Here is a 57,671-nt window from a genome sequence, read left to right as displayed (position 1 = left end):
TGCAGATTGATAGTGGCCGTCACTGGCCCAAGATTGGGCAGATCAAAGCGAACCACCGATTGCCAGTTTACATTCTCAATTTCCTGCTGATGCTGATTGCCCTGGCTTTCTTTTTTTATTTCCCATTCGATTTTTTGCCCGGGGAAAAGCTCTCCTTGCCATCGTACGATATTTTGCTCCAGAACATTTAGTTGCTGGTGAATTATTTGGCCCATTTCTTTGTTGACCTGGCCTGAAGCTGTAGCGGAGTTGCCGGCAGTGATGTCTGTGGAGCCAATTTGCGCCTGGGGCTCAGCCTTGATGTCGTTGATAGGCCGTTTGCCCTGTGCCCATTCTGCAACATGGGACTCATAAAAAAGTCCGCTGGTGTTGATCTGATGTTGAAGCTTGGTGGCTGTAGCAGCGGTGTCTTTTAATTCTGCTGGTGCTGCAAGCACAGGTGTCTGGCTTGCAATGCTCAGTTTTTCGCCCTGATTTGGGGCGGTTTGCAAAATTTGTGTAATGAATTTGCCTGTGCTGCTTAATGATGTCGGTGCGCTGCTCAGGTGATCAGGGGTCGTATCAATGACATTATTGTTATTGATAATGGCCTTGGAATTGACTTCAGCCGATTTGGCTGTGGCTACGTCCTGGATACCGATTTTGGGCGCACTGACACCGGTGTCATTGGTGATTTTCTTACCTGCATCATTGACCGATAAGTTGACTATACTGGCCGTATCGGCTTTGCTACCGGGTTCGGTGAGGACCGTTCTGTTGGCGGTTTGGGGCGTTGGCGTCTTAACTTCGTCCGTTGCTGCGCCCAGATAATTGTTTGCAGGCAGTTGTGGACGTTTTTCTGTGCCTGCCGCGTAATTTTGCGGGAGAGGGGCAGGGAAGTGGGGATCTGCATCACGTTCCAGCAGGAAGGTCGGACGAGGTTCGGTCGCTATGAGACGCAAAGGAATCTGATCGCCCGTCTTGCTTCCTTCCGGCAACATCATCTTGGCAGTAATTCCTGCTACCCGAACAGTAAAGCTGCCATCCATCAACTTCGACAAAACCTCACCCTTAAGTAGCTGCCCCGTGACTAGCTGCGCAAGCTTGGGCGTGATGTCCTGTCTGGTTTCACTAATTGAAAGTGCAGCGGTAGGTGCCTCGATATTGGCGACTTGTTTTGACAGACTATCGAGTGGGGTAGCCATAAAAATCAGGCTGTATTACCTGCACCATAAGCATTGGATAGTTTTCTGTTGGTGCTGGAGTTCTTCATCAGATCAGACAACTGCGCCATCCAAGGTTCGGTAATGTCGCGAATCTCTTTGTCATCAGCAAGAATTTGCTTGATGATGCGAATTTTCTTGTCGCGCATATCAGCCGGCAAGTCAAAAGGGATTTCGCTCTCACGTATGGTTTGGACACGTGTAGAACAGTCATTTTCCAGTTTTTCCAATAACTCCCAGTCGCCTGAGCGCGCTGCTTCCAGCATGTCGCCCGTGATGGTAGCGACATTTTCATACAATGAGATTAGTTCCAGACTATTCATCTTGATTCAAGCCTCAACAAAGTTGGCAGGACGAGGGGACAATGGGTCCATATTCATTTTCGGTGCTTCTGCGACAGCTTCATTGTTTGGGGCAATGGCTTCCCATGAAGTTTTTAAATCTCGCAGGAGGTTTTTTACTTCATTGAGCATGTCTTCGTTATTATCCAGATTGGCACGGATTAAACGGGCACTCATATATTCGTAAAGTGCATCAAGATTATTGGCTATTTCACCACCAGCTTTTTTGTCCAGGCTGGCGCGCAATCCATTTTCAATAATGGCAATTGCTTTGGAAATTGACTGACCTTTAGAGGCTATTTCACCGTTACTTAAGTGCTGCGATGCATTGGAGATCGCTACGATAGCTCCTTCAAAAAGCATCACGATCAATTTATGGGGGCTGGCAGCAATCACGCCAGTCTCTATGCCTACTTTTGCGTAGGCATTTGCACCACGTACTTGAGATGAGCCAAACATAGCGATTAATCCTCTCTGATATTATTGATACTGCTAACTACATTCACTTCGTACTGGACGTCAGTGCTGCCAGTTGTTGCGTAAGAAATGAACTTGTATTATTTAAACTGCTTACAATCGTGTCCAGGGCTGTAAATTGTGCCCGGTAGCGTGCTTCTGTATCGAACAGGCGGCTATTCAAGATATCCCTTTGCTTGCCTATGTCCTTGATGCTGCGGTTGATACCATCTGTTGCGCTTGATATCGAGCCGGAAGTACCAACTACCGTGGACAAGAGAGAGGATACCTGAGACGCATAACCTCTTGAGAAATTGACCGTACCGCGGGCACCAAGTGAGCCGCCGCTGATCAATATTTTCAAACCTTCGGCATCCGAGCCAGTCGCTCCCGTTAGATACTGTCCGCTGCCAGCAGCGGTAATGCCATTCAGTTTGCCTGCTACGTCCACGCCCGCAGTACCGTTCAGCACCGTGCCGGTAAAGCTGGCAGCACCAGTGCCTGTGCCATCCGCCAGATTCACATTCGATGCACTACCATAGCGGGTTGATTGCAATTGCAACTGACCGCTGCCATTGATCGTGGCAGTAACTGTCGAGCTATTGTCTTTGAATGTGGAGTTGCCGTTGATCGAAGTCTGCAGCAAAGTTGCCAGTGAAGATGCCGTGTAAGTACCTGCAGCCAGCGACACCAGAGAAGTTTTGCCATCCAGGGTTACATTGATGGCCGTGTTAGCGGCAATGGTAGTGCTGGCAGCAGTCAGATCCAGATCACCTTGCAAACCACCTTGCGTGGCAATGGCTGTGACTTCCAGGCCATAAGCACCTTGCTTGGTCGCGCTGGTGGAGCTGGTATAACTGACCAGGCTATCTGTTGCTTTGCCGACAGAGGCAAACAGACCGCTGATTTCATTGAAATTCGTCGACAAGGCGGTATTCAGCTTGGATGAATCCACGGAAAGCGTGCCATCTTTCTGGAAACTGATGCCTATGCTGGCGAGGCTCGTAATATTCCCCCCCAGTCCGTTGACGGCGGTACTGAGTGTCGACCTGATCTGGCTTTGTACATTCCTGGCGGTAGAGTCGCCAATCAGAATGCCGCCTTTTTGAGTACTTGCATCATAACCAGTCAGGGTCTTCAACGTTGCCTGAAAATCATTAAAGCCTTTGACAAAACCGTTAATGGCAGATTGTATGCCGCTGGTATTGGCGCTCAATGACAAACTGGTCGTGCCCACTTTACTCAGGTTCAGGGTTGTGCCCTGTATGGCACCTGTTACTGCATTGGATGTACTGGAAATGGCAATGCCATTGACAGACAGCGCCGCATTTTGTGCCGTTGTTGTTTCAGTAAAGTTTTGTGTCCCTGCCGGATCATAATTTACCAGGCTTTGGATGGCGGCATCACCAGTAGCAGTGATTTTCAAACTGGACGTAGCGCCAGTTTTTGCTGAAGTGAGCACAAGATGGTAGGGCGTGGCGCTACCGTCGCCAACGATGGCCGCAGTTGCGCCTACTTTTGCTGCGTTAATTGCATCGCGAATACCCTGCAACGAGTTGTTGGCACCATCAATCGTCACTGTGCCGATTGACTGCGTCGCATCCTGGGTGAAAGTGGAGCCTGTATACACACCATTAGCAGAAGTGCCGCCAGCAATGGTGCCAAATTCAAAGTTGATGGTCGTGCTGGTGCCACTTCCTATACTGGCCGTGGAACTGAGCTGACCAGCGCTGGAAATGGTTTGCGCCTGTGCCAGCTTGGTGACATTGACGTTATAGCTACCTTGAGTAGAAACGCTGGTGGTGGTGGCAGACAAAATTGAGCTGTCGCCTGCAGAAGCAGTAAGCGACTGAAAAGTGCCCAGATTACTGAGGCCGGTAACATTGGACTGAAAAACGCTGAGCGCGCTGTTAAGCGTGCCATAAGCAGATAGCTTTGCCTGAAAACTGGCTTCTTTCTTCGCCAGTGTAGTCAGAGGCTGACTCTCCACCTGCATTAATTTGGTAATGAGACCGTTGACGTCCAGATTGGCGCCTAAGCCTGTCGATTGTATGCCCACATTGTTCCCCTTGTCAGACCGTACTGTACTAAATTATCGGCAAAGACAAACCAGACTTTAGAGGGGAATTTACATGCCAATTTAAAACTTAGATGCAGGACTGACTATATGATTAGCTAATTACGCTTGTTGTTTGATCAGTAAACCCTGTAGTTTATCCAGAGAGCGCGAGATTTCAAGGGCTTCCTCGGACGGAATCTGGCGTAAAACTTCTTTGGTTTGCAGATCAACCACCTTAACGACGACTTTATTACTATGTTCTTCCACACTGAATTCGAGTGATTGTGACAGAGACTGGATTGTCTTGTTGATATCATCGACAGCTTTAGTCACTTTGTCGAATTCCGGCGGTGCGGATGCAGAAGAGGCTGCTTTGACGGCATCAATGGTTTGCGTTGACGTTGCGGCAGACCTTGAAACGGGGGAGCTGGTATCGGGGCCTACTGCACGGTCAGTGATCAGTTGTCCTGATGGAGATGCACTCCCTATCGACCGGATGTCCATGATCTTTTCCTTCAAGAAAAATACCCCTGATCAAACAAATGACCAGGGGGACATGCTTTATGCTTTAAGTATAGACCTAATTTACATAAGCCTACTTCTATTAGCCACGCAACAGGGCCAGAACGCCGTTTGGTAAGCCATTAGCCTGAGCCAAAATCGCTGTACCAGCTTGTTGCAACACTTGACCACGTGTCAGAGACGCTGTTTCTTGGGCGAAATCTGCATCACGGATACGGCTGCGGGATGCTGTCAAGTTTTCAGAGTTAGTCTGCAAACTTTCGATCGCGGAAGAGAAACGGTTTTGATACGCACCCAGAGAAGCGCGGGAACTATTGATAGACTGCAAGGCCGCATCAATGGTCGTCAGCGCGGCGGTGGCCCCGGCAGCTGTACCCAGGTTCAGAGAGGAAACACCTGCACCAACGGTTACCGAAGCAGAAGTAAAGGCACCTGTCAGATTGGCAGCTGTCAAACCAGTACCAGTACCGTTAGCCAGAGTGATACCAGCAGAACTAGTGGAGGTCAGGGACAGTGTTGAAGTGCTTACGTCAGTTGCACCTGTTGCAGATACGGTAATACCTGTATTTGCAGCGGCAGCGGCAGCGTTTGTGCTGGCTGTTACAGTGATGTTACGGCCATCGGCAGCAGCCAGTGCAACTGCACCAGTTGATGTATTGAATGTTGCTGTAACGCCTGTTTGTGTGCTGATTGCATTAACTGCAGCAGCTACTTGAGCACCACGTTGTGCGCCGGAAGTAGATGCATTCAAGGCACCCAGATTTACGCCGTTAATAGTGATGTCGCCAGAGGCAATGGCTGTAGCCGCTGTACTTGCAGTACCTGCAATAGTTGTTGAACCAACAGTTGCTGTAACACCTGTGCTGCCGCTGATTGCATTGATTGCTGCTGCTTTGGAGATGCCGCTAGCTGTAGAGTTGGAGAAAGAAACACCATCTGCTGCAGAAGCACCAACTTGGTAGCCATTGATGGACAAGTCACCAGCAGCCAGGGCTGTAGTAGTAACTGCACCGGCACCGGCAACTGTTGTTGCGTAGCTGGAAGATGCACCAACACCCAGGGCGCTAGATTTTGCGCTGGAGATGGAAGCGATACTGATTTGATCGTTTGCTGTACCGTTGGCACCGACTTGGAAAGTTTGTGCAGAGAAGCTACCGTCAAGCAGATTCACGCCGTTGAAGTTAGTGCTGCTGGCAACGCGGTTGATCTCAGAAATCAGCTGACTTGCTTCGTTGTTCAGAGCAGCACGATCAGAAACGCTGTTGGAGCCGTTGGCAGATTGTACGGCCAGATCACGGATACGTTGCAAGTTGGAACCGATTTGTTGTAATGCGCCCTCAGCGGTTTGCGCCAGAGAGATACCGTCGTTTGCATTACGTGCAGCTTGATTCAAGCCGCCGATTTGAGAAGACAGACGTTCGGAAATAGCCAGACCAGCAGCATCATCTTTAGCGCTATTAATACGCAGACCGGAAGACAGACGTTGCAGGGATGTGTTCAGCGCAGATTGCGATGTAGTCAAGTTACGTTGTGCATTCAGCGATGCAATATTGGTATTAATAACAGCCATGGTAATTCTCCCTAAGTTATTCAAATTGGCGTAGTAGCCTGAAACTTTGGTCTTTCGTGCTGACTATTGGACCGCCGTTGTAAAGGGTATCGGTAGAGACTAAAAAAGTTTTAGCGTGTTTCTGAAAATAAATCTTATTTTTTTCGCTCAAGTTTTTTTAGCCATTCCGCTTGTCGGCGCTTTTTTTAAATACTTTAGGGTCTAATTTGATTTAGTTTTGGGGCTTTATTTAACACATGGAAACAAAATCATTGGCTATAAAATAAGCCTGAGCATGGTGGTTTCTGGTATTTTCCAGTCTGGACATGCAGTTTTAATCATTTTGCTTACTTAATTTGTAAGTCAGATGAGGCAATTGTAAAAAAGTTTAATGATAAAAAGCTGACTTGGGGACTGGACATGGCAAAAACGAGTTTTGATGCGCGAAAAGCAATGCGCGATGTTCATCGACTTTTCGATGCTGGTTCTGTATCCGACGCCAGGCAAGGCTGCCTGACTATCATCAGGCATTTTCCGCGCCACGCGGAAGCTCTATATGCCCTGGCCAGAATGGCTGGTGACGCGGATGAGAGTGACGAAGCCATGGGATATCTGAAGCTGGCTTTTGACGTCATGCCTCATTTTCCTGACAACAGGAAGATTGCTTTCGGCATATTCAATAAATATTTACTGGCGAAACAGTACCCCCAATTGGAAGAGGCCGGCCTTTGGCTATCAACTTATTTGCCACGGGACGGTATCGTTTGGGACTATATAGGTGTAGCCAGGATAGAGCAGGCCAAGTTTCCGCAAGCACTTGACGTGTTAAGCAAGGCAATTACCTTGTTACCAAATAACCCACACATACTTGCCAATATGGGCAACGTGCTGATTGCTCTTGAGCGTTGTTCTGATGCCATCGTGTATCTGGAGAAAGCACTGGCAATTCAGCCAGAGATGGTTGTTGGCCTCAATAATCTGGGAAATGCACTGCGTTTCATAGGCAAGACAGAGGAGGCAATAGCGACTATATCGAAAGCAGTTCAATTAGACCCAGGTTTGCCCTATCTGTACAATAATCTTGGCCTCGCTTATCGCGAGCACGGTATGTATAGCGTTGCCATCGCACAATACCGGCACGCCTTGCAACTGCAGCCAGAGCTGGTGCAGGTTTATCCTAATCTGATTGATGCACTGCGTCAGAACGGGCAAGTGCAGGAGTCCATAGAGTGCGGGCAGCATGCGCTGACGCTGACCCACGATATTCCTGAAATCTGGGGGGCTTATGGTGACACCTTGCGCGAGGCAAACCACTTGGATGCGGCGATCGAAGCGTATATCAAAGCTCTGTCTTTCAAGCAGGATAGCCTGTCTTCTTTCAACCGGAAAATTTACACGAACCTGTTATTTTGTCTGAATTACCATCCGGATTTAACGCCTGAGGTGATTTATAACGCTTATCATGAATTTGATTTGCGTTTTACTGCGCCGCTCAAGGCAACATGGAAGAAATTTGAAAATGCCCGAGTGCCGGGTAGGCGTCTCAAGGTAGGTTATGTGACGCAAGCTTTTTATAATCATGTTTGCAAGTATTTCCTGCTGCCGCTGATAGAAGCGCATGACAAGGATCAGGTTGAGGTCTATGCCTATGCAAATCCACCTTTCGAGGATGAGGTGACTGATTACTATAAGAAGCAGGTAGATCACTGGGTGCCAACCCGGGATTTGACGGATGAGGCGCTGGCCGAGCGTATTCGTGCCGATGGTATTGATGTTCTGGTGGATGTGGCAGGCCATACCAATGGCAATCGTTTACCGGTCTTTGCGCGCAAACCAGCTCCTGTTTCCTTGCACTGGCTGGAATATGGTTATACAACTGGCTTGAGTGCGATCGATTATTACTTGACTGACAAGCCCACAATTACGGACAATTGCGCCCATTTATTTTCAGAGAAAGTATGGTGCCTGGATGGCCCTGCCTATGTTTACAGACCCGACACGCGCAAGGCAGAACTGACACCTTCGCCTTTTGAGCAGACCGGCATAGTTACCTTTGGCAGTTTGTCACGTTCCACCAGGATTAATCACCGTGTTGTACGTGTTTGGGCAACCATATTGGATGCGATGCCCAATTCCCAATTGATTATCAATAGTGGCGACTTTAAAGATCCTCAGGTGCAGGATGAAATGGCGTCACGGTTCATGCGTTATGGTATTGAACGCTCACGTTTGCACATAGGGTTCACCACGCCCTCCTGGGAAGTGCTGAAACATATAGATATCAGTCTTGATTGTTTCCCGCATAATTCAGGAACGACCTTGCTGGAATCTTTATATATGGGCATTCCATTCATCTCGCTGGCAGACCGGCCTTCTGTTGGCCGTATCGGTGCAAGTATTCTGACTGCGATTGGTCATGAAGAATGGCAAGCGTATACTGAAGATGAATATGCGCAAAAAGCAATTATTCTGGCGCACGACCTGGATCGTTTGCGTAGCTTAAGAGCTGGTTTGCGCCAGGAAATGGAGCAATCCTTGCTCATGAATGAACCTGCATTCGCTCGTTCAGTCGAAAAAGCTTATCGCCAGATGTGGCAAATTTATTGTGAAGGACAGTAAGAGTGAAGGCAGTTATCTTAGCCGGTGGTCTTGGTACCCGTATTTCAGAGGAAACCCACCTCAAGCCCAAGCCCATGATAGAAATTGGCGGGCACCCCATACTCTGGCACATCATGAAGTCGTACTCGGCGCATGGTGTGAATGAATTCGTCATCTGTTGTGGCTACAAGGGTTATCTGATCAAGGAATATTTCGCCAATTATTTCCTGCACATGTCAGATGTCACCTTCGATATGCAGAATAATAGTATGGAAGTGCATGAGCACCATGCTGAACCCTGGAAGGTAACCCTGGTAGATACTGGGGAAGACACCATGACCGGTGGCCGTCTCAAGCGCGTCGCCCGTTATTTGCAGGGCGAGGAAGCTTTTTGCTTTACCTATGGTGATGGCGTTGCAGATCTGGATATTGCTGCTTCCATCGCATTCCATAAACAGCACGGCAAGCTGGCTACCGTTACAGCAGTTCTTCCGCCAGGACGCTATGGCGCACTGGAACGTGACGGCAATCAGGTCGCCGGTTTTATCGAAAAGCCGCGTGGTGATGGCGGCTGGATCAACGGCGGATATTTCGTGCTGTCTCCCAAAGTACTGGATTTTATCGATAATGATGGCATTAGCTGGGAAGCAGCGCCACTTGCCGAATTGGCAAAGCGACAGGAATTAATGGCATTCGAGCACAGTGGATTCTGGCAGCCCATGGATACCCTGCGTGAAAAAAATCTGCTGGAAGACTTGTGGCAATCTGGAAAAGCACCTTGGCGAGTATGGTAAATCACCCCACACAAACAAGCATCGTTGAGCCCGCCTTCTGGCGCGGGCGCCGTGTCTTGCTGACCGGGCATACTGGTTTTAAGGGAGCCTGGCTGGCACACTGGCTGTCTGGCATGGGTGCAGTGGTACATGGCCTGGCTTTGGCTCCGGCAACCGAACCTAATTTGTTCGACTTGCTCAATATTGAAGACAAGGTCTGCAGTCACATTGGCGATATACGCGATATCCATGCCGTGACTGCCGCGGTGGAGGCATGTCAGCCAGAGTTTGTATTCCATCTGGCGGCGCAGGCCCTTGTGCGCGCGAGTTACCGTGAACCGTTGGCGACTTTTGCCAGCAATATCATGGGCACCGCCAATCTGTTGGAGGCAATCAGGGGGCGCAGCGATGTAAAACTTGCACTGATCGTAACGACAGATAAAGTCTATCGCAATCTTGAGCAGATCCATCCCTATCCAGAAACGGCTGAATTGGGTGGCCATGATCCTTATAGTGCGAGTAAGGCTGCAGCAGAGCTGGTGCTGGCAAGCTATCGCGCTTCATTTCTGGCCGGGCAGGGCACTGCCGTGTTGGCAGCCAGGGCCGGGAATGTGATTGGTGGTGGTGACTGGTCTGAAGACAGATTGCTGCCAGATGCCGTAAAAGCATGGCAAAGCGGCCAGACTTTGCAGATTCGCCGTCCCGACTCAGTTAGGCCATGGCAACATGTACTGGAACCGCTGTCAGCATATCTGTGTCTTGCCCAGTATGCCCATGCAAATCCACAGGCCAGCCATGCCTGGAACATAGGCCCCGATGATGCTGCAAGTGTCAGAACAGTGGTAGAGCTGGCTCAGGCTGCTTACGGCAGTGGGCAGACTGAATTTGCCACTGATATTGTTGGCCCGCATGAAGCAGGCTTATTGGCATTGGATGCCAGCAAATTGAGGCAGACTCTGGGAATTGTCCCTCGCTGGAATCTTGAGCAGGCGGTCAGTCGCAGCATGCACTGGTACCGTGATTTTGCGCAAGGCCAGTCTGCGGCAGAATTATGTGACCAGGATATCGCCGCTTTCATGGCAGGTAATGCATGATGAAAATCTCAGCCTCCGGCCGCTTTGAAATATTATCGACGCCTTTGGATAGCCTGTACCTGTTACAAAGAAAAGTGCTGGGCGATCAGCGTGGTTATTTTCAACGCATGTTTTGCGCAACAGATTTGGCCGGGTTGGGCTGGCATGAGCCAATTGCACAAGTGAATCATACCTATACTTCAGTGAAGGGATCGATACGCGGCATGCACCTGCAATTGCCCCCCAGTGCAGAAATGAAATTAATTACCTGCATGAAAGGCGAGGTCTGGGATGTCGCTTTAGATTTGCGCGCTGACTCAGCCACTTTCTTGCAATGGCATGCGGTGTTGCTGTCACAAGCGAATCAGTGTTCGTTTTTAATACCTGCCGGTTTCGCCCATGGTTTTCAAACCATGTCGGATGAGGTTGAAATGCTATATTGTCATAGTAAGCCTTACGTACCGGCGGATGAAATGGGATTAAATCCATTTGATGCCCGGTTGGCAATAGAATGGCCTTTGGGGGCAACCGAGATGTCGGATAAAGACCGCAACTGGCCCATGTTAAGCAAAGAATTTCAAGGAGTGATTGTATGAAGTGCCGGCATTGCGCGCATGAATTGACGCAAACCTTTCTCGATCTTGGTTCAGCACCACCATCGAATGCTTATTTAAAACCAGAAGCCCTGAGCCAGGCAGAAATCTGGCTGCCTTTGAAAGTAATGGTTTGTGATGCTTGCTGGCTGGCACAAACCCTGGATTTTACCGGGCGTGAAAATTTATTCGATGCCGATTACGCCTATTTCAGTTCATTTTCTTCCAGCTGGCTGGCCCATGCGAAGAAATTTGTTGAAACGATGCATCAGGATTTGAGCTTGAATTCGCAAAGCCTGGTGATGGAAGTTGCGGCAAATGATGGGTATTTATTGCAGTACGTGCAGGAAGCGGGCATCCCGTGTTTTGGTGTGGAACCAACTGCCAGTACCGCTGCAGCAGCAAGGGAAAAAGGCATCAATGTCATAGAGCGCTTTTTTGGTGTGGAGTTGGCGAAGGAGATATTGGCACGTGGTCAGCGCGTTGATTTATCGGTGGCAAATAATGTATTGGCGCATGTGCCTGACATCAATGATTTTGTCGCTGGCTTTAGCCTGGTCTTAAGTGAGCAAGGTGTCGCCAGTTTTGAATTCCCACATTTGTTGAATATGGTGGAACAAAACCAGTTTGATACTGCTTACCATGAACATTATTCTTATCTGTCACTGCATGCGGTCAAAACAGTGTTTGCAAAAAATGGTTTGCATGTATTTGATGTGCAGGAGTGGCCAACGCATGGCGGCAGCCTGCGTGTACTTGCGCAGAGAATGGATATCAGGTACCGCGAAGAAAAAGCCAGTGTCGCGCAAATACTGCAAGCAGAACAGGTAGCGGGTATTCTCAGTACCGGCTTTTATGAGGCAGCACAGGACAAGGCAGAATCTGCCAAGCTTGCATTGCTGGAGTTTTTGCTGAATGCAAAACGCAATGGCAAGCGCGTAGGAGCTTATGGTGCAGCGGCCAAAGGTAATACTCTGCTCAATTTTTCTGGTGTCAGGCCTGATCTCTTGCCGTATGTTGTAGATATCAACACCCATAAGCAAGGTAAATTCATGCCTGGCAGCCATATACCCATTGTTGATATTCAGCATTTACTGGCAGATAAGCCGGATTTCATTCTTATTTTGCCTTGGAATTTGCAGGCAGAAATCATGCAAGACCTGGCCCAGGCAAAAAACTGGGGGGCGCAGTTCGTCGTTGCGATTCCTCAATTAACGGTGTTGTAAGAGCTCAGTATGATAGAGATACATCCAGATGCGCGAATTTCCAAATTGGCTGATATTGAAGATTCAGTCAGGGGGACGCGCATTATCATAGGTGCTTTTTCCAGCATAGACAGCTTTGTCAAATTCAAGCCTGCCGGTGGCGTGGCAGATGTTGTGATTGGTGAGCGCAGTGTCATCAATTCTGGTTGCGTCCTGTATACGGGAAACGGCATCGTGATAGGAAATGACGTCGCGATTGCGGCCAATTGTACTTTTGCGCCAGTCAATCATGCCTATCACGACAAAAGCCGGCGCATCAATCAACAAGGGTTCTTGCCGGGCAAAGGTGGCATAGTCATTGAAGACGATGTCTGGATAGGGGCAAATTGCGTGATACTTGATGGTGCCATTTTAAGGCAGGGCTGCGTCATAGGCGCAGGTTCTATCGTCCGCTCTGAGGTTGCTGCGTACTCCATCAGTGTTGGCAACCCCTTGCAGCAAATCGGGATGCGCAAATGAGTGAGGTTTTGCGCGCAACCCTGATAGGCGGCAAGGGCTTTGTCGGGCGGCATCTGCACCAGGCTTTGCAAACAAAGGGATGGGACAGTTATGTCGCAGAACGTGATGATCCGCGGCTGATGACGGATGACCTCGGTCATGTTTTTTATTGCGCTGGCCTGACGGCCGATTTCCGGCAACGCCCTTATGCGACAGTAGATGCCCATGTGCATTTGCTATCAAGTATTTTGCAACAAGCCAAGTTTGCCAGTCTGACTTATTTGTCGAGCACCCGTGTTTATGCTGGTGCTACGAATACGCAAGAAGACGCTGCATTGACCGTCCGCTCTCACTTATCTGGCGATTTATATAACATTTCCAAGCTTATGGGTGAAAGCCTGTGCTTGCATGGTGGTCGCAATGTGCGCGTAGTCCGTTTATCGAATGTGTATGGAGCAGGGATGCCAGAACAGAATTTTTTGGCAGATATCTTGAATGCTGCAACAAAAACCAAACGGGTGGTATTTCGCAGCAGCCCTGATTCAGAAAAAGATTACATTTCCATCACAGATGTCGTGCGTTTTTTACCCATAATTGCCACACAAGGTGAGATTGGCATATACAATTTAGCCAGGGGCAGGAATACTACGCATGCCAGAATCGCAGCATTGCTGGAACAGTTCGGCGTCAGTTGTGAATTCGAAAATCATGCGCCATGCATCAGTTTCCCGCCTATTTCCACATTAAAGCTGGAGTCCTTGTCCGGGCAGCCGGAATTGGATATAACAAGTGAATTACCAGCGCTTTTTAATCATTACACAAAAAAACCATGAATCCGATTAAACAATTTGAAGCAGAACGCGATGCCCGCATAGAGCAATTGGGCAAAGACCTTGAGTTCCAGGCGCAGTCCCGCGATTGGCTGGAGCAGAGCATGCGTCGTCAGTATGTTTATAACTTTTCATGGTTGGGCCGACCGATCATACAAAACCCGATAGACATGATGGCGATGCAAGAGCTGATCTGGACGGTGCAGCCTGATCTCATCATAGAAACCGGTATTGCTCATGGCGGTTCTATTATTTACTCCGCTTCATTGCTGGAGTTAAATGCGGCTTGCGGCGGTAATCCTGATGCTAAAGTTATTGGTATTGATATTGATATTCGCGAGCACAATAAAGAAGCAATTCTGCAACACCCTATGTCCAGGCGTATACAGATGTTGCAGGGGTCAAGCGTCGCTACCGAGATTGTGGATCAGGTGAAGGCAATTGCACAAGGCAAGCAAAAAGTCTTGGTATTCCTGGATTCCAACCACACTCACGAACATGTATTGGCTGAGCTGCAGGCTTACGCACCGCTGGTAACGAAAGACAGTTATTGCGTCGTATTTGATACTTTTGTAGAAGATGTGCCGGCAGATGTCTTTGATAACCGTCCGTGGCAGCCTGGTAATAGCCCAAAGACTGCCGTTTTCGAATATCTGAAAACCCATCCTGAATTTGTGATCGACAAGGCCATGGATTATAAATTGCAGATTACCGTTGCACCTGACGGCTTCCTTAAGCGGGTCAGCTAGAAATAAAGCTCAAAAAACACGGAGAACATCGTTTTGTCCTCCGTGTTTTTTTTGTATCCGCTTTTACTCTTTTACTGATACTGATCAGCGATATATTTCTCCTGATTTGCTGATTGCAGATATCTTGATATCAGGCCGCCTTGATGACGCGGTTTTTGCCAGACTGTTTTGCCTCGTACATGGCCTTGTCGGCACGTTTAATCGTTTCTTCTTGCAGCTCACGTGGATTGCGTAAGGCAACACCCGCACTGAAAGTAATGAACAAGCGCTGATCGTTGGCCGTGAAGAAGTGTTTGGTCAATTCTCTTTGTACGCGCATCATGGCCTGGGCAGCTTCTTCCAGCTGCGTTTCTGGCATGATGATGACAAATTCTTCGCCACCGTATCGTGCTACTACGTCTATGGATCTCAGGGTTTGCTTGACGATACGTACCAGGTGAACCAGCGCCTCATCACCAGCAGCGTGGCCGTGAGTGTCGTTGAGCTTCTTGAAGTTATCAAGATCCAGCAGGGCTACGCAAAGTGGTGTGTTACGACGGTCAGACCTGTCGGCTTCACGTTCAAATACATCGTCCATGCCCCTGCGGTTCAGGCTGCCTGTCAGTTGGTCTTCCCTGACCAGTTCGCTCATGTGGGCAAGCTTGTTTTCCAGTTCCTTGATGCGTGCTTCTGCTTCGCTGACCTCTTTTTGGGCGGCGACTATCATGTCACGCGAACGCAGGGTTTCGCTCTGGACTTCCTTGGTTTCGTTGAGGATATTCCTGATCAGGTCGCTGACCTCAGAAACATTCTTGGCTGAACTCAGTTGTTGTGAGTAGGTGCCCATTTTGTGCTGATAAGCCCCAGTGCTGTCTGCCATGGCATTCAATCTGTCGATAAACGCCGTCATCATGTTCTTGACTGAGGTTTTTGACTCGTCAATACTGGTTTTCAGCACACCTTGCTTGTAGATGACATCTTTCAGGCTACGCGTGGCTTCTTGCAGTGCACGGTGATCAATCGGGCCAGCGATAAGATTTTGTACTACCTCGATCTGGCCACGTAACCAGTTATCGTTGTCGAGCAGATCGTGGATATTGGTCAGCAGCAGATCAAACAGACGCAGCAGCAATTCCTGTTGTTCAGCGCTGTCACCACTTTGCAGTTCAATCTGAAAGCACAATTGCTTGAGCCTGCCAGCAATCAGGTTCAGCTCACCTTCATTGCCAGCAACCTTGACTGCCGTGCCCAGGCTTTCCGACTCTTCGGCAAGTTGCGGGCTAGGTTTCAACAGTGAGGTGAGGGCAAGTGTCAGGGTGCGGTACAGCAAGTCCTTAAGTATGCGCAATCTGCCATCTTCAACAGGGCCATCGTCAACCAGGGAGATACTCTTGCTGGCAACAGGCGGCGGCAGCGGATCGACGAGACTGATGTTACTGGACGGTGCTGGCGGCGGTGCCGTAATACGTTCAGCCAGTTGGGTCAGGCCCCGGCCATAATCTTGCCAGTTGCCAGTTTTGATGGCACGGCTGAAGCGTTGGCCAAAAGTTGACATCTCACCTGTCGAAATCTGCAGGCTGTTGGCAAAATTGGCAAGTAAAATCTCGGCTGGCGGAATGACCGGCGCTGCCTCCACTTCAGGCGGGGCTTCTACCGGAGTATCTGGAATACCAGCAATGTCGTTGTATAGTTTGCGATAAGCTTCAGGTGTCGGCGCAATACGCTGTATCGCCAATTGTTTGAATGTCTCGCGCGCAATATCTGTGGGACTTTTAAACTGCGAATTATTTGGAGTTTTCGACATTTTGCTTTGCCAATGACCTTGCTAACAAGAGTATTGCCTACGACATTGATATTGCCGTTTAATCTACAAGCTGATTTTTTATTGCATAGTGCGTTAATTCAGCATTGTGCCGCAATTTCATCTTCAATAGAATTCTCGACCTGTATTCACTAATGGTTTTTACAGAAAGTGACAATTCTTTTGCTATATCGCTGACGGACTTGCCAGACGCGATCAGGGTCATGGTTTGGAACTCACGGTCAGACAGGGTTTTGTGCAGCGCATCTTCATGTTCCTGGTTCAGGTTGTTGGCCAGTTCCTGGGCAAGTTGCGTGCTGAGATATTTCAAGCCGCGGGCTACCTGCCGTATCGCTTCCAGGATTTGCGCGCTGCTGCATTGCTTGTTCAGAAAACCAGAGGCACCAGCTTTCAAGGCCCGGACTGCATACTGGTCTTCTCTGTGGATGGAGAACATCAGGACTGCTATATGTGGTTTTTCGGACTTGATTTGCTTTAAAACCTCGATGCCATTTCTGTCTGGCAGGGCAATGTCCAGCAACAAGACCTCAAAATCGAGCTGGCGGCTCAGACGTATCGCCTCCAGGCCTGTTTCTGCCTCTGCGATGATCGCCATATCTGTTGTGGTTGAGATAATGCTCTTTATCCCTTCCCTGACCACGGCATGATCATCGACGACGAGTACATTGATTGCTGCTTTTTCTGTCATGCAAAATCCATTTTCTTATTCAGGCAACCCGGCATTAGCAAACATCCTATCAGTACTGATATTGAATGCTAACGGCAAGCAAACTATTCTTCTATTTTATAAGCTAAGTGTGGGCTTTCGGTGCCACAAAGAAAATTATTTTGATCAACTCCATTACAATGCAGACATGAGCAAAGCATTTATGAAAGAAGCAGACCCTGACGACGAAGAAGAATTCGGTGCGCCAGCTATTCCTGCGGGTGTAAAAAACTATATGACGCCTCAGGGGCATCAGCGTATGAAGGACGAGTTTTTACATCTCATGGACGTGGAGCGGCCCGAGATTGTCAATATCGTGCATTGGGCGGCCTCCAATGGTGATCGGTCTGAGAATGGCGACTATATATATGGCAAAAAGCGTTTGCGTGAAATCGACAGGCGCATACGGTTTTTAACCAAACGCCTTGATATTGCAGAAGTCTTCGATCCGCGTATTCATCACGGTTCTGATCAAATCTACTTTGGTGCCACTGTCACCTATGAAAACCAGCATGGTGAAGCGCATACTGTGACCATAGTCGGTGTTGATGAATTTGACCCCCTGCAAGGCAAGATCAGCTGGATTTCCCCGGTGGCCAGAGCACTTATCAAGGCCCGGGTAGATGATACGGTGACATTGCGTACGCCAGGAGGGGTAGAGGAGTTGACCATACTTGAGGTCAATTACCCGGCATAAGATTTTTAATTTCCCTTTGAATCCACATGTCCCTTGCTTACTCCAAACTTAACCATCCCTTGCGTGTACCCTTGGCAGCGGAGGTGCATTCCAGGCCTTCATTACGCTTGCATGCCCCAGAGACGCTGACCCATCTGGCGATTTTTGCCAGGAATGATGCCCATCTGGGCGGTGACAACCTGCTGACGCAACAAGTCATACTGGGCGACTTTTGCCGTCATTTTGCGGTGGCCAGCCCCTCGGGTGATGCCAAGTATTTCTTCCATGATTTTGGTCGTTTCCGCCTTAAATGGGAATGCCATACAGAGTTTGCCACCTATACCTTTGTCGAAAACCAGGCGGAGCCGCAGGATAGCGCTCCGCATGAAATCGAATTGGCTCAGGTATTTGCCAATGCCCCCATCCGTCATTTACCTCAGCAATGGCTGTTTGAATTGCAAGAAAAGGTCATGGTCGCCACCCATGTTGCCCTTATCCCTGCAGCCCAGGAGTTTCATCCACCTTCGCCGGTAAAGCAGATATTTGAGGGTGGAGTGGCGGTAGGCAGTGAAGTCTTGAGCCGCGGTGAAGTATGGACAGATTTTCTGATACAGGCAGATGGCTTTAGCCGCTTCGTCGTCAAGGACAATGGTTTTCTGGATCAGCAGGCGGGGCGCACGGTACAGCGGCTGCTGGAGATTGAGACCTACAGGATGATGGCACTGCTGGGTTTGCCGCATGCGCAAAATGCTTCTTTTGTGCTGAATGATATAGAGAGGGAGCTGGTGACCCTGACAGCAGCGATGACCATGGCGGGCAATGGGCAGGGTGAAGCAAATTCGACAGACGCCGAACAAAGCTTGCTGCGGCAAATTATCGACCTGGCTGCCCGTACTGAGAAACTGGCGCTGGAAAACAGTTATCGCTTCGCAGCATCCAAGGCTTATTTCAAGCTGGTGCAGTCGCGTATCGCCGAATTGCGCGAGTTCAGGATAGAAGGGGTGCCAACCATAGGTGAATTCATGGACAGACGTCTGGCACCAGCCATGAACACCTGTGAAGCTATCGTAAGACGGCAGGAAACTTTGGCAGAACGTATCGCCAATACTAATGATCTGTTGCGTACCAGGGTAGGCATCGTACAGGAGCAGCAAAACCGCAAGATTTTGCAAAGCATGAATGCCAGGGCGGGCCAGCAATTGCGTTTGCAGCAAGCGGTCGAGGGTTTGTCAGTAGTGGCAATCAGCTATTACATGACAGGCCTGGTCTATTATGCGGGTAAGGGCCTGAAGGCGATGGGTTTGCCTATCAATCCAGATATGCTGGCAGGCTTGTCTTTACCTGTGATTGCTGGCGTGGTCTGGTGGGGCTTGCGCAAGATGCACAAGACCATACACTAGCGATAAGTGTTAGCCGTGTTCTCTGGTAATGCGGGTAACACCATTCAAATGCTTGATGTTGCGCATGATTTTTGCGAGATGAGTGCGGTCTTCGATTTGTATCGTGAAATGAATATTAGTCATGTCATTGGCATCGCCATCTTCCATATTGACATGGCTGATATTCGCATCTGATTCACCGATTTCTGCGGCAATGCGGGCGAGGGCGCCACGTTCATTGGTCACCGTCACGGCAATGCGGCAATCAAAACGGCGGTTCAGGTCTTCACCCCAGTTGACGTCGATCCAGCGGTCCGGTTCTTTGATATGCAGGCGCTTGGCATGCTCGCAATCATCTGTATGCACAACCAGGCCCTGGTCGCGCTTGAGCTGACCAACTATGCCATCACCAGGTATGGGCAGGCAACACGGTGCCAATTGCACCGACAAACCTTCACTGCCATAAATAATAACGGGGTCGCGCTTGTTGTTGATCTTGTCACCAAATTGCTGGAAGGGGATGGACGGTGAGTCATCTTCCACCAGGTCCAGTATATGCCTTGCCACCAAAGCAGCCATGCGCTTGCCTATGCCAATATCGGTATGAATTTCATCCAGTGATTTTGCGCTGGATTCATTGAGCAATTTGTCGACCAGGCTATCTGGCAGGTCGGGATTCAGGTTGACCGACACCAGGGCTTGCGCCAGCAATTGTTTGCCCAGTTCTGTCGATTCATTCAGGTTGATCGTACGCAGGTAATGGCGTATTGCCGACCTGGCCTTGCCAGTACGTACATAAGTCAGCCAGTTTGGCGTAGGGCGCGAATTGGGTGAAGTGATGATTTCGACGATATCACCATTCTTCAATTCAGAGCGCAGTGGCACTGGCTCGTGATTGATGCGTGTGGCAATCGCCTGATCACCAATATCAGTATGAATGGTGTAAGCAAAGTCCAAAGCTGTTGCTCCGCGGGGCAGGGCAATAATTTTGGATTTTGGCGTGAACACATAAACAGAGTCAGGGAACAAGTCAATTTTGACATGTTCGAGAAACTCGGCAGAATCGCCAGTCTGTTTTTGTATATCCAGTAAAGATTGCAGCCAGGCGTGCGTGCGCTGTTGCAAGTCAGTCAGGCTGCCTTCTTCGTTCTTGTACAGCCAGTGCGCAGCAACACCCGATTCTGCGACATGATGCATGTCACGCGTGCGTATCTGGAATTCGACTGGCGTACCGTAAGGGCCAATCAGTGTCGTATGCAAGGATTGATAGCCATTGGTCTTGGGAATGGCAATATAGTCCTTGAACTTGCCCGGCATGGGCTTGTACAGAGCATGCAAACTACCTAGCGCATAATAACTGTCACGGAAATCACTGACCACAATACGGAAGCCATACACATCCAGCACCTGGGAAAAACTCAGGTGCTTGTCATGCATCTTGCGGTAAATACCGTACAGGGTTTTTTCGCGGCCATATACTTCAGCCTTAAGGCCAGCTTCGGACAGAGCCGTCTTTACCGCATCCATGATCTTGTTGACGACTTCACGGCGATTGCCACGTGCAGCTTTGACCGCTTTGGACAAGGTACGGTAACGCATAGGGTAAAGATGCGAAAACGCCAGATCCTGTAACTCACGGTAGATATTATTCAGGCCCAGCCTGTGTGCGATAGGCACATACACGTCCATGGTCTCACGCGAGATGCGGCGTTTCTTTTCCGCAGACATGAAGTCCAGTGTACGCATGTTGTGCAAGCGATCGGCCAGCTTGACCAGGATAACGCGCACATCTCGGGCCATGGCGAGCAACATCTTGCGGAAGTTTTCTGCCTGTGCCTCGATCTGGCTCTGGAACTCTATTTTTTCCAGCTTCGAGAGGCCATCAACCAGGGTCGCGACTGGCGCGCCAAAACGCTCAATCAGCTCGTCTTTCTTGACGTCCTGATCTTCCATCACGTCATGCAAGAGCGCAGCCATGATGGCTTGCACGTCAAGCTTCCACTCTGCGCAAATTTCTGCAACAGCAATGGGGTGGGAGATATAGGGTTCGCCAGACTTGCGTACCTGTCCCAGATGCATTTCATCAGAAAAGCGATAGGCTTCCTTGACCAGTTTTAATTCACTGGCCGACATGTATTCGCTGATGCGGTTGGTTAATGCAGTAATGGAGGCGACACCGGTATTCGTTGATGATGCACGAATATGGTCTATTTCATCCAGATGGGAATTATGCTTGTTGATGGTGTTAATGCTGCCAGGGGTATTAACCAGAGTCGCAGGGCTGCGTACAGCAGCCAGCGCGACTGAGCTTGAATCGGCCGGTTTGTTTTCCAGAGATGAATGACTATCATTGAGGTTCATTCTGTGATTCCCGGCCGGATAAGGCGTGAAGAAGGAGCGGCTAAGAATGCAGATGCGGCGGTTTACACCGGCACTTTTTTCAACATTTCTATACCGATTTTACCTTCAGCGATTTCACGCAGGGCGATGACCGTTGGTTTGTCTTTAGAGTCAACTTTAGGCGTGTGACCTTGCAGCAATTGGCGCGCGCGGTAAGTGGCGCACAGTGTCAATTGAAAGCGATTAGGGATTTGTTTCAATGCATCTTCAATGGTAATACGTGCCATATTTTTTCCTTAATACTAAAATTCACTAAATTGGGTTTGCGAATTAATTCGCATTGGCGTGAATGCCAAGTTGGGTGAACAGCTCGTAGTGGCGTGTTGCCTGTTGTGCAAATCGGCAGCGCGTGGCTTTCACAATTGCATTCAATTCTGACAAGGCTGTTGCAAAGTCTTGATTAATAATAACATATTCGAACTCTGGAGAGTGCGCCATTTCACCACCAGCTGCCAAAATGCGCTTGGTAATGACATGGGGCTCATCCTGACCGCGCTTCTTCAGGCGTTCTTCGAGTGCCGGTATCGATGGCGGCAAGATAAAAATGCCAACAGCACCTGGGAATTGTTTCCTGACTTGCTGAGCGCCTTGCCAGTCTATTTCCAGCAAAACATCGGTACCTGAACGCATCTGGTCTTCTATGGTGATGCGTGAAGTGCCGTAGTAATTACCGAATACTTCTGCGGATTCCAGAAATTCACCCTGGGCCTTGCGCGCCAGAAAATCTTCTGGCGTTGTGAAATGGTATTCCCGGCCATCTTGCTCACCCGGGCGCGGTGCTCGGGTAGTGTAAGAGATTGATAATTTGATCGCCGGTTCTTGCGCCAGCAGGGCATTGACCAGTGAAGACTTGCCCGCACCGGAGGGGGCGGCGACCACAAAAAGACTGCCTGCAGTCGTATTATTGGTTTTCATGGCATTCCTCCGGTAGATTTAATTCAGGTCATCTCAAGTCATCAACAAGACAAATTTGAGCCGCATACTTCAAGCCATTTATTGTCCCGCAACATTTCCCAAGAAAAAGAGTGCGGGAGTATAAGCAAATGCGCCTGTTTATTCAAGGTTTTGCACTTGTTCGCGCATTTGCTCTATGAATAACTTCAATTCCATGGATGCATCCGACAATTCCTTGGATGCTGCTTTAGAACCCAGAGTGTTCGCTTCGCGGTTCAATTCCTGCATCATGAAATCCAGCCTTTTGCCAACCTGACCACCTTTTTTCAGAATATGTCTGGTTTCTGTCAGATGGGCTGACAGGCGCGCGAGTTCTTCTGCCACATCCACACGTATGCCGTACATGGTCACTTCCTGGCGGATACGATCCAGCGCTTCTTCGCGCGTGATCGTCTGGCCAGCATTGGAACCACTGGACTGCAAAGCCAGGCCCAGGGCTTCTTCCAGCCGGGTAGTGGCCTTTTGCTGGAATTGCTGAACGATTTGCGGCATCAGTGGCGTGATGCGGGTGACAATTTCTTCCATTGCAGCGATGCGGCTCAGCAGTACCTGTTCCAGCGCCGCACCTTCACGTTCACGGCTGACGATAAATGCATCCAGCGTCTTGTTGATGGTGTCATTGATGGCCGCCTGCAAAGATTCTGCATTGATTTCGCTTTCTTCTATGACGCCTGGCCAGCGCAGGATTTCATTGGTGCTTAGTGCTGCCGCGTCAGGAAACTGCTGCTTCAGATTGACCTGGAAACTGGCAAGCTGCTCAAGTAAGCTGGTGTTGAGGCTTTTATTATGCGTTTCTGTCAGTTTTTTACCAAAGCTGAAGCGGCATTCCACTTTGCCGCGTGCCAGCTTACGCGTTAATGCCTCGCGAAATTGTGATTCAACTGAGCGAAACTCGTCATTAATGCGAAATTGCAGGTCCAAAAAGCGGGAATTAACGCTTTTGATCTCTATGGTAATGGTGCCAGCATCTGTTTCATTGGTGCTGCTGGCATAACCTGTCATGCTGAAAATGCTCAAGGTAATTCCTTAAAAAGGCGTGAACTGTGTATTACTGTGCATTGGATTGGCTAAATTGTGCATTAGACACTAGGATATTCTTTACAAATACCGCAATAATCAACACAATCCGTTTTGTATAGTGAATTGGACGATTGATGGCCGCACAAAATAACGCACCTCTGCCAGATGGACTGGAAATTGCCGGATACCGCATTGTAAAGAAAATTGCGTCCGGTGGCTTTAGTATTGTATATCTGGCTTCTGATGAAGATGGCAACGCAGTTGCAATTAAAGAGTATTTACCCAGCTCACTGGCCTTACGCCAGCAAGGTGAGCTGGTGCCAGCAATCTCGAATGAGAATCTGCCGATTTACCGCATAGGATTGAAGTGTTTTTTTGAAGAAGGCCGCGCCCTGGCGCGCATCTCTCACCCTAATGTGGTCAGCGTTATCAATTTCTTCCGTGCCAATGAGACCGTATATATGGTCATGGCCTATGAATCTGGTCGCTCATTGCAAGAACATATCCTGCGCCGTCGTGACAAGGGTGAAAAGCCGCTGGTATCAGAGCGCTTTATCCGCCGTATGTTCAACCAGGTCATGAATGGCTTGCGCGAAGTGCATACCAATAAGCTGCTGCATCTCGATTTAAAACCGGCCAATATCTACCTGCGCCTGGATGGTACGCCGATCTTGCTGGACTTTGGTGCAGCCCGCCAAACCCTCAAAACTGATATACCCAAGCTCTACCCAATGTATACTCCGGGTTTTGCTGCGCCAGAGTTGTATTTGAAGAATGGCAATCTGGGCCCCTGGACTGACATTTACAGCATAGGCGCCTCGATTTTTGCCTGTATGGTAGGTGCGCCGCCGCAGCCGTCAGACCAGCGCAAGACCAGTGACAAGATGGAAGGACACTACCGCAAGCTGGAGGGTTTATACTCTTCAGAATTGATAGAAGTAGTGCGCTGGTGTTTGCAACTGGATCCGCTGGAGCGGCCGCAAAGTGTGTTTGCCCTGCAAAAAGCCCTGGCGATTCAGGCACAACCGCAGCGAGAACTGACCTTTATGGAAAAAATGACATTAAAGTTCAAGACGCTGATTGCTGGAAGAAGAAAAAAAGTCGAAAGCGACCATACGACCATACAGGAAAGCACCCTGAATTAAAGCTGAACTAAGGCTGCATTAAGCTGGTGAGGCTGTTTTGGCTGTGCATGTTCGTCTGTTCGTCGCTGGCCAGGCTCTGGAGCAAATGTATGCGCTCCCTGGCCTGTTTGTATCAATAACCATTATAAAGTTTTAAAAATCTCATGCGTTTTTCCGTTTATCAAGAAAGTCATATTGGTGGCCGCAAGGTCAACCAGGATCGTATGGGTTACAGCTTTACCCGCGATTCGATTTTGCTTTTGCTGGCGGACGGCATGGGTGGTCACATCATGGGCGAAATGGCAGCAGCCATTGCCATGCAAACCATAGGTAACCTGTTCCAGCAACAGGCTCACCCTATGATAGGGCGACCTGAACGCTTCATGGAAGACAGCTTCCTGGCGGCCCATCAAGAGATACATCGCTACCGCGCCATCAATAATTTGCCAGAAACACCACGTACGACTATCGTTGCCTGCCTGATACAAAATGGTTATGCCTATTGGGCGCACTGTGGTGATTCACGTTTGTACTGGATGCGCCAAGGCCAGATTTTACTGCGCACCAAAGATCACTCCCGTCTGGAAACCCTGATTGCCCAGGGAAAGGTCGATCCGGCAGAAAGACATACCCATCCTGATCGTAACAAGTTGTTTAACTGCCTGGGCGCACCCAATGCACCTATCGTTGAACTGTCTCGCCGTGCAGTGTTGCAGCCTGGCGATTTGCTATTGCTGTGTTCTGATGGCCTGTGGTCAGTCTTGCCCGATCATATGCTGGCGCAGCGCCTGCATGACCACACCATCGTGCGTGCCGTGCCTGAGTTGATACGCTCGGCAGTCGATATTGCTGGTAAGCAAAGTGACAATGTCACGGCGCTGGCCATGATGTGGGAGGGCGATGACCGCATGGACAATTCCACCATCATCTCGACCAATACCTTGCCTATAGGATCGGTCACGACCACCATACAGGCCCCAGTCGATGCAGAAATTGAAACCACCGATGGTGATGTATTCAATGACGCCGAAATTGAAAAAGCCATAGCAGAAATTCGCAACGCGATACACAAATCATCACGTATTACTTCTAAGAACTAAATCATGTCAAACTCATTTCGCCCTAGCGGGCGTTCACCGGACGCACTGCGTCCGGTGGTTATCAGCCGCCATTTCACCAAGCATGCAGAAGGTTCTGTCCTCATCGAATTTGGTGACACCCGTGTTATCTGTACAGCGAGTATAGAAGACAAGGTGCCAGGCTTTTTGAAAGGCAAAGGGCAGGGCTGGATGACTGCAGAATATGGCATGCTGCCACGCTCCACCCATAGCCGTATGGACAGGGAGGCTGCCAAGGGCAAGCAATCTGGCCGCACCCAGGAAATCCAGCGCCTCATAGGCCGCTCCCTGCGCTCTGCCTTTGACCTGGAGGCCTTTGGTGAACGTACCCTGCATATCGATTGCGACGTGATCCAGGCTGATGGTGGTACCCGTACCGCTTCCATCACCGGTGCCATGGTCGCTGCCTATGATGCATTTGCCAAACTGGTAGAGCGCGAAGTCATCCCCGCCGTACCACTCCGCCATTTTGTGGCAGCCATCTCGGTTGGAGTGTATCAGTCTCAACCCGTACTGGATCTGGATTATCCAGAAGATTCACAATGCGACACTGACATGAATGTCGTCATGACTGAACATGGCCACTTTGTTGAAGTGCAGGGCACGGCAGAAGGTGAAGCATTTGACCGCATGACCATGAATGCCTTGCTGAATCTGGCACATGACGGGATTGCCGATCTGATCGCCTTGCAAAAAGAAGTATTGGGTTTGCAGGTCAGTTGATTGGAAGTATGAGTATAAGAGTAGATGAATATGAGCAAAAACCAGAAAATAGTCCTGGCCTCGAATAATCAGGGCAAGCTCAAAGAGTTTTACCAGATACTGTCACCGCTGGGTATAGACCTCAGGGCACAATCTGAATTTGACGTGCCTGAAGCTGAGGAGCCTTATCCCAGCTTTGTCGAGAATGCCCTGACCAAGGCCAGGCATGCATCGCGCCTGACGGGTTTGCCAGCGCTGGCCGATGATTCCGGCATCTGCGTGAATGCCTTGCAAGGTGCGCCTGGTGTGCTGTCTGCCCGCTTTGCAGGTGAGCCAAAATCTGATGTGCGCAACAACCAAAAACTCATCGCAGATTTGGCTGGCATGGCAGACAAGTCCGCCTATTATTACTGTGTGCTGGTTTTCGTGCGTTCAGAATCTGACCCGCAACCGGTCATTGCTGATGGCGTCTGGGCAGGAGAAATCATTGCCGATGCCCGTGGTGAAAACGGTTTTGGCTATGACCCACATTTCTTTATTCCGAGTTTGAATAAGACCGTGGCTGAACTTGCTGCAGCAGAAAAGAATCAATTGTCGCACCGTGGGCAAGCCTTGCGCGCCCTTGTAGAAAAACTGAAATGATACCCATCAAGCCCATAGCGGCAAGCCAGCCTGTACAAAAAAAATCACCGGACTTATCGAACATACCCGGTGACGTGGCCAGCCAGTATCTTGTACCAGGCAGCCTCAATCTGACGCAATTACCGCCGCTATCGCTGTACATTCATTTCCCCTGGTGCGTACGCAAATGCCCTTATTGCGATTTCAATTCGCATGAAGTTAAAGGCAGCTTTGATGAGTTAGCTTATCTGGATGCCATGCGTGCTGATCTGGAAGCGGCCTTGCCATTGATTTGGGGCCGCAAGATATACACCATCTTCATCGGTGGTGGCACCCCCAGCCTGATGTCAGCAGCAGGCCTGGATAGATTGCTTTCTGACGTGCGTACGCTGTTGCCACTGGACGGCAATGCAGAGATCACCATGGAAGCCAATCCCGGTACGTTTGAAGCAGAAAAATTTCGCTCTTATCGCCAAAGCGGCATCAACCGATTGTCGATAGGCATACAAAGTTTCAACTCCAAACACCTGGCAGCCTTGGGCCGTATCCATGATGGTGACGAGGCACGCAGGGCCATAGAAATCGCGCAGGCAAATTTTGACAACTTCAATCTGGACCTGATGTTTGCCTTGCCAGGCCAGACCATGGATGAGGTCAGAGAAGATGTGGAAACAGCCATTTCTTTCGCACCGCCACATCTGTCGCTATACCACCTGACGCTGGAACCCAATACCTACTTCGCCAAGTTCCCGCCAGCCATACCCGATGACGACCTCAGCGCAGAAATGCAAGACCTCATCCACGGGCGCATGGCAACAGCAGGCTACGGCAATTATGAAGTTTCTGCTTATGCGCAAGCGGGCAGAGCATCAAAGCACAATCTCAATTACTGGAACTTTGGTGATTACCTCGGCATAGGTGCCGGTGCGCATTCAAAAATATCCTTCCCACACCGGGTAGTGCGCCAGGCGCGTTACAAGCAACCCAAGGCTTATATGGATGCCATGGCTGCAGGTAATTGTGTGCAAGAGTCGCATGAAATTCCTGTGGATGAAATGGGTTTTGAATTCATGTTGAACGCGCTACGCTTGCAGCAAGGGTTCAAGGTTAATTTGTTTCAAGAGCGCACTGGCATGCTGCTCAACAGTATAGAAAAAGAATTGTTGAATGCTGAGAACAAAGGTCTGCTTTACCGCGACCATGAAATCATTTGTCCCACGCCGCTGGGCAAACAATTTTTGAATGACCTGCAACAGATATTCCTCGGCAGCGAATAATTTATTTGTCTGATGCGGTCCTGATGCGTGCCCAATAAGGCATAGTATTTTTACCACATGCTTTATTGGTGAAATCTAAAATATCTCCTATCCTGATAGCTGAGTATCAGCATCCATATGCCTGTTGAAAAATCAACAGCCAGGCAGTTTTAAGCTGGAATCCTGGTAATTGTGTCAGATTGCACTCATCAAGTATCAAAATACCTCACCTGTCGCTTTAAATTGTGTTGCAATTGGTTAAGTCCCAAACTAATATCTCTACCAATTTTTGTAACATTTGACGTCCTTCTTTATGACTCTGGCTCGTGGAATAGGCACTTTATTGCCCGTGATGAATAGCAAGCAACAGTTGCTTGCACTTCAAGCTGATTTTGGTGCTTTGCCAATCGGCGATGTCATTGCTTTGCTCCAGTTTTTGCATGAAAAAGAAATCTTTTCTAGGCTCTCTGGCATTTCTGTTCTGGTCAGAATTGCAGACCCTCTGCTGGTCCCGGCAGACATCGATACGCGCTTGCCACTGGCGCGTATCGTCCTTGGTGTACCTGCAAAATCCGCAGAAGACAAGGAAGTGCAAACCAGACTCAAGTATTTCAACTCACATGGCGCACGCGTCATCATTGATGATTTGCAGGCGCACGACAATGCGATATGGGAAGGCGCAAAGAAAATCAGTGTCGATTGCAGCAAGGACATTCCTGCCCACATCAAACCCTTGCTGTTACGCCTGCATGGCGGAGACCACCTGGCGCAGCATCTGCCCCATGCAGCCTTGCAAGAGCAGGCGCATGAAGCCGGGTTTAAATGGTTCTCTGGCGATTATGCTTTTCACCCACCCCTCAGCAACAAGGCAGCAGATGCCACTGCCAGAACGCGCTTGTTGAAATTGCTGGGCCTGGTCGCCCGCGATGCAGAATCGCGTGAACTGGAAGAATTATTCAAGCAAGATGCAACCCTGTCCTTCATGCTGTTCAAGCTCGTCAGTTCTGCCGCCTTTGCGCAAACCGTGCGGGTGTCCAGCTTTGGCCAGGCCATTAACCTGCTGGGGCGCAGGCAGTTGCAAAGATGGCTGCAATTATTACTGTATGCGCGCCAGCAAGATCACAGCGGCAGCCTGAACCCCTTGATGCCGCGTGCCGCATTTCGTGCAAGCCTGATGGAGGCAATTTGTCTCAAACGTGGCGGCAGCAAGGATGAGCTCGATTGTGCCTTCATGGTTGGCATGTTTTCTTTGCTCGACAAACTATTCGGCAATCCCCTGGTCGAGGTGCTGCAACCTTTAAACCTGCATACAGAAGTGCTCGATGCTTTGTTGCACAAATCAGGTGCGCTAGGTAAAAGCCTGGATCTGGTAGAAAGGGCAGACCGTCCTCTCAAAGACTTTGATTCTGGCCTGATAGAAGAATTGGGCTTGAGTGCCGATGATTATTACGACTGCATGATCACTGCATATACATGGGTGAATCAGGTTTGCCAGGATATGTAGCCAATGACCAGGCAAGCTGCGATAGACGAACTCGAAGTCGGTGCCAGTCTCGGAGAGGCTGTCTTGTGCCTGCAAGGCCAGGAGCTTGATGCTGCTTTAAATCGCATAGTCAAAGAAGTTTTTCGTGACGCCAATGCGGCATTCCGCCGTGGCAAACTCGATGAACAAAAAACAAAGGCTGATGTGCTGTGCATGGCATCACCCGAAACCTATTACATCCTGTCCGGTAAAAAAGGGCAGATCAACGAAGCTGACCTGGCAAAATTGAATACCCTTGCCAGTCTCACGGCCAAGCTGTTTTCCAAACGCGCAAAGCTGGACCAGGAGTTACAGGCATCCGCCCAGGCACAATGGCAACAGACCCAGATCATTGACCAGATTCATGAGTCCGTCATTACCATGGATTTGGCCGGTTTCATCCTCAGTTGGAACCGCGGCGCAGAAAAACTCTTTGGCTATGCCGCGCAAGAAGTTATAGGCAAAAATATCCTGTTCTTATATGACGATGAGGGTGAGCCAGATACGCATTTGTATGACAGCTTCCTGGAGCATGGTGGTCGCGAGATGGAAGTGCGCCGCAAGAAAAAATCAGGTGAAGTGTTCTGGGCCAGTCTCAGTCTATCGCCATTGTGTGATGCCCAAGGGCTGCCCATAGGCATCATAGGCTATCTCAGCGATATCACTGCCCGCAAAGAAGCAGAACAAAAAATCAATCACCTCGCTTACTACGATGCGCTGACCAATCTGCCCAATCGCAGCCTGTTCCGGCAACTCGTCGATAATGCACTGTTGCACTCACAAAGAAACAGCAGCAGCGCTGCGATTATCTTTCTTGACCTGAACCGTTTCAAACTCATCAATGACACCCTTGGTCACGACATAGGCAATGAGTTGTTGCGCCAGGTCGCAGCCCGGTTCTTGTTAACCCTGCGCGAGAATGACATCGTAGCCCGTCTCGGCAGCGACGAATTCGCCATCGCCGTACTCGACATCAACCAGCACTTCCATGCCAGCCTGGTCGTACAAAAACTCTTGCAGGCATTGAATGACGCCTTCATCGTCTCTGGCCACGAATTGCGCGTCGGTGCCAGCATAGGTATCAGCATCTTCCCGCAAGACGGCAATGATGCCAATGCCTTGCTGCAAAAGGCCGACATCGCCATGTACAAGGCCAAGCGCAGTGCCGGCAACGTATCAGGCAGCTTTGTGTTCTACAGCGACAGCATGAACCAGAGCATCGCTGGCAGGCTGTATCTTGAATCCAGCATGCGCAAGGCACTGGAAAACCAGGAATTCTATTTGCAGTACCAGCCCAAGGTTGATATCAAAAGCGGCAAAATCATTGGAGCAGAAGCCTTGCTGCGCTGGCAACACCCAGAGAAAGGCCTAATCTCGCCAGCAGAATTCATCCCCGTTGCAGAAGAAACCGGCCTGATCCTGCAAATCGACGCCTGGGTACTCGAAACCGCCTGCGCCCAGGCGAGGGAATGGCAAGACAGCGGCATAGCGCCGTTCCGCATCGCGGTCAATGTCACAGCGAGAGAATTTACCAACAGCCTGCCACTGCGCGTTAAAGAGGCCCTGCAACGCTACCAGATTTCACCATTATGGCTGGAACTCGAAATCACCGAGAGCATGCTCATGCACAGCACCGAGAGTGTCATCGCCATCATGGAGCAAATCACCGCCCAGGACGTCGTGCTGGCCCTTGATGATTTTGGCACAGGCTATTCCAGCCTGTCCTACCTCAAGCGTTTCCCGATAGACACTCTAAAGATAGACCGCTCCTTCATCCTCAACATCCCCACAGACCAGAACGACTGTGCCATCGCCAGCGCCATCATCATGATGGCCAAGCAACTCAAGCATAAAGTCATCGCAGAAGGCGTAGAAACCCGCGAACAACTGGCCTTCCTCATCAACGCCGGTTGCGACGAAGTGCAGGGCTTCCTCTACTCCAGACCCGTCAGCCCCCAGCAATTGCTTGCTTTGCTGGATAAAAATTTCCATTTCGAAATTTGATCCTTGCCCAAGCCCGCCATTCAGGTTATACTATGCGGCTCGGAAGCTTGGCAGAGCGGTTGAATGCACCAGTCTTGAAAACTGGCGAGGTGTTATAGCCTTCGTGAGTTCGAATCTCACAGCTTCCGCCAACGAATACGAAAAAGCCCTTGATGAATAATCAAGGGCTTTTTTTTTGTGTTTATATTGACTTTATTATAAGAAGCCATTAAAAATAGTAAAAAGCGGGCATGGTTACGAAAGTTGCGTCTGCAACTTGAAAAGCAGCACAAAACTTTGCATCAGTTTGCAAGCAAATTTGCATTTTTTATTTTAACGTGCGAATACGATGGGCTATGCGCATCTACGCGGACTAACAATCCCATCGCAGCCCTTTATCTTGGGTAAAAATAAGGAATGGCTTCAATACGTATTCAGAATCGATTCCTATCAGCAGTTTGCTTTCAGTCTGAAAAAATGAATTTCAATATCAAGCATGTAGTTTGATGAAGGCAGGAACCGCAGGTTGGTAATGGCGCAAAAAAATGAAATAAGCGGTGATGTAGGCCAGATTGTGATGGGTGATTCAAATGTCGGGCCATCGCTCAGCATTGTCATAAATTTGAACCTGAACAATGATGGAGAAAAACTTTTGACCAAAGTGCAGCGCGACGACATCACAAAAAAAGTAAAAGAATTGTCGGCCGTGTCAGATTTGACTGCGCTCGATATTTACCGCGAATTGCTAAATAAATTTGATACTGACAAAATGGATAATTCTCCACGCAGCAAATTTAATGAAGCTTGCGAGTACATCGACAAGAAGTATGCAGAATGTATTGATGATGATTTGCAGGCAGATACAGCAAAAATAGAAGCACCAGTTCAGATCAAAGAAATTCCCTGAAAAAATTGCCAGGCAAACAGCGAACTACTCAAAAAAGACTAATTTCAAATTGCATGTGCTTTTTGGCTTGATGGTGTTGATGATAATCACGGAAGCAGTGTTCTTAATGTCTGCGTCACCTGCAAAAGCAAGCCAAGAGATATTAAGTAATGAAGACCTCCAGATGAAAGCTGCCACTTTGACGGCAAGGTTCATTCTATAGGCAGTACTGTACGCATGGCCGACGGGATCATACGGCAATGCATGGATGCGCCCGGTGACGCGCCTTCTTATTGGGAAGTACCAATTAAAAATCGTCATTGATTTAGTGATAAATCAATGAAGGAAAGAAAGACAATGAAAAATTTTGACACTAGAACATAAACGAACAAGAGAAACTTAATGCTAGCCATTTCTGTCCCTTCAAAATGCTGGCAGATAATATTGCACACCCTAATAATTCATTTTGGATAGTCATAAAGACGTTATCAGATGCAGAATATCAATGTGTCACTCAACAGTTCTGAGCGAGTTTTTTTTCAAGAAATAGAGTCACTGCGTGGGCTAGCTGCACTAGCGGTTGTAATTGAACATTGCTTTTGGTTTTTCTTTGAAGCCAAGCCAGGCATATTCAATACGTATCCGGGCGTCCAACCAATTACACACTGGCTGATTCATACGGTGTTTAATGGGCGTGCGTCGGTCCTTCTCTTTTTCATCATGAGCGGCTTCGTCCTGGGGCTGCAACTCAAGAACGAGACCGCATCACTCCTGATTGGCTGGCCAGCCTATGTCGTCCGACGAGTCCTTCGAATCGTACCGGCAATGTGGGTTAGTGTTTTTGTTTCCTATGGCGTTGCTTTGCTAACAGGCAGTCCGTCCAATGCAGACATTGCCATGCTGGTGAGGACACTTTTTTTCTGGGATTTTTTCCTGCAGGCTCCACTGTGGTCCATCAATATCGAGATGGGATGTAGCTTGGTCTTCCCACTGCTTTATTTCATTTCCACTCGAACGGGAAAAATCACCAATCTCGCTATTTTTGTTTTGTTGATGGCGATGATCTTTATCGTGCCCATGCCACCTTGGGACCTGCGCGTCGAGTTCATGCGCTCCCTGGTCTTGTTCCATGCAGGACTAATCGTTGGCGAATATGGAACAACTTGGATGACAGCGCTGGGGCGACTGCGGCGGCCGTTGTTCTGGGCCGCGCTATTAGGATTCGGCCTCATTCCCCAACTGTGGATATTCCAGTCAACATTTATGTTCTATGACGATAGAAGGTGGACACTGCTGGCAGAAATTCCCTTTTGTTTCTTCATTCTTTCGTACGTGATCCATGAACGCGGCCAACCTGGTACTGCGCTGCTGAGACAAGCCTGGACCAGATATTTAGGAAAGGTTTCGTATAGCCTTTTCCTGTTCCATTGGCCAGTCTTGATAATTGTCCAGTTTTACCTGCTCAATGATATGAGCCCTGCACTGTCGGCGATTGTCCAGCGATATCCACTGGCAGTCCAGGGCGTGCTGTTTGCTGTCGTCCTCAGTATTTCGCTTGTAGTTGCGTCTGCAAGCTATCGATGGGTAGAAAAGCCATTCATTGAGTTAGGAAGAATATTTGGTCGATTCGTGAAAGCGAAAAGTCGTAAAAACCTTATGCCAACTGAAGCAGGAATATCGCTTGTAAAAGCGGACTGAAAAGATGCTTAATAGCAAAAACGATGCTGGACGCTTTGTTTCGAACAATAAGTGCATCAGCATCTCACCAGGCTTCTTGTATCAGTACCGGCAAGGGGTCTAACATTCATACATTTTCTAAGGGTGCGTGGTCAGATCTTACATTCATACATTTCCAACCCGGTGGGCAATTACTTGCCGCTAATCTTCAATTGGAGTCGAGTAACTGAGCTTCTCTGTGTCCCAGCCGTTAATTTCTTTCCTTCGCCAAGTCAGTTGCCCTATTAGCCCGCCCTCGCTGTCATATAAGCGAATATTGGCTGCGCTATACACTCCAGGGCCTGGTCCGTTAAATCCGCCAATACGATACCAGCCTTGTATGAAACCAAACTCGCATTCGGCATGTTTGATCAAAGGTTGGTCAACGTCGAGATATTGAAAGTTCATACCTCCACAACAGAGTACCCGTGGCGCATGGCGACGTGTCATTCTCCAGCGGAGGTAATGGCCGACTTCGCTTGCCGCGAATTGCGCGTCCATATATTCTGACCAAACAGGATATTCTATCTCTTTGCCTGCACGTGCTGCCCCATAGGCGTTTTCAAAGTCCCGTAATGGAAGTATGTCTTCGGCAGCGCACAAGGCCGCACAATCCTTGCACCAGGCAGGGCGAAGCGGTATTTTAAGTAGCTCACTATCCTCCACCTGTTGTCCCATGGCCGCTGAACCCAAATAGTAATAAGCCTCACTGAACGGTGCTCGAAAAGTTGTCTGGCAACTGGTACAGCGATATTCAGTAGGCAACGTATTTGTACTCACGAGTATTTGCTTGATCGTCGTCTGTAGGGAGGATTGATTAGCCGGATTAACTGGCAGGGCTATTGGTCGTTTAGCTTATCATTATTAATGTGACTCTTCTACTGGCTCAGCATTCTTTTCCTCCTGCCCCTTCCTCGTCTCCATCTCCAATTGCGTAGTAACCCCCTGCGCCGTGACGCTGTGGGTGGTTTTTACGATAATCCAATCCGTATCCCCGATAGGCGTTTTTAGGCTGGGGATGCGCATGCCCATCATGGGTGTAATGTCTGGCCTGCCGAGGGCCAGGGTAAATTGCAGGGTCGCTTTGCCACGCTTTACCCGGTTCATCTCTGCTTTTGCTGCTCACTCTGCCGCTTCTTGATTGGGGTAGGTGTGGCGCAGGCGTTTTGGGTTGTCGTCTTCGTCTATCAGTTCTCTTTTTTCTTTTGCGTCGTTGGGGTCGTGCCATTGGGCACGCACGCCGCTGAAGGCGTCGCGGCTGGCGGTGTGGTAGCGGTGTTTGTCGCCGTCGCGGCGTTCCAGGGTGGCTATACGTTATTTTTAGACGAAATGCGCTGTGATCATAAGGTCGACCATGTTAAGGGAGCAGATTTAGACGATGTTTGTGTTCTTCAAGATTCCGAAAAAAAATTGACGATTATCTTGCACATTATCTGTCTGGAGGAAAACCTGCTGATTTCAATTTTAGAAGTTAGGATCAAGTTGAGGGGAGGGGGCAAGCGGTCAGTTCTGACATTCATACATTTCCAACCCGGCGGGCGATTACGTGCTGCTAATTGCCCCCTAAGCGGGCTGGTCGCTTCGCCATGCCGATCCTGCAGAATGCAAGTCGCATCGCATGACAACCCAGCTATCAATGATCATTTCAAGTCCAGTTTCGCCACAAGTCTCACAGATTGCCAGACTTCGCTCGACCACATCGCCTAAGTAGTCGGTGAACGCCGTGTCGTTGTGTGGAGCAAGATCAAATCTTAATGCCCCCATTTTTGGGGCGCACACGTTATCGATATATGTGGCGGCAAATTTTCGAAGGCTTCGTCGACTAAGGGCAGCCAGCCTTCACCACAAGTATCTCATATCGCTTCTCGCGCCTGCTGCCTAGTCAAAACATTCGCCAATTGAAGTCTCCGTAGTTTTCCGCTAAATGTCGGGTCATGTCGCAGGGTCAACTCTGACATTCATGCATTTCCAACCTGTAGGGCATTAGGTGCCGTCCCGGGCTCCTTGGGTTACAAAGCCCGGACTTAAAGGGTGTTTAGATTGTTGTCTTATTGCTCTTTCTTTGCGATCTAAATTATGTTACCCTCGCGGGCTGCTCAAAATTTAGACACATTATTTAACATGGATAAATTCGTGAGTAGAATTTTTGACAAATATTAAGGAGTGCCCGAAAATCGCCACTCTCTGTAACAATATTCCATATATTAGTTAGATAATCAGGCATCAAGTGAAATTCATACTTAAAGCTAAGGGACCTCAGTATTTTCAGAAACGAAATGCAGGTTTTACGCTATTGGAATTGTTGGTGGTCGTAGTAATCATAGGCCTGCTTGCTTCCTATGTCGGGCCTAAATACTTTGCTCAAATAGGCAAGTCTGAGGCGGCGGTTGCAAAGGCGCAAATTACTGCGTTTGAAAAGGCATTGGATACCTACCGCATTGATGTGGGGCGGTTTCCAACGACAGAAGAAGGGTTGGCTGGTTTGCTTGAAAACCCATCTGCAAATACAAAATGGAATGGACCCTATTTAAAAAAATCCATTCCTGTTGACCCATGGGGGCGCCCATATCGTTATTTGTCTCCGGCCAAGGATAAGGATTTTGAGATCATTTCTTACGGCAAAGATGGGCAAGCGGGCGGCACAGGTGATGATGCCGATATTAGTAACTAGGTGCTTTTGGCGCAAACTTTTTAAATCAAATTATGCGCTTCAAAATAAGGGCACTGACACCTGATCAGCAAATCATTGAAGAAATCATCGAGGCACGCACTGAAGCCGAAGCGCGTCTGGTGATAAAGAGTCGTGGCTGGGTGATATCTTCGCTGCAGCAAATTGGTGCTCTGTCGTTATTGAAGGCCGGCCACTCCGGTTTAAAGCCTGCAAAATTTTCATTGTTACTGTTCAGCCAGGAGTTACTGGCTTTGCTTAATGCTGGCCTGACTATTGTAGAGGCACTGGAAGCTTTGCTTGAAAAAGAGCAAAACCAGGAAATTCGTAGTGTATTGTCTGGCATTCTGACAGGTCTGCAGGAAGGTAAGCGCTTTTCACAAGTGCTGGCTGAGCAAGAGGAATACTTTCCGGATTTATTTGTCGGCATTGTCCAGGCATCAGAAAGTGCCAGTACTTTACCGCCATCATTGGCGCGGTTTATTGAATACCAGCAGCGTATTGATGTCGTCCGGAATAAAATTATCAGCTCCCTTATTTACCCCGCCATCCTGTTTCTGGTTGGTGGCGCGGTTACATTCTTTTTGCTGGTATATGTTGTTCCCCGTTTTGCTGAAGTTTATCGTGGTACTGGGCGCGCTCTGCCTTGGTCGTCTCAACTGCTATTGAATTGGGGAACATTCGTTACAGAGCATGCCTCAGTATTTACTCTGGTTTGTCTGGCTGGCGTTTTGTTTTCAGGCATCTTCATCAAAGGTATCTGGCAAAGAAACGGTGCCCTGGGTCTGATTGCCAAATTTCCCGGGTTTAACGAGTCTATTCGTATTTATTCATTATCCAGGCTGTATATGACCCTGGGTATGTTGCTGGACGGTGGAATCCCCATCGTTGCTGCCTTGAATACAGCTGCCAACATGGCAGGGGGCAATATGCAAACCGCTTTGCTTCAGGCAACTGCTTCAATTGAGTCCGGTGTCATGCTGTCTGAGGCTTTTGAAAGCTATGAATTGACGACACCGATTTCTCAGCGGCTGTTAAGAGTTGGTGAGCGCACTGGTGAATTGGGGAAGATGCTGACGCAATCAGCCAATTTTTATGAAGGCGAAATCACGCGCTGGATAGACCGTTTCATCCGTAGTTTTGAACCAATTTTGATGGCTGTCATTGGTCTGATTGTCGGCACTATCGTGGTGCTTTTGTATATGCCTATATTTGATCTGGCCGATGGTCTCTCATGAATACAACTTCCGATAATATGACCAGCGTCCTGGTTACGCCTGAGTTGTTGCAACAAGCCAGAGACTATGCCAATCAACATCATGTCAGTATGTGGCTTGCCCTGCATAACCTGACTCAGGTTGAGCCCCGGAAGTTGCTGCAAATGCTGGGTCACTATTGCGATATGCCTGTGATGGAGACGATGGAGTTGCAGGCATATGTGCCCGCTTTTGATTTGTTGCCGCTGAATCGTGCCATGCAAAAGCAAAGCCTGATACTGCGTGATACACAAAATTGCTTATTTGCTGTCATCTCTGATCCTTTTGATCCTGATGCCCAGATATGGCTTAGTTCGATCGCTAAATCGCCTATACAATTCCGGCTGGCATTGAATACAGACATACAGGCATACCTGTCGCGTCACGAGGATACTACCCGCACTACGGATAGCCTGGCAAATACTGCGTCCCTTGATACTGCCGCCAAGCGTGAAAGCAAAGCTGCCACCAGGCTGTCATTTGAATCTGTTTCTGAAGCAGCCAGCCCTGCGGTCAAGTTGGTCAATACCACCTTGTACGATGCTTTAAAAGTTGGCGCTTCAGATATTCATCTGGAGAGCACGGCACATGGGTTGAGTGTCAAATACCGGATTGATGGTGTGCTGGATCACATCACTTCTACTACTGGTATTGCCGATGCAGAGCAGGTAATTTCCCGGCTTAAGGTATTGGCTGAACTTGATATTTCAGAGCGCCGGGTGCCGCAAGATGGCAGTTTTTGTATTGAGGTCAATGACAGGGAAATCGATTTGCGGCTTTCCATCATGCCCAGCATACATGGCGAAGATGCAGTTATCCGTATTCTCGACAAGCGCGCAATGGTAGAGGCGTACGGCGCACTTAGTCTTGAAGCATTGGGCTTTGATGAAGCCTCTCTGGTTACCTTGCGCATGTTGACCGAAGAGCCGTATGGCATGTTGCTGGTGACTGGGCCTACCGGCTCGGGTAAAACCACTACGCTATATGCAGCGCTGTCAGAAATCAATAGCGGACGCGAAAAGATCATCACCATTGAAGACCCGGTCGAATATCAATTGCCCGGCATTCTGCAAATCCCGGTGAATGAGAAAAAAGGGCTTACCTTTGCCAAGGGCTTGCGTTCTATCCTGCGTCACGACCCCGACAAGATCATGGTGGGTGAAATCCGTGACCAGGAGACGGCAGAAATAGCCGTGCAGTCTGCATTGACGGGTCATCTGGTGCTCACCACCGTGCACGCCAATAATGTATTCGATGTATTTGGGCGCTTTGCTCATATGGGTATAGATCCTTATGCCTTTGTGTCTGCGTTGAACGGCATATGGGCACAACGTCTGGTCCGTATCAATTGCCCACATTGTTCGACAGAGATCGCTGTCGATGAACATATGTTGAAGCGTGTGAACCTGACTGCAGAAGATGTGCAGGATTTTAATTTCCGGCAGGGGCAGGGTTGTGGTGATTGCCGCGGAACCGGTTATAAAGGCAGGCGCGCCATCGCAGAGATACTGACTTTGACTGATGAAATCCGTGAAATGATTATCGAAAAACGTCCTATCAGGCAAATCAAGGATGCTGCAAAACGAAATGGCACAACTACCTTGCGTGAAGCTGCGCTGGAAATGGTCAGGCGCGGCGATACCACGCTGGAAGAAATAAAAAGGATTACGCTACATGCTTAAATTCTTTTGTTCTTCCTTGTTGGTTGATATCAACACCAGCCATTTTTATATCAGCCGACAAACAGCAAAACTCCGCCGTACGACAGCACTTGAGGCTACAGCGCCAGTTCCATTCGACATAGAGCAGGATATCAATCATTTTTGCGCGAATTGGAAGTCGGTATTTGCCAGCTATCCAGATAGAAAATTGTTGCTCGAATTGATAGTGGACGATGTTTTGGTCAAGTATTTTGTGCTGGCACCACCGACGCAGGCACGATCTTTAAAAGATCTTCATGCCGCAGCGCAGATGCGTCTGGAGACTTTGTTTGGCGTGCCTGGAGATGACTGGCTCATTAGCGCTGACTGGCAGGGTAATCAAGCTTCTTTGGTCTGTGCCGTTCCCAAGGTGCTTCTGGAAAAAATAGGCGTTGCAAGTAAGCAATCAGGTCAAAAGATATTGAGTTTGCAGCCCCGCTTTGTGTGGTTATGGAATCAATGCAAGCAAAGACTTGCTGCCGATGGCTGGTTTGCGTCTGTCGATGAGCAAGCCATGACATTGGCTGCATGCCAGGATGGAAGTCTGCATATGGTCACCAGCATACTGTTGCCCAAGGATAGTGACAACACATGGTTGCACACCCAATTGCAAAGACAGGCAATGCTGCATCATTTGACCCCGCCTGCGCAATTGTTGCTTGCTGGTCGAATCCCGGCGGCATGGCAAGCGAGCCTGTTGCACCGTACTCATCAGTATCAAATCGCAAAAATAGACTTCGCAAATAAAATAGCTACTGCCAAGACCTCGTTGGAAAGCATGGCGGAGGTCGCTTCATGAGATCACTACAAATAGAATTTGCTCCAGATTCGATAGCCAAGCGCTTGCATTACACTTCATTTCCAGTGCTGCTGCTGGCTGTATTTACCTTGATCCTGCTTTGTGGCCTGGTATGGCGTGGTAAGCAACTGATGCAAACCAGCATGCATGTTACTGAACAAGTACAGGCCTTGAAGGGCGATATCGAGAGGGTAGAGAAAAGACAAATCAAGGCGCCAGTTGCCAAGCTAGCTCAGGAGCAAGTGATTGCGATCAATCAGGCCGTTGCCAAACTCAATCTGCCCTGGACTGATGTGTTTGATGCACTCGAAAAAGCCAGTTCTGACAAAGTCGCCTTGTTGCAAGTGACACCGAATAGTCAAAAAGGCAGTTTGAAAGCAATTGCAGAGACAAAGAATGGCGACGATATGATTGCGTATATTGAAGTCTTGAAACAGCAAAAGTTGTTCACTACCGTGGTTCTTGAAAAACATGAGATCAACGAGCAAGACCAGAACAAACCATACAGGTTTCAATTTGAAGTGCAATGGCGTGACGGAGTCAGGCAATGACGACATCTCTACAACATGCCCCCGGTTCACCAAGACAAATTCGACTCGCCATTGCGCTTTTGTCGCACAGATTGGGTTGGTTTACATTGCTGTTGTTTAGTCTGTTGCTTGCTGCCAGTGCAGCCTGGTGGTGTGGAGTACCTTATGTGCAAAAGCAAATCTATGGCATGGAAGAGCAGCAAGCTGATTTGCAGGCCAGGCACCAGCAATTGAATGTTGCAAAGCAAATCCCGGCACCCGATGATAATTTACAACGCCTCGACGCGTTTTATGAATTGCTGGGTGAAAAGAAGCATGTAGAACAGCAAGTTAAAACCATACTATATCTGGCCAATGAGGCAGGTGTCAGTCTGAAAGCTGGCGAGTATCAACTGGCAGAAAATAGTGCAGGTAAATTTTTTACCTATAAAGTGCAATTACCTGTGAAGGGAAGTTACCTGCAAATCCGGAAATTTGCAGAACAGGTTTTGTTGACTATTCCATTTGCATCGCTGGATGAAATTTCATTCAAACGTGAAGTCATCAACGGTACCACGATAGAATCGAAAATGATATTCACCATCTATGTGAGCGCAACTATCGCAGCACCCGACAGAGGTTTTGAATGAGCGCGCGTAAGATATTGCTGGGCATCTGTTTGGCTGTTGCTGCATGGCTGGCCCTGTTTGCAGATAAGACTCCTGATGCAGATGTCGTCGAAGCAGTGACACCTGCCAAGAAAATACAGGCAACTCAAGCAAATCTTGCCAGCACCAAGGTGGTGAATGCCCATGCAAAGCTGCCCGCTGCAAGTCAGGTACAGACGATTGCTGCTGTCATCGACAGAAAACAATTAATTGCTGCTGACTACAAAACGAATGGAAATTTCTTTGATGCGCAAAGCTGGACGCCGCCACCTCCACCAGCAGTCAAACCGCCACCACCTCCGCCACCAACTGCACCGCCACTACCATTTCGTTATCTTGGTAAAAAGACAGATGATGGTCAGATAGAAGTGTACTTGTCTAGCGGCGACAGGACTTTTATCGTCCAGGAAAAAACCATTATTGAAAATATCTACCGTGTCGATACCATCAAACCGACCATGATGAGCATTACTTACCTGCCTTTAAATCAGGTGCAGACTTTGCAAATCGGTAGCACAGATTAAAAAAGAGTATTCATGAATTCAACTCAATATTTACCGCGTCGCAGGCTTCTCGCCCTGATAATCATTTGCATGTCGCTGTTTGGTTGTGCAGCACAGATGGCCTATCGTGATGGCAAAGATTTGATTGCACAGGATAAGCTAGAAGACGGGCTTGAAAAATTCAAGCTGGCAATGAATGAGGCACCTGGTCAGCTTGAATATCGCAAAGCCTATCTGAAAACGCGTGAGCAGATTATTTACAAGCTGCAAGAGCAGGCAGATTTGTCCGTAAAATTGGAAAAACTTGCTGCTGCCAGAGAAAATTTTCAAAGAATATTGAATATTGATCCGGCAAATGAGCAGGCGAGGGCAGGCTTGTCCAGACTTGAGCAACTTGAGCAGCACGCGGCTTTGATAGCTGAAGCGCAAGCTTCGTTCGACAAAAAAGATTACAGTCGCACTCAGGCGTTGACTAAAAAAGTACTGGCAGAAAACCCCGGTAATGTCGCAGCCAACAAGCTCGCCAGAATGGTCGCTGAGTCTGTCGCGCAGGTGCCGCAGGAAACCAGGTTAAATGCAGCCTACCGAAAAACCATTAATATTGAATTCCGGGATGCGCCAGTCAAGCAGGTCTTTGAAGTAATTTCCCGTACATCGAGTATCAATTTTTTATTTGACCGCGACGTAAAAACGGATCAGCGCACATCCTTGTTTCTGAAAAACAGCAGCATAGAATCGGCGATTCATTTTACTTTGCTGACTAATCAGCTGGAAAAACAGGTCCTGGACGGGAACACGATACTCATTTATCCCAATACTGCTGCCAAACAAAAAGAGTATCAGGAGATGGTCGTCAAGAGTTTTTACCTGACCAATGCCGAAGCAAAAACTGTTTCGAATTCGCTCAAGACTCTGGTCAAGACGCGTGACATCGTTGTCGATGAAAAACTTAATATGCTTATCCTCAGGGATAGCCCGGACGCCATAAAACTGGCAGAAAAAATTATTGCCCTGCAAGACCTGCCAGAGCCAGAGGTGATGCTTGAAGTAGAGATACTGGAAATCAAACGCACCCGTTTGCTGGACCTGGGCATACAATGGCCAAATAGCCTGAGTCTGGCACCATTGCCATCCGCTTCTGGCGGTGCCCTGACTTTGCGTGACCTCAAAAATAACCTCAACCCTTCCACCATAGGAGCGACCGTTGGCCCGGTTTCGGTCAAGGCCAGACGCGAGACAGGTGACGCCAATCTTTTGGCCAACCCGCGCATACGTGCAAAAAACCATGAAAAAGCCAAGATATTGATAGGCGAGCGCGTACCGAATATCACGACCACCGCCACCTCCACTGGTTTTGTTTCAGAAAACATCAACTACATAGAAGTAGGCTTGAAGCTCGAGGTTGAGCCCACTATTTATCTGGACAACGACGTCGGTATCAAGATCGCTCTCGAAGTCAGCAGCCTGACCAATCAATTGAAAACGCAGTCCGGTTCGGTTGCCTACCAGATCGGCACCCGAACAGCCAGTACAGTCCTGCGCCTGAAAAATGGCGAGACGCAAATACTGGCAGGCCTGATCAATGATGAAGAGCGCAATTCTGGTAACAAGGTACCTGGCCTCGGTGAAATGCCTATTGTTGGCCGCCTGTTTGGCAGCCAGCTTGACGATAGTCAGAAGACAGAAATCGTCCTGTCGATAACGCCGCACCTCATACGCAATATCCAGCAGCCGGAAATACGTAATGCCGAATTCCAGTCTGGCACCGATACCAGCTTCAGGGTAAAGCCTGACATGTCTGATACTGCGCCGGCATCAAATACAAACACTGGCGCAGTGTCTAATGATGCAGCCAGGAACTCAGTCAAAACGGACAGCAATCCGGCGAACAGCCTCGGCAACAACAATGCCAACAATACCAATAATGCTGGCGGCATTAATGGGGGCATAGGCGGTATAGGTGGTATAGCCGGAACAGGCGGCATCACCAATGTCGGTATGCCACAAATGGAATGGCAAGGCCCGCGCAGTGTAAAAATTGGCGACGTATTTTCCATGCAGTTGATCATGCAATCCGATCAACCCGTAACCAGTGTCCCGCTCATCTTAGGTTTTGATCCTGCGGTTTTGCAAGTAGTGAATGTCAATGAAGGCATATTCCTCAAGCAGGGCGGGGCACCTACCAATTTTAATGCTTCGATTGATCCCAAAGGGCAGGTGACTATCAGTAATACACGAAGTTCTGGCGGTGCCAGCAGCCCTGGCAGTTTAATGACTATCAACTTCCGGGCCATGGCTGTGGCAGAATCTACTCCGCTTAAAGTATTGTCTGTCGCGCCTGTAGGCGCAGCGGGGCGCAATCTGCCAGCTCAAGCCTTGCTGCCGTTCAATGTTGAAGTTCAACCCTGATCTTCAAGTTGATAGACATATACAAGATAAATATAGAGCGACATGAAACGCACACCGGAAAATGGCTTCACCTTAATAGAGTTGCTGATTACCCTGGCAATTCTAGGGGTGCTTGCAAGCATTGCCATGCCCGTTGCGCAGATCGCCGTGCAGCGTAGTAAAGAGAAAGAGTTAAAGCTGGCACTACGCGAAATACGCACTGCTATCGATCAGTACAAGCGTCTCAGTGATGAAGGGCGCATCCCCAAAAACTTCAATTCCACTGGTTATCCGGCTACGCTGGATATACTGGTTGAAGGCGTCATTGACCAGCGCGACCCTGGCCACAGAAAAATATATTTCCTGCGCCGCTTGCCGCGAGATCCAATGCAAGCAAATGTCAATCTGGAGCCTGCTGCCAGTTGGGGAAAGCGCAGTTATGCAAGCGAAGCAAATGACCCGCAAGAAGGGGATGATGTGTATGACGTTTACTCGACCAGTTCCCGCCAAGGCTTGAACGGCATCGTTTACACGCAATGGTGAAAATATGCGACAAGCAATAAATCAATACTCCTCGTATAAGCGAAACAATGGTTTTACCCTGATAGAGCTACTGGTAGTGCTCGCCATCGTCGCCTTGCTCAGTACCCTGGCTCTTCCCCGTTATTATCAAAGCCTGGATAAAGGTAAAGAAGCGGTTCTGGTCGAAAACCTGCGCACCACCAGAGATAGCATAGACAAATTTTATGCTGATACCGGCCGCTACCCAGAAAATCTTGAAGAGCTTGTGGAACGCAAGTATTTGAAGAACATGCCGATAGACCCCATCACCGAAAGCACAACAAGCTGGCAAATCATCGCGCCCATAGATGGCGCACAGGGGCAAGTCTATAATATACAAAGCGGCGCGCAAGGCCAGCGTGCAGATGGCACGGCTTATCAATCTCTTTGAGCAAATGTGCGTGCCAAAGCATATCAACATCAGTATCAGGCCGCGCGACGCGGCTTGTCATCAAAATGGCATGGCTTATCTTGGTTTGCTGTTGAGTGTGGCCTTATTATCGATTGCTGCGCTCGCCACCATGCAAGTCCACAGTCTTATGCAAAGACGTGCAGCAGAAGAAGACTTGCTTTTCATCGGACAACAATACCAGCAAGCCTTGCTAAGCTATGCGAATGCATCACCACCCGGCGTATTGCGCGCTCCGGCTTCGCTCAATGAGCTGTTGCGCGACCCACGTTACCCCATGCCGCGTCGCCACATACGCCAACTTTACCTGGACCCGATCACTCTGCAGGCAGACTGGGGCTTGATACTGTCGCCAGATGGAAAAGGTATCATAGGCATATATAGCAAGTCTGAGCGTGCACCGATAAAACTTGCCCAGTTTCCCGCCACATTGAAGGGTTTTGAGAATAAAAAAAGCTATCAGGAGTGGGTGTTCAAGGGCCTTTGAACCTGACTTGAATAACTTATATGTTTCAAATGGAATCTGTGTAGCGATAATACCACTTTCATAAAAACGGTTTCGTTAAATAATTTCTTTAAATCAACATTCCCTTGGGAAAATTGATCTTTAAGAAATGTTTTTATTGCATCCCATAGATATCACTAATGGTGATACCAGTTATCAGAAATTTACTGCTTGCCACAAATTGTAACAATCGTTACTATCCGGGTTCAAATTTCTAACGTCTATCTGCGATCTCTCAAATTCACTACTGAGGTTCGGTTCAGTGCGTTTATTTCAGGGGTCTGCTGTGCTTCAAAATGTTGGTACTTTTGCGCGAAACCTGTTGGTTGGCGTTCTTTTTTTTGTGACCTTGTTAGTACATGGCGTTTATGCGCAAACCACTGGCCCCGTGGTGAATGGCCTGAAATGGCTTAATACGCAGATACTCTCAGACGGTAAGCTGAGTAATGAGGCTCAGTCCATTGCAACTCCCTTGCAAGCACGAGCAGAAGTAGCTCAGACTTTGCAGCTACTGGCAAGCACTCCGGCTAATTTATTAACTTCCATATCATCTGAACCAGATGCCAGTACGGAATACCTGGCACGTAAAATCATAGCGCTCGCTACCGCCAAAGCTGATACTAGTGCGCTGATGGCACAAATGCTTAATCGCATCAATGTTGACGGTGGTTTTGGCGGTGCCCCAGGCTATGCCAGTAATGTATTGGATACGTCCCTGGCTTTGATTGCTCTGAAACAGGCAGGCCGCACAGATGGTGTTGCTGCAGCTATCGCTTACTTGCAATCAGTGCAGGGAACAGATGGTTCTTTCCAGGTCAATGGCAGAATCGACCTTTACAGCAGCATTTATGCACTCGCTGCTTACCGCGCTCACGCCAGCACGGTGCCGCTTACCGCATCCATACAAGTCTTGACGACTTACCTCATGGCACAGCAATCCTCGCCTGGTAACTGGAACAGTTCAGTTTTCCTGAGCTGTCTTGCTTATGAAAGCTTGCATGATTTTATTCCAGCAGTACCTACGGCCACTGCTGTGCAAACTTATCTCTTGAATGCACAGTTGCCAGATGGTAGCTGGGGCGGTGATCCCTATCAAACGGCATTGGCACTGCGTGCCTTGAGTATCAGCCAGTATGTCCCCGCTGATCCAAGCCTGGCAATCATAAAAGGTAAATTGCTTGAGAGTCAGACTGGGCTTGCGATCGCTGGTGTGCGCGTTGTGCTTGCTGGCTCAAAAACAGTTGAGCTGACGACCGGTGCCGATGGTAATTTCAGCTTCGCCAACCAGACTCCCGGTAACTACTCCCTGAATTTCTCGCTGGCGAATTACACTAGCTTGAGCGCCACTACCAAAGTCACTGCAGGTCAGGTGATGGACCTGGGCGTGCTTAAATTATCCAAAATCAGCACTTCAACAACAGCAACTATTTATGGTGTGGTGTCTGATGCACTTAGCGGCGCACCTGTGTCCGGAGTTCTTGTTTCAGGTGCTGCATTCAGTGCAGTGACTGACATGAATGGCAGCTACCAGTTTGTCAATGTTCCGGCGGGAGATGTGCCGCTGACCGTCAGCAAACTGGGCTACAAGACAGTTAACAATACTATTCGCGTTGCTGCGGGTGCTACGGCTGTTTACTCACCTAAGATTTCTGCTTCTGGTAATAGCTCTGATGTGACCAGCACCAGCGTTTTTGGTCAGGTAATGGATGCAGGAAGCAATCAGGTTCTCGCTGGCGTTGATATTACGATAGTGGATGCAGCCGGGCCTCATACATTGAAATCTGATGCCAATGGTAAATTCGTTCAAGGAAATGTACTAAAAGACGCGAACGGCATGGTCAGCATGACATTCAAGCTTGGCCAATACCTTGATACCAACACCGTTGCATTCATAGATGGCCAGTCCACTGTCGATATGGGACAGATACGCATGCGTAAGGTCAAGGCAGCAGTTCTGTTGCCACAAATTTCCATTGCACGTATAGACCGGAAAAACGCAGTTACGAATCCACAATCACTGGAATTGTCAGGCTTCCTCAATGTGACTCTGCAGAATACGGGTACTGCTGATGTCCCGGCAGGTATCAAGTTACTGGCGTTTAATGACGCCAATAAAAATCGTTTGTTTGAAGGTAATATCGACCTGAAACTGGGTTCAGCCAGCCTGGCGAGTTCAATAGCACCGGGGCAAACAGTCGTGATCCAGGTTCCGGTGAGCGGCATCTTGCCATTCAGAGATGCGCCTATTATTGTCTGGGCAGATAGCGAACAAGGCCTGGTACAAATTAGCAAGGACGACAACCTGAAGTCCAGTGCAGACTTTATTGAAATCAAACCTGATTCCACATTATTTCAACCTAAATTGAAATGGCAGTGGGCAGGTGGCACGACCATGCCTGACTATAATCAGGTCGAAATGGCACCTCTGGTCATGCCTGCCGGTAAGGGCAGCAAATCTTCTATCATCATTTTCACATCGTACCGCCATCCAATTTATCGTGATGGAATACTGCGTATCGTCAACGGCAAAGACGGCAGTGAAGTAGTCACCGTAACTGACCCGGCTTATCGTATCTCCCCTGTAAGCCACATGGCAGCTGCAGATATTGATGGGTCTGGAGAAATTACCATCATTGCTCAAAAGGCAGATAACGGGCTGATTGCTTTCAGCAGCACGGGTGCAGTCAAATGGATAGTGCCTGCTACACAATTTGTATCTGGCTGGCATGGTGGCGGCATCAGTATTGCTGATCTTGATGGCGACGGCAAGGCCGAGATTATTTACGGCAAAACCGTTTTCAATTACGACGGTACTTTGCGCTGGAATGGCAGCGGTGACTTTATTGGCGATAATTATTTGCGAGCCACTGCTGACGTTGTCGCACCATACTCTATCGTTGCCGATATCAACCGGACTGGTCGCCCAGCGGTTATTGCCGGCGCATCTGCCTATGATGCAGATGGCCGTTTGTTATGGCAAAACAATGCAGTTGGAGACGGTTTTACCGCAGTGGCCAATTTCACCGGTGATCGTTACCCCCAGATTGTCTCCGTCAACAGTGGCAAAGTGTATTTGCTTGACCACAATGGCGCTATTATCTGGGGCCCGGTTTACCTTCCTGGCGGTGGTCACGGTGGCGTCCCTGTGATTGCTGATATGGACGGCGATGGCATTCCTGAAATTGGTATAGCAGGTGCATTTGCGTATACAGTATTCGGCGCAGACGGCAGTATCAAATGGAATGTCTGGACTTATGATGTTTCTTCGGCCACAGGTTCCAGCGTGTTTGATTTTGCGGGTGACCACAAAGCCAAGGTAGTATATGCCGATCAGTTCAATCTGAAAGTATATGACAGTGCCAGTGCCAAAGAACTATTCAGTATCCCAAACACATCTGACACTTCTTTTGAAATGGCAGTTGTTGCCGACGTGGACAACGATGGACATGCTGATCTGATCGTCCCGCAAAGTTCTGGCTCTGCCGTAGGTTTGCGTATTTATCAGGATGTGAATAATGCATGGGTAGGCGTACGCAGTATATGGAACCAACATAGCTACCACATCACAAATATCAATGATGACGGCACAGTTCCTCGCGTTGAAAAAAATAGCTGGGAAGTCAATAATAATTATCGCCTGAACGCGAGAGTAGACATTTCAGCGACAGCTGCTCCTGATGTGACCGCATCCTTTATACGGATCAATGATCAGGGTGGTGTCAAACCGTCAGGCCTCACCGTCAGGATAGGTAATGCCGGCTTGCTGCCAATAGCTGCTGGTACACCTGTCGCGTTTTACAGCGGGCAAGTGGGAGGCGGCAATTTGCTCGGTACGGCAGTCACCGGCATTGACCTCAATACAAATGAATATCAGGACGTCACCCTGAATTATTCAGGTTCTATGGCCAATATCAAAACCCTCGTTGTTGTCGCAGATGACGACGGCAAGGGCGCTCACATGCTCAGCGATTTTGATATCAGCAATAACACGGTGTCGTTTGGCCTTGATGGTTTGGCGGGCTCATTTGGTATTGCAGTCAATACAGATGCAGGCAGCTATGCGTCCAACACCAATGTCCAGCTTACTGCCACGGTAAAAAACCTGGGCAGTTTCGATAACAATGCCCAGGTACAGTTCATTGTGCAAACTGTCGATGGTGTTAACGTAGCCGCACTGCCCAAACAGGTAGTAAAAATAGCCGCAACCGCACAAAGTCAGGTGCTTGGTGTCTGGAATACAGGTTCTACTATTGCCGGTAAATACCAAGTCCTTGCGCAATTGCTGGATGCAAATGGCGTTGCATTTACCCAGGCGCAGTCAGCCTTCACCATAGGCAGTGGCAATACCATACTGACCGCCAAACTCAGTACTGACAAAACCAGCTATGGGCCGGCAGATACCGTACAGTTAAGTGATGTCATCAGCAATGCCACACAAAACCTGCCGGTTGATAATATCCAGGTCGCCACTACCGTGACCAATCCGGATGGCTCAGTACGTTTCAGTAAAACAGAAACCCTGGCACAACTGCCTGCAGCAAATAGTAAAAATTATGCTTACAGCCTGCCATTGAATGGCGCAGCACCAGGCCAGTATGCTGTCAAGGTAATCGCAACTGCTGGTAGTACCACGGTGCAATCGGTGGCCAGTTTTGTGGTGACTGCCTCTTCCAGTAATGGCAGCGGTCTGACAGGCACTGTCGCCGTCAGCCCGGCACAGGTTGCTGTGGGCAGTGCATTGGCACTCAACTTCAGTGCCAACAATCAGGGCAACAGCGCGCTGACAAATCAGGCATTGAGTGTCAACATCATAGACCCTGTTGGTCAAAAAGTCGTCGCCCAGTTCCCCTATACCAGTACCATTGCAATAGGCGGCACGTTTAGCGGTAGCACCACCTGGACAGCCACTGGCAGCGTGGGTTCCACCTATGTGGCGACCCTGACTGCTACTTTCGGTGCCAACACCGTGACGCTGGCGCAAACCAATTTCACGCTGGCCGCACCGCAAATCAAACTGAACACTGTCATTGATACTGACAAGAGCAGCTATGCACCGACCGATATCATCAAACTGCATGACCGCCTGACCAATGCCACAAGCAACCAGGCAGCCAATAATCTGCAGGTCGTGGTTACGGTCAAAAACCCAGATGGCAGCACGCGTTTCACTAAAACTGAAACCCTGGTCAGCCTGGCAGCCAATGCCGCACAAGACTATAACTACAGCATTAATCTTAGTGCTGCTCCGGCAGGTCAATACACGACTTCTGTCGTAGTCAGCATTGTTGGCAACACCGTGCTCTCACAAGCCAGTGGTGTATTTAGTGTCGCATCCACCGCCAGCACAGGCAGTGGCTTGAAAGGCAGTATCACCGCCTCTGTACCGCAAGTGCCAGTTGGCAACCTCATCAGTTTCCCTTTCAATGTCACGAACGAGGGCAATGCCGCTTTGACAGATTTGCCCTTGACCGTCAGCATTATTGACGCCACACAAAAAGTTATTGCCAGCTTCCCATACAAAACCACGCTGGCAATGGCAGCCAGTTTTGCAGGTAATGCTGACTGGACCAGTGCCGGTACGGCAGGCGCACAATACACTGCCGTGTTAAGCGCAAAAGTCGGCAGCAACACCCTGACTTTGGGCCAGGTCAGTTTTACACTGACTTCATCTGTCGTCAGCCTGACGATCAAGCAGGCCGCAGCGCCATGGCAAAACGTGCTCGTCTACAGTGCCTGCAAACGTGCTGCAGATGAATTGCTGGGTAAATGCGCAGCCACCAAGTTCCCGACAGAAAATGCGGCAACCCTGGCGCAATGTGATGCCAGCAGGGCAGGTGTGCTTGACAATGTATTGACCAATCAGGGCATCAGCCACACCATCAGTACCGATGCAACAGCTTTCCTGACGCAACTGCGTAGCGGTAACTACAGCACCTACTGGATCAGTAATGGCGCCAGTGCCTTGCCAGAACCAGCAGCGTCCGAATTGCTGGCAGCGGTCAAACGCGGGCAGGGCTTCATGCTTGATAGTCTGGTCACAGCCACCAACACCCAGCTCGCGCAATGCTCAGGCGTCACCAATAACGGTGCCTATGCCACAGCCCTGCAACAAATGAGTCTGTCTGGCGGCATCTACAAAGGTGGTGACCTTGCTGGCCCAGCGACCCAAACCAAACTGGCAACAGCAGGCGGCACGGTAGAAGCAACGCTGAAAGGCACTGCTACCAGCCCAGGCATCGTCAGCGCCACCTATGGCAATGGCAAAACCCTGGCCTTTGGATTTGACTGGAGCGACACCCTGGCCGCGCAGGCAAATGAAAGCCGCTGGCCGCTCATGATCAAGCAGGGTCTTGATTACCTGGCCCCGGCAGCCGTCGATTTGAACGCATTGCTGCCAGGTGACGTCAGCACGCTGAGCAGCACCATCACCAATGCCGGTGCCGCCCAGTCTGTACGCATGGTCCAAAGCTTGCCAGCCGGATCAGTGATCAAGTCCAGCACGCCAGCCGCTACCATAGGCAGCAATGGCAATGGTGATGTCACCGCCACCTGGAACCTTACAGCCGCTTCTGCTGCCGACACGGTGGTATCAGTGCGCTGGCAGGCGCCAGTATCTGCTGGTACTTACAACGCCAACCTCGCCCTCAGCATGGTCAGCGGTGGCAATGCCACGCCGTACAAGTCGCAAGACCAGGCCATCAAGGTACAAAGCGCCAGCCAGATCAATGCGCAAACCATTAGCTTGATACAGGGACTGAGCCTGTCAACGCCAGCTCAGCTTGCACAACGTACTGCCATCGTTGATTTGCTCAACCAGGTCAATACCGCCATGAGCAGCAACAGCATGGACAAAGCCCTGCGTTTGCTGATCACCGTTCAGGCCAAGCTTAAAAACATAGAAACCGGCGTCGGCCCGGCCAGCAAATCACTGGCCAACCTGATTGCGGTGGTTGAACGACAAAGTGCGCGCTAAGCGTGACCGTAAAAACAGAATAATTGAATAATCATGAAATTAAGCATACATCGCCCATTCCGTCTCAGTGTGCAAGGCCTGTGCCTTGCACTGGGTTTGATATTCTCTTCTGCATTATGTCAGGCGCAGCAAATTGATCTGGGTGTGGCTGGGCAATATTCCGCCTTCATCTTTGGTAATGTCAGCAATGTTACCGACGTTGAAGGGCGGCTTGCTGTTGGCGGCGCGCTGAATACACCTGGTGGTAACATAGGTGGCAAGATGAATCCCAACGATACCCGCCCGGCGCTGGTCATTGGCGGTAATCTGGTTGCTTATGCAGGTAGCCTCGGGTCTGGTACCAATAATGGTTTTGCGATTTACTCAGGCACCAAGGGCGCATCCCCAAAAGTGGCGAGCTACCTTGATTTTCGCAAACAAGATGTAGGACCCATCGATTTTGAGGCAGAACGTACCTACCTGACTGTGCTCTCGCAACAACTGCGCGCAGCTCCGGCAACAGGGACAGTAAGCCAGCTCTATGCCCAGATCACACTCACTGGCAGCAACAAGGATATTGAAATCTTCAATCTGACGGCAGACCATGTCGTCAGTACCTATAATTTTGTGCTGGCTAACGTAAAACAAGATGCCTACCTGATCTTGAATGTCGCCAGCAATGCCCAGCGTACCATCAAGTTTGGCATCAGCATGACGGCTTTTATCAACCGCCATAGCAAAGTGCTCATCAATATGTATGACACCGAATTATTAAACTTTAATAATGCCGGTGTGTATGGCAGCGTGCTTGCTCCTTTTGCCTGTATCAAAAATTCCGGCGGGCATCTGGAAGGCATCGTCATAGCCGCCAGTTGGGATTCGAATATGGAAGTAGGCACGACCCTGTTTGTCCCAACCAATTAAAGATGCGGTGACAAGCACTCCATCGAACGAATAAACCCGGCATGATGCCGTCAGAAATACTTATTACCAAGAGTAAAATTATGTTCCGCAACATTCCATTACAACGCAGCGTAGCCGGTATCGTATTGGCGAGTTTCGTCAGCAGCCTATTGTCACCCTTAGCGATGGCGCAAGGTACAGTGACAGCTGCTCCCCGAGTTGCGGACAGTAATAACAGCGTCCTGCTGCCGCTGGGGCCACGCAAGCTGCCCGCCAGCAAAGGCATGGCCATCACCATGCCAACCGCCACAGCAGCGAACACCAAAGTAGCCCTGCTGGCCCCCGCGCCTCTAGCTAACACCAGCAGCACCGCTAGTGCAGACTACGCCCGCGCGTTGACCAAACTCATCGACCTCAGCACCCAGGCCAGTGCCCAAAGTCCAGCCAATAGTGCTGCTGCTCTTAATGTCATCACCGGCATACGCAGCCAATACCAGATACTGCAACAACAGCAACAACTCCTGAGCAAAGCTTTTACCGCAACAGAAAGCTTCCTCACCCAAAACAAACTATCCGGCACCGTCCTCCAGCGCCACCAAAGCATGGTCAGCGAATTTACTGCCCGTGCCAAACTGCTGCAAGACGCTTACGCCCCAATTGACAATGCCGCAGCAGGGAAGGGCGATGCCACAGCCGCCCTCAAACAATGGCAGCAAGCCATCAAACAATACGCCAGCCAGGCCAGTGCACTCAACGGCACCAAACTCCCCTGGGGCAATAGCAGCGACCAAGTACGTAAAACAAACGCCGGAGCGATAGCGCCGCAGTCGAATCAACTCGCCTCAGTGACCAGCACAAGCAGTAATGCCAGCCGCCAGTCACCACCACCCGCATTTGCCCCTGCCCCTGCCGTGGCCGCAGCAGGTAGCCTCTCCGGCCTGGTTTTACCCGATACCGTCCTGAGTGATGCGCCAGCAGCCGCCGACCTTGCCGCTGCTGAAGAAATTCAGCAGAGCGCAGACATCCGCTCCCTGGCAGCCTCCTTACAGAACAACCCCGTTGCCATCTACAACTACGTCCGCAACAACATCAAATACAAAGTCGGTTACGGCAGTCTGCAAGGCGCAGCCCAGACCCTGCAAGCCAAGAGCGGCAACGACATCGATGCCGCCAGCTTGCTGATTGCGCTTAACCGCGCAGCAGGCATCCCGTCCCGCTATGTGTACGGCACAGTCGAAGTCCCGACCCAAAGAATGCTGAACTGGCTGCACGTCGACAACGTCAGCGCCGCCCAATCATTGTTAAGCCAGGCAGGCGTGCCCAACAAAGCCATCCTCCAGGGCGCACAAGTGACCGCCATCCAGGTAGAACACGTCTGGGTAGAAGCCTATGTCGACGCCAGCCCCAGCCGAGGCGCCCGCAACAACACCGCCAGCACCTGGCTGCCGCTCGACCCCAGCTTCAAACAACTCAGCTCCCAGCCCGCTTTAAACCTGCGCAGCAGCGTCAGCCTCAATGAAGCCGGTGTATTTGACATCGCCAAACAAGGTGCCAACTGCACCCCTGATTACGGACAAAGCCTCAACCAGGCCAATATCCTGAGCAGCTTTACTACCTACCAGAACCAGCTCAACCAGGTCCTCAGCCAGCAAGGTGCCGACCTCACCATAGGCAGTGTATTAGGCGGTAACGTCATCAGCGCAGAGAACTACGCCATCCTCATGGGCAGTTTGCCCTATAAAACCATCGTTAAAAGCGCCAGCTTCCAGGCCATGCCTGCTAACTTGAAGGGAGCAGTGCGCCTGCAAGTCTTTGCCAACAGCGCAGCACAAGCCCAGGGCACAACCACTGTCAGCTATAACAGCAGCTACGCCGCCCTCGCAGGCAAACGCCTGACCCTCAGTTTTAGTCCCGCCACCCAGGCCGATGCCGACGTACTTGCCGCCTACCTGCCCAAAGCCCATGCCGACAACAGCCCCGTTAGCGCCAGCGAATTCCCGCTCAGCGTTCCCGGCTACCTCATTCAGGTCAAGGCAGAACTCCGTCTCGATGGCCAGGTCGTCGCCAGCGGTGGCAGCTTCACACTCGGCAGCGAACTCAGCGCCTCCATAGGCAGCTTCGAGCCCGCCAGCGGCGGCTGGAACGACAACAACTTCAGCGTCCATGCCGGTGACTACCACGCCATCGTCGCTGACACCCAAGGCATCAACCCCGCCCAACTGAACGCAGTACAACAAAGACTCGCCGCCACCCAGGCCAAACTGACCAGCCAGCCCGGCCAGGCCAACGGCGTCAGCCGCGATGACCTCACAGGTGACCTGCTGCACCAGACCATCCTCGCCTACTTCGCCACTACCGACGCCAACAGCGCCATCTTCCAGCGCGCCGCAGGTGTCGTAGAACAACGCCTGCCATCATTAGGCAGGGCAGTCGCACAAGCCATACCCGACATGACCCTGGGCCTGGTCAACAGCGTCTCCTTCCCCGGTGTTGCCCTCGACATTGACCGCCTCCAGACCGCAGTAGCAAATCAAACGGATGGCTTAAGTCCTGCCGCCTACACCCGCCAGAGCAACCAGCGCAATGTGGCCTATGCCCACATGGTGTTAGAAAAGCACTACAGCCAGTCACAAAATCCCACCGCTGCCGCCTCACCGATACGTGTACTCGCCAAGGCTGCCGCGCTGCCACAGGCACAACAACAAAGCGTCTATGCCGTCACCAGCAGCAACCTTGCTGCCGCCCTGTTAAAACTTAACCTGAGCAACAGCCAGTCTATCGATGTACAAAATGCCGTTGCTGCCGGTTACCGCGTCCTCGTCCCACAAAGCCCGCAAACCATGAGCGGCTGGACAGGGCAGGCCATGCAGATTGAAAATATCCAGACCGGTGCCGGTGCCTACCGCCTGTCCGGCAATAACGGCAACACTACCGCCGCCATCCTCGCCACATCAGGTATGGGCATGGGCTGGCTCATCGCAGAACCCGCATTGGCAGCCGCCAGCACCACCCCCGCAATCAATGCCGCCAAAGCCTACGATACCGTCCTCGCCAGCATGTTGCCTGGCGGTGGCACTGACAATACCGACAGCGTGCGCTGGTCCTACTTCAGCGGCCAGGCCGACGTCGCCAGTGGCCTCTTCCTCGCCCGCCTGACCGGTGCGCAAAGCAACAGCACCTGCGACAACCTCAGCTCCATCATCGCCGCCAACCTCGGCACCACCACTGCCTTTGATGGTGACCCCGGTGATATCGCCAGCGTCCCCGTCATCACCAGCGCGCCTGTCACCGCCGCTGTTGCTGGCCTGGCGTATCGCTATTCCGTCGCAGCCCAAGACCCCAAAGGTGCCACACTCAGCTACAGTCTCACCGATGCACCCAGTGGCATGAGCATCAGCAGCACCGGCGTGATCAGCTGGGCCAGCCCTGTGTTGGGCAGCTTCAACGTCACCCTGCGCGCAGATAATGGCAAAGCCTATGCAGAACAACGCTACCTGCTCACAGTCAGCGACCATGCCCTGGCACTCAGTATCAGCAT

49 protein-coding genes and 1 tRNA gene (1 of these 50 running past the window's edge) are annotated in these 57,671 nt (G+C 49.8%); 35 read left to right on the top strand and 15 right to left on the bottom strand.

Going from position 1 to position 57,671, the window contains the following annotated elements; genetic code table 11:
* The 6 genes from ACO0LI_RS22505 to ACO0LI_RS22480 all read right to left on the bottom strand — a co-directional run.
* On the bottom strand, positions 1 to 1,184 hold the 5' portion of the coding sequence (locus tag ACO0LI_RS22505; RefSeq protein WP_423035403.1) for a flagellar hook-length control protein FliK. 148 nt of this gene lie to the left of the window's left edge; only the first 1,184 of its 1,332 coding nucleotides appear in the window; it begins with the start codon at positions 1,182 to 1,184; its stop codon lies off the left edge, out of view.
* 5 nt (positions 1,185 to 1,189) lie between these two features.
* Entirely contained in the window at positions 1,190 to 1,525 is a 336-nt protein-coding gene (locus tag ACO0LI_RS22500) for a flagellar protein FliT (RefSeq protein WP_422951343.1), read from the bottom strand.
* 6 nt (positions 1,526 to 1,531) lie between these two features.
* Entirely contained in the window at positions 1,532 to 2,002 is a 471-nt protein-coding gene (fliS, locus tag ACO0LI_RS22495) for a flagellar export chaperone FliS (RefSeq protein ID WP_422951344.1), read from the bottom strand.
* Positions 2,003 to 2,045: 43 nt separating this feature from the next.
* The gene (gene fliD, locus ACO0LI_RS22490) at positions 2,046 to 4,058 is read right to left on the bottom strand and encodes a flagellar filament capping protein FliD (protein WP_423035401.1); all 2,013 of its coding nucleotides are present in this window, start codon (positions 4,056 to 4,058) and stop codon (positions 2,046 to 2,048) included.
* A gap of 120 nt (positions 4,059 to 4,178) precedes the next feature.
* Positions 4,179 to 4,562, bottom strand: a complete 384-nt coding sequence (locus tag ACO0LI_RS22485) for a flagellar protein FlaG (protein WP_423035399.1) — start codon at positions 4,560 to 4,562, stop codon at positions 4,179 to 4,181.
* Between the two features lie 100 nt (positions 4,563 to 4,662).
* Positions 4,663 to 6,150: a flagellin gene (locus ACO0LI_RS22480; protein WP_423035397.1), complete on the bottom strand. Its 1,488-nt coding sequence runs from the start codon at positions 6,148 to 6,150 to the stop codon at positions 4,663 to 4,665.
* 399 nt (positions 6,151 to 6,549) lie between these two features.
* Here ACO0LI_RS22480 and ACO0LI_RS22475 point away from each other — a divergent pair, with 399 nt between their 5' ends.
* From ACO0LI_RS22475 to ACO0LI_RS22440, 8 genes are read left to right on the top strand one after another with little or no spacing between them, the layout of a single operon-like run.
* Entirely contained in the window at positions 6,550 to 8,748 is a 2,199-nt protein-coding gene (locus tag ACO0LI_RS22475) for a tetratricopeptide repeat protein (RefSeq protein ID WP_423035395.1), read from the top strand.
* A gap of 2 nt (positions 8,749 to 8,750) precedes the next feature.
* Positions 8,751 to 9,521, top strand: coding sequence for a glucose-1-phosphate cytidylyltransferase (gene rfbF, locus ACO0LI_RS22470; RefSeq protein WP_423035393.1), 771 nt, complete (start codon positions 8,751 to 8,753; stop codon positions 9,519 to 9,521).
* A complete protein-coding gene (rfbG, locus tag ACO0LI_RS22465; protein ID WP_423035505.1) occupies positions 9,515 to 10,594 on the top strand; it encodes a CDP-glucose 4,6-dehydratase in 1,080 nt (359 codons plus the stop codon). The genes rfbF and rfbG overlap by 7 nt, the downstream gene beginning before the upstream one ends.
* Positions 10,591 to 11,169, top strand: a complete 579-nt coding sequence (locus tag ACO0LI_RS22460) for a dTDP-4-dehydrorhamnose 3,5-epimerase family protein (protein WP_423035391.1) — start codon at positions 10,591 to 10,593, stop codon at positions 11,167 to 11,169. The genes rfbG and ACO0LI_RS22460 overlap by 4 nt, the downstream gene beginning before the upstream one ends.
* Complete coding sequence (locus tag ACO0LI_RS22455; protein WP_423035389.1) at positions 11,166 to 12,392, top strand: methyltransferase domain-containing protein; 1,227 nt, start codon at positions 11,166 to 11,168, stop codon at positions 12,390 to 12,392. Before ACO0LI_RS22460 ends, ACO0LI_RS22455 begins: the two co-directional genes overlap by 4 nt.
* A gap of 9 nt (positions 12,393 to 12,401) precedes the next feature.
* On the top strand, positions 12,402 to 12,890 hold the full coding sequence (locus ACO0LI_RS22450) for an acyltransferase (protein WP_423035387.1): 489 nt from the start codon (positions 12,402 to 12,404) through the stop codon (positions 12,888 to 12,890).
* Positions 12,887 to 13,702 carry an NAD-dependent epimerase/dehydratase family protein gene (locus ACO0LI_RS22445; RefSeq protein WP_423035385.1) on the top strand — a complete coding sequence of 272 codons (816 nt, stop codon included), beginning with the start codon at positions 12,887 to 12,889 and terminating at the stop codon, positions 13,700 to 13,702. The genes ACO0LI_RS22450 and ACO0LI_RS22445 overlap by 4 nt, the downstream gene beginning before the upstream one ends.
* Complete coding sequence (locus ACO0LI_RS22440; protein ID WP_422951355.1) at positions 13,699 to 14,448, top strand: cephalosporin hydroxylase family protein; 750 nt, start codon at positions 13,699 to 13,701, stop codon at positions 14,446 to 14,448. Before ACO0LI_RS22445 ends, ACO0LI_RS22440 begins: the two co-directional genes overlap by 4 nt.
* Positions 14,449 to 14,578: 130 nt before the next feature.
* On the opposite strand, the gene ACO0LI_RS22435 is transcribed toward ACO0LI_RS22440, so the two are convergent.
* Together ACO0LI_RS22435 and ACO0LI_RS22430 are read right to left on the bottom strand one after the other, a co-directional pair.
* Positions 14,579 to 16,231, bottom strand: coding sequence for a GGDEF domain-containing protein (locus tag ACO0LI_RS22435; protein WP_423035383.1), 1,653 nt, complete (start codon positions 16,229 to 16,231; stop codon positions 14,579 to 14,581).
* A gap of 58 nt (positions 16,232 to 16,289) precedes the next feature.
* On the bottom strand, positions 16,290 to 16,937 hold the full coding sequence (locus tag ACO0LI_RS22430; RefSeq protein ID WP_422951357.1) for a response regulator: 648 nt from the start codon (positions 16,935 to 16,937) through the stop codon (positions 16,290 to 16,292).
* Between the two features lie 166 nt (positions 16,938 to 17,103).
* Between ACO0LI_RS22430 and greB the strand changes: the two genes are divergently transcribed.
* Entirely contained in the window at positions 17,104 to 17,652 is a 549-nt protein-coding gene (gene greB, locus ACO0LI_RS22425) for a transcription elongation factor GreB (RefSeq protein WP_422951358.1), read from the top strand.
* Positions 17,653 to 17,678: 26 nt separating this feature from the next.
* The gene (locus ACO0LI_RS22420; RefSeq protein ID WP_423035381.1) at positions 17,679 to 19,031 is read left to right on the top strand and encodes a DUF3422 family protein; all 1,353 of its coding nucleotides are present in this window, start codon (positions 17,679 to 17,681) and stop codon (positions 19,029 to 19,031) included.
* A gap of 9 nt (positions 19,032 to 19,040) precedes the next feature.
* Here ACO0LI_RS22420 and ACO0LI_RS22415 read toward each other — a convergent pair whose 3' ends face one another.
* The 4 genes from ACO0LI_RS22415 to ACO0LI_RS22400 all read right to left on the bottom strand — a co-directional run bounded on the left by ACO0LI_RS22415 (position 19,041) and on the right by ACO0LI_RS22400 (position 23,381).
* Positions 19,041 to 21,143 carry a RelA/SpoT family protein gene (locus ACO0LI_RS22415; RefSeq protein WP_422951453.1) on the bottom strand — a complete coding sequence of 701 codons (2,103 nt, stop codon included), beginning with the start codon at positions 21,141 to 21,143 and terminating at the stop codon, positions 19,041 to 19,043.
* Between the two features lie 290 nt (positions 21,144 to 21,433).
* Positions 21,434 to 21,637 (bottom strand): DNA-directed RNA polymerase subunit omega, encoded by a 204-nt coding sequence (gene rpoZ, locus ACO0LI_RS22410; protein ID WP_186946559.1) that lies wholly within the window; start codon positions 21,635 to 21,637, stop codon positions 21,434 to 21,436.
* A 43-nt stretch (positions 21,638 to 21,680) separates the two neighbouring features.
* Positions 21,681 to 22,325 carry a guanylate kinase gene (gmk, locus tag ACO0LI_RS22405; RefSeq protein ID WP_162041115.1) on the bottom strand — a complete coding sequence of 215 codons (645 nt, stop codon included), beginning with the start codon at positions 22,323 to 22,325 and terminating at the stop codon, positions 21,681 to 21,683.
* A gap of 138 nt (positions 22,326 to 22,463) precedes the next feature.
* A complete protein-coding gene (locus ACO0LI_RS22400) occupies positions 22,464 to 23,381 on the bottom strand; it encodes a YicC/YloC family endoribonuclease (RefSeq protein ID WP_422972549.1) in 918 nt (305 codons plus the stop codon).
* A 137-nt stretch (positions 23,382 to 23,518) separates the two neighbouring features.
* On the opposite strand from ACO0LI_RS22400, the gene ACO0LI_RS22395 reads away from it, so the two are divergent.
* From ACO0LI_RS22395 to ACO0LI_RS22355, 9 genes are all read left to right on the top strand, one after another.
* The gene (locus ACO0LI_RS22395; RefSeq protein ID WP_422951362.1) at positions 23,519 to 24,529 is read left to right on the top strand and encodes a serine/threonine protein kinase; all 1,011 of its coding nucleotides are present in this window, start codon (positions 23,519 to 23,521) and stop codon (positions 24,527 to 24,529) included.
* 143 nt (positions 24,530 to 24,672) lie between these two features.
* A complete protein-coding gene (locus ACO0LI_RS22390; protein ID WP_162041117.1) occupies positions 24,673 to 25,608 on the top strand; it encodes a PP2C family protein-serine/threonine phosphatase in 936 nt (311 codons plus the stop codon).
* A gap of 3 nt (positions 25,609 to 25,611) precedes the next feature.
* A complete protein-coding gene (rph, locus tag ACO0LI_RS22385; RefSeq protein ID WP_162041118.1) occupies positions 25,612 to 26,349 on the top strand; it encodes a ribonuclease PH in 738 nt (245 codons plus the stop codon).
* Between the two features lie 30 nt (positions 26,350 to 26,379).
* Positions 26,380 to 26,970 (top strand): RdgB/HAM1 family non-canonical purine NTP pyrophosphatase, encoded by a 591-nt coding sequence (gene rdgB, locus ACO0LI_RS22380; protein WP_423035378.1) that lies wholly within the window; start codon positions 26,380 to 26,382, stop codon positions 26,968 to 26,970.
* Entirely contained in the window at positions 26,967 to 28,226 is a 1,260-nt protein-coding gene (hemW, locus tag ACO0LI_RS22375; RefSeq protein ID WP_423035376.1) for a radical SAM family heme chaperone HemW, read from the top strand. Before rdgB ends, hemW begins: the two co-directional genes overlap by 4 nt.
* A gap of 331 nt (positions 28,227 to 28,557) precedes the next feature.
* On the top strand, positions 28,558 to 29,709 hold the full coding sequence (locus ACO0LI_RS22370) for an EAL and HDOD domain-containing protein (RefSeq protein WP_423035374.1): 1,152 nt from the start codon (positions 28,558 to 28,560) through the stop codon (positions 29,707 to 29,709).
* 3 nt (positions 29,710 to 29,712) lie between these two features.
* Positions 29,713 to 31,731: a putative bifunctional diguanylate cyclase/phosphodiesterase gene (locus ACO0LI_RS22365; protein WP_423035372.1), complete on the top strand. Its 2,019-nt coding sequence runs from the start codon at positions 29,713 to 29,715 to the stop codon at positions 31,729 to 31,731.
* Between the two features lie 41 nt (positions 31,732 to 31,772).
* Positions 31,773 to 31,862: transfer RNA gene (locus ACO0LI_RS22360), tRNA-Ser, on the top strand.
* Positions 31,863 to 32,242: 380 nt separating this feature from the next.
* Positions 32,243 to 32,617, top strand: a complete 375-nt coding sequence (locus ACO0LI_RS22355; RefSeq protein WP_423035370.1) for a hypothetical protein — start codon at positions 32,243 to 32,245, stop codon at positions 32,615 to 32,617.
* Positions 32,618 to 32,641: 24 nt separating this feature from the next.
* On the opposite strand, the gene ACO0LI_RS22350 is transcribed toward ACO0LI_RS22355, so the two are convergent.
* Positions 32,642 to 32,917 carry a hypothetical protein gene (locus ACO0LI_RS22350; RefSeq protein WP_423035368.1) on the bottom strand — a complete coding sequence of 92 codons (276 nt, stop codon included), beginning with the start codon at positions 32,915 to 32,917 and terminating at the stop codon, positions 32,642 to 32,644.
* Positions 32,918 to 33,088: 171 nt separating this feature from the next.
* On the opposite strand from ACO0LI_RS22350, the gene ACO0LI_RS22345 reads away from it, so the two are divergent.
* On the top strand, positions 33,089 to 34,294 hold the full coding sequence (locus tag ACO0LI_RS22345) for an acyltransferase family protein (RefSeq protein WP_423035366.1): 1,206 nt from the start codon (positions 33,089 to 33,091) through the stop codon (positions 34,292 to 34,294).
* Positions 34,295 to 34,474: 180 nt separating this feature from the next.
* On the opposite strand, the gene ACO0LI_RS22340 is transcribed toward ACO0LI_RS22345, so the two are convergent.
* Together ACO0LI_RS22340 and ACO0LI_RS22335 are read right to left on the bottom strand one after the other, a co-directional pair.
* Complete coding sequence (locus ACO0LI_RS22340) at positions 34,475 to 35,092, bottom strand: hypothetical protein (RefSeq protein WP_423035364.1); 618 nt, start codon at positions 35,090 to 35,092, stop codon at positions 34,475 to 34,477.
* An 84-nt stretch (positions 35,093 to 35,176) separates the two neighbouring features.
* On the bottom strand, positions 35,177 to 35,419 hold the full coding sequence (locus tag ACO0LI_RS22335) for a hypothetical protein (protein ID WP_423035362.1): 243 nt from the start codon (positions 35,417 to 35,419) through the stop codon (positions 35,177 to 35,179).
* A 45-nt stretch (positions 35,420 to 35,464) separates the two neighbouring features.
* On the opposite strand from ACO0LI_RS22335, the gene ACO0LI_RS22330 reads away from it, so the two are divergent.
* The 15 genes from ACO0LI_RS22330 to ACO0LI_RS22260 all read left to right on the top strand — a co-directional run.
* Entirely contained in the window at positions 35,465 to 36,019 is a 555-nt protein-coding gene (locus ACO0LI_RS22330; protein ID WP_423035360.1) for a hypothetical protein, read from the top strand.
* 529 nt (positions 36,020 to 36,548) lie between these two features.
* Positions 36,549 to 36,983: a type II secretion system major pseudopilin GspG gene (gene gspG / locus ACO0LI_RS22325; protein ID WP_422951454.1), complete on the top strand. Its 435-nt coding sequence runs from the start codon at positions 36,549 to 36,551 to the stop codon at positions 36,981 to 36,983.
* 32 nt (positions 36,984 to 37,015) lie between these two features.
* Entirely contained in the window at positions 37,016 to 38,218 is a 1,203-nt protein-coding gene (locus tag ACO0LI_RS22320; RefSeq protein WP_423035358.1) for a type II secretion system F family protein, read from the top strand.
* Positions 38,215 to 39,918 (top strand): GspE/PulE family protein, encoded by a 1,704-nt coding sequence (locus ACO0LI_RS22315; protein WP_423035356.1) that lies wholly within the window; start codon positions 38,215 to 38,217, stop codon positions 39,916 to 39,918. The genes ACO0LI_RS22320 and ACO0LI_RS22315 overlap by 4 nt, the downstream gene beginning before the upstream one ends.
* The gene (locus ACO0LI_RS22310) at positions 39,911 to 40,735 is read left to right on the top strand and encodes a hypothetical protein (RefSeq protein WP_423035354.1); all 825 of its coding nucleotides are present in this window, start codon (positions 39,911 to 39,913) and stop codon (positions 40,733 to 40,735) included. The genes ACO0LI_RS22315 and ACO0LI_RS22310 overlap by 8 nt, the downstream gene beginning before the upstream one ends.
* Positions 40,732 to 41,286, top strand: coding sequence for a PilN domain-containing protein (locus tag ACO0LI_RS22305; protein WP_423035352.1), 555 nt, complete (start codon positions 40,732 to 40,734; stop codon positions 41,284 to 41,286). The genes ACO0LI_RS22310 and ACO0LI_RS22305 overlap by 4 nt, the downstream gene beginning before the upstream one ends.
* Positions 41,283 to 41,894 carry a hypothetical protein gene (locus ACO0LI_RS22300; RefSeq protein WP_423035350.1) on the top strand — a complete coding sequence of 204 codons (612 nt, stop codon included), beginning with the start codon at positions 41,283 to 41,285 and terminating at the stop codon, positions 41,892 to 41,894. Before ACO0LI_RS22305 ends, ACO0LI_RS22300 begins: the two co-directional genes overlap by 4 nt.
* The gene (locus tag ACO0LI_RS22295; protein WP_423035348.1) at positions 41,891 to 42,436 is read left to right on the top strand and encodes a hypothetical protein; all 546 of its coding nucleotides are present in this window, start codon (positions 41,891 to 41,893) and stop codon (positions 42,434 to 42,436) included. Before ACO0LI_RS22300 ends, ACO0LI_RS22295 begins: the two co-directional genes overlap by 4 nt.
* A 12-nt stretch (positions 42,437 to 42,448) precedes the next feature.
* Positions 42,449 to 44,824, top strand: a complete 2,376-nt coding sequence (locus tag ACO0LI_RS22290; RefSeq protein ID WP_423035346.1) for a cohesin domain-containing protein — start codon at positions 42,449 to 42,451, stop codon at positions 44,822 to 44,824.
* A 42-nt stretch (positions 44,825 to 44,866) separates the two neighbouring features.
* The gene (locus ACO0LI_RS22285) at positions 44,867 to 45,346 is read left to right on the top strand and encodes a type II secretion system protein (RefSeq protein ID WP_423035344.1); all 480 of its coding nucleotides are present in this window, start codon (positions 44,867 to 44,869) and stop codon (positions 45,344 to 45,346) included.
* A gap of 4 nt (positions 45,347 to 45,350) precedes the next feature.
* Positions 45,351 to 45,755 carry a type II secretion system protein gene (locus ACO0LI_RS22280; RefSeq protein WP_423035342.1) on the top strand — a complete coding sequence of 135 codons (405 nt, stop codon included), beginning with the start codon at positions 45,351 to 45,353 and terminating at the stop codon, positions 45,753 to 45,755.
* A gap of 10 nt (positions 45,756 to 45,765) precedes the next feature.
* Positions 45,766 to 46,260 carry a type II secretion system protein gene (locus ACO0LI_RS22275; RefSeq protein WP_423035340.1) on the top strand — a complete coding sequence of 165 codons (495 nt, stop codon included), beginning with the start codon at positions 45,766 to 45,768 and terminating at the stop codon, positions 46,258 to 46,260.
* Positions 46,261 to 46,621: 361 nt separating this feature from the next.
* The gene (locus ACO0LI_RS22270; RefSeq protein WP_423035338.1) at positions 46,622 to 53,251 is read left to right on the top strand and encodes a carboxypeptidase-like regulatory domain-containing protein; all 6,630 of its coding nucleotides are present in this window, start codon (positions 46,622 to 46,624) and stop codon (positions 53,249 to 53,251) included.
* Positions 53,252 to 53,284: 33 nt separating this feature from the next.
* Positions 53,285 to 54,154 (top strand): choice-of-anchor A family protein, encoded by an 870-nt coding sequence (locus tag ACO0LI_RS22265; RefSeq protein ID WP_423035336.1) that lies wholly within the window; start codon positions 53,285 to 53,287, stop codon positions 54,152 to 54,154.
* 80 nt (positions 54,155 to 54,234) lie between these two features.
* Positions 54,235 to 57,671, top strand: a 3,437-nt coding sequence (locus ACO0LI_RS22260; RefSeq protein ID WP_423035334.1) for a transglutaminase-like domain-containing protein, incomplete at its 3' end; no start/stop codon positions are given.

The sequence above is a fragment of the Undibacterium sp. Tian12W genome, assembly GCF_049339405.1.
In the GTDB taxonomy this organism is placed as follows: Bacteria; Pseudomonadota; Gammaproteobacteria; order Burkholderiales; family Burkholderiaceae_D; genus Undibacterium.
Note: the sequence above shows the minus strand (reverse complement) of the source record. Positions and strands in the feature narration are given on the sequence as shown.

Coding starts and splice junctions, on each gene's coding strand:
- gmk (WP_162041115.1), bottom strand. CDS start 22,325: ATGAAAACCAATAATACGACTGCAGGCAGTCTTTTTGTGGTCGCCGCC.
- ACO0LI_RS22435 (WP_423035383.1), bottom strand. CDS start 16,231: ATGTCGAAAACTCCAAATAATTCGCAGTTTAAAAGTCCCACAGATATT.
- ACO0LI_RS22395 (WP_422951362.1), top strand. CDS start 23,519: ATGGCCGCACAAAATAACGCACCTCTGCCAGATGGACTGGAAATTGCC.
- rdgB (WP_423035378.1), top strand. CDS start 26,380: ATGAGCAAAAACCAGAAAATAGTCCTGGCCTCGAATAATCAGGGCAAG.
- ACO0LI_RS22300 (WP_423035350.1), top strand. CDS start 41,283: ATGACGACATCTCTACAACATGCCCCCGGTTCACCAAGACAAATTCGA.
- ACO0LI_RS22475 (WP_423035395.1), top strand. CDS start 6,550: ATGGCAAAAACGAGTTTTGATGCGCGAAAAGCAATGCGCGATGTTCAT.
- ACO0LI_RS22390 (WP_162041117.1), top strand. CDS start 24,673: ATGCGTTTTTCCGTTTATCAAGAAAGTCATATTGGTGGCCGCAAGGTC.
- ACO0LI_RS22450 (WP_423035387.1), top strand. CDS start 12,402: ATGATAGAGATACATCCAGATGCGCGAATTTCCAAATTGGCTGATATT.
- ACO0LI_RS22285 (WP_423035344.1), top strand. CDS start 44,867: ATGAAACGCACACCGGAAAATGGCTTCACCTTAATAGAGTTGCTGATT.
- fliS (WP_422951344.1), bottom strand. CDS start 2,002: ATGTTTGGCTCATCTCAAGTACGTGGTGCAAATGCCTACGCAAAAGTA.
- ACO0LI_RS22320 (WP_423035358.1), top strand. CDS start 37,016: ATGCGCTTCAAAATAAGGGCACTGACACCTGATCAGCAAATCATTGAA.
- ACO0LI_RS22335 (WP_423035362.1), bottom strand. CDS start 35,419: ATGAACCGGGTAAAGCGTGGCAAAGCGACCCTGCAATTTACCCTGGCC.
- rph (WP_162041118.1), top strand. CDS start 25,612: ATGTCAAACTCATTTCGCCCTAGCGGGCGTTCACCGGACGCACTGCGT.
- hemW (WP_423035376.1), top strand. CDS start 26,967: ATGATACCCATCAAGCCCATAGCGGCAAGCCAGCCTGTACAAAAAAAA.
- ACO0LI_RS22305 (WP_423035352.1), top strand. CDS start 40,732: ATGAGATCACTACAAATAGAATTTGCTCCAGATTCGATAGCCAAGCGC.
- ACO0LI_RS22440 (WP_422951355.1), top strand. CDS start 13,699: ATGAATCCGATTAAACAATTTGAAGCAGAACGCGATGCCCGCATAGAG.
- ACO0LI_RS22455 (WP_423035389.1), top strand. CDS start 11,166: ATGAAGTGCCGGCATTGCGCGCATGAATTGACGCAAACCTTTCTCGAT.
- ACO0LI_RS22445 (WP_423035385.1), top strand. CDS start 12,887: ATGAGTGAGGTTTTGCGCGCAACCCTGATAGGCGGCAAGGGCTTTGTC.
- ACO0LI_RS22485 (WP_423035399.1), bottom strand. CDS start 4,562: ATGGACATCCGGTCGATAGGGAGTGCATCTCCATCAGGACAACTGATC.
- ACO0LI_RS22500 (WP_422951343.1), bottom strand. CDS start 1,525: ATGAATAGTCTGGAACTAATCTCATTGTATGAAAATGTCGCTACCATC.
- greB (WP_422951358.1), top strand. CDS start 17,104: ATGAGCAAAGCATTTATGAAAGAAGCAGACCCTGACGACGAAGAAGAA.
- ACO0LI_RS22315 (WP_423035356.1), top strand. CDS start 38,215: ATGAATACAACTTCCGATAATATGACCAGCGTCCTGGTTACGCCTGAG.
- ACO0LI_RS22365 (WP_423035372.1), top strand. CDS start 29,713: ATGACCAGGCAAGCTGCGATAGACGAACTCGAAGTCGGTGCCAGTCTC.
- ACO0LI_RS22480 (WP_423035397.1), bottom strand. CDS start 6,150: ATGGCTGTTATTAATACCAATATTGCATCGCTGAATGCACAACGTAAC.
- ACO0LI_RS22355 (WP_423035370.1), top strand. CDS start 32,243: ATGGCGCAAAAAAATGAAATAAGCGGTGATGTAGGCCAGATTGTGATG.
- ACO0LI_RS22265 (WP_423035336.1), top strand. CDS start 53,285: ATGAAATTAAGCATACATCGCCCATTCCGTCTCAGTGTGCAAGGCCTG.
- ACO0LI_RS22295 (WP_423035348.1), top strand. CDS start 41,891: ATGAGCGCGCGTAAGATATTGCTGGGCATCTGTTTGGCTGTTGCTGCA.
- rpoZ (WP_186946559.1), bottom strand. CDS start 21,637: ATGGCACGTATTACCATTGAAGATGCATTGAAACAAATCCCTAATCGC.
- ACO0LI_RS22345 (WP_423035366.1), top strand. CDS start 33,089: ATGCAGAATATCAATGTGTCACTCAACAGTTCTGAGCGAGTTTTTTTT.
- ACO0LI_RS22415 (WP_422951453.1), bottom strand. CDS start 21,143: ATGTCGGCCAGTGAATTAAAACTGGTCAAGGAAGCCTATCGCTTTTCT.
- ACO0LI_RS22290 (WP_423035346.1), top strand. CDS start 42,449: ATGAATTCAACTCAATATTTACCGCGTCGCAGGCTTCTCGCCCTGATA.
- ACO0LI_RS22430 (WP_422951357.1), bottom strand. CDS start 16,937: ATGACAGAAAAAGCAGCAATCAATGTACTCGTCGTCGATGATCATGCC.
- ACO0LI_RS22370 (WP_423035374.1), top strand. CDS start 28,558: ATGAATAGCAAGCAACAGTTGCTTGCACTTCAAGCTGATTTTGGTGCT.
- ACO0LI_RS22350 (WP_423035368.1), bottom strand. CDS start 32,917: ATGACGATTTTTAATTGGTACTTCCCAATAAGAAGGCGCGTCACCGGG.
- ACO0LI_RS22280 (WP_423035342.1), top strand. CDS start 45,351: ATGCGACAAGCAATAAATCAATACTCCTCGTATAAGCGAAACAATGGT.
- ACO0LI_RS22460 (WP_423035391.1), top strand. CDS start 10,591: ATGATGAAAATCTCAGCCTCCGGCCGCTTTGAAATATTATCGACGCCT.
- ACO0LI_RS22310 (WP_423035354.1), top strand. CDS start 39,911: ATGCTTAAATTCTTTTGTTCTTCCTTGTTGGTTGATATCAACACCAGC.
- rfbG (WP_423035505.1), top strand. CDS start 9,515: ATGGTAAATCACCCCACACAAACAAGCATCGTTGAGCCCGCCTTCTGG.
- ACO0LI_RS22420 (WP_423035381.1), top strand. CDS start 17,679: ATGTCCCTTGCTTACTCCAAACTTAACCATCCCTTGCGTGTACCCTTG.